We start from the raw sequence: 46036 nt of genomic DNA, 5'->3' as shown, positions 1-46036 counted from the left end.
GCGAGCACGGCGAAGTACCAGAAAAAAAGCTGCAACAGCAGCGGCACATTGCGGAACAGCTCGACATACACGGCGGCGAGTTGGCGCATCAACCAGTTGCGCGACACCCGCAACACGCCGATGACCGTGCCAAGCAACGTCGCGGCGACAATCGCGAGCAGAGACACCAGTAATGTGTTCAACAGCCCGACCACAAACACGCGGGCATAGCTGTCGCTCTCCTGATACGGAATCAAATGTTGGCTGACGGCAAAACCGGCGGGATTATCGAGAAAGGCAAAACTGAGCGTCATCCCGCGCGCGGCCATATTCGCCGCCGTATTGCGCCACAGCAGCCAGCAGGCGGCAGTCACCGCCACGAGCAGCAGCCCCTGCACCGCCCAGCGCCGTATGCGCCCTGCTATATCCATCGAAGCCTCCGCAAGAAAAAAGAAGGGGCGAACATTACACCGCGCCCGGCGGAAATGCCAATAACGGAACGTGCGGCGGCTATAACCGGCATAGGGTCGGACAAGGTGACAAATAAAGGCGCACACATGACGCAAAAGGTAAGCCATGCGATGACATCGCCGTCATTTTCCATTAGGATTGCCGCCACACGTCCACCCTCACACAATCCAGACAAGCATGAAAAAAATCATCCTCATCGCCTGCCTGCTGGCATGGCAGGGCGTCGCGGCAGCGCCCGCAAAACCCGTCGCGCACAGTGGCAAACCCGTCGCCGGGGCGAGCAAAAAAACGGCAGTCAAAGCGGCGGATAACCATAAAAACAAACCTGCCGCCAAACAAACGGCAGAAAAAAAAGCGGGAAAAAGCGCCAAACCGGCGGGAGCTGCCGCCGACAAACCCGCCCGCAAAACGGCCGCAGCCAAACCGGCGGCGAAAGCGGAAAAATCCGGCAAGGCCGTGGCGAAAAACCACAAAACGGCCACCGCCAAAGTACCGGCCAAAACACCGCCCAAAGCCTTGGGCAAAGCAGGCAAAAAGGCGGAGAAGAAAACGGCCGGGGTCGGCAAGCCCCAGGCCTCCCCGTTGAGCGGCGCCGCCAAGACCCGGCACAACGTCCTGCTGAAAGGTAAAGAATACATCGGCATCCCCTATCTGTGGGGCGGCACGACACCCAAAGGCTTCGACTGCTCCGGCCTCATCCATTACCTCTACGGCAAGCAGGGCATCAGCATCCCGCGCAACAGCCGCGAACAGTTCTCCCGCCTGCAAGCAACCAGCGACCCGCAGCCCGGCGATCTCGTCTTCTTCCGCAAGAAAGGCGTCATCAATCATGTCGGCCTCTACCTCGGCAACGGGCAAATGCTGCACGCCCCGCAGACCGGCATGTCCGTCCGCATTGAAAACATCAAGCGCGGCAAGTGGCCTGGGCGCTACGCCGGGGCGCGCAAAGTGCTGAAAGACAAATCTGCCACCGCCCTCGCGGCCAGCGGCAAGGGCAAAAAAGCGGCGGCAGGCGGCAAACTCATCGCGAAGAACGGCAAAGTGGCGGACAGCAAGGCCAAACTCGCGCAGCGCAAAATCATCGCGGCGAACGACAAGCGCCTCGCCAAGGAAAGCAAAACCATCCGCAGCAAAGGCCGCATCGTCAGCGCCCGCTGAGCTGTGCCACACCTGCCCGCGCCCGCCTCTGCGGGCGTTTTTGTTTTTGCCGCGAGCGGCGGCACCCGGCAACGACGCCGCCCGGCGGGATTTTGTCGTGCATGACGGGTTCCGGTATCACGCGTCCCGGCAGAAGGCGGCGGCGCGGGCGGTTTTCCATTTGTCCGGGCGATATATCACCTGCGCTTATTGTTGTATCTGCTTATTAGTTAACATCATGTTTACTCGCCGTTTTTTTCAACAGCGGACCACCCCGCCATACGGTAATCCCGCCGTCATGCTACAATCCGCGCGGTTTGTGCGCCGGAGCACATCAACTGTCTGCGTAAACTATCTGCATATTTTTCGGAGAAAACACTAGATGAAAAAAGATATTGACCCGCAAGAGACCCGTGAATGGCTGGCATCGCTGGCCAGTGTGTTGCGTGAGGAGGGCGAAGAACGCGCCCACTTCATCATCGAGACGCTGCTGGAACAGGCGGCGCGCGACGGTCTGGGTTTCACCAGCGGCTTTACCACCCCTTATTACAATACGATTCCGGTCGAACGCCAGCCTGCCTATCCGGGCGATTTGGCGCTGGAAAAACGCATCGAGGCTTATATCCGCTGGAACGCGCTGGCGATGGTCATCCGCGCCGGCAAGCACACCAATGTCGGCGGCCACATCGCCAGCTTTGCTTCTTCGGCGGTGATGTACGAGGTCGGGCAGAACCACTTCTGGCACGGGCAGGACGGCGATCAGGGCGGCGATCTGGTTTTCTTCCAGGGACACAGCGCGCCGGGGATGTACGCCCGCGCCTTCCTCGAAGGCCGCCTGAGCGAAGAGCAGCTTGACAATTACCGCCAGGAAACCGGCGGCAACGGGTTGTCTTCCTATCCGCACCCGTGGCTGATGCCGCATTTCTGGCAATTCCCGACGGTATCCATGGGCCTCGGCCCGATGATGGCGCTGTATCAGGCGCGTTTCATGCGTTATCTGGAAAGCCGCAACTTGATTGAGAAGAAGGGTCGCAAGGTATGGGCCTTCCTCGGCGACGGCGAGATGGACGAACCGGAATCGCGCGGACAAATCGGCCTCGCCGCGCGTGAAAACCTCAACAACCTGGTCTTTGTCGTCAACTGCAACCTGCAACGCCTGGACGGCCCGGTACGCGGCAACGGCAAGATTGTGCAGGAACTCGAAGGCGAGTTCCGTGGTGCCGGCTGGGATGTCATCAAGGTGCTGTGGGACAGCAACTGGGACAAAATCTTCGCCCGCGATGTGGACGGCGTCTTGCGCAAGCGCATGATGGAAGTCGTGGACGGCGATTATCAGACGTATAAATCGAAGAACGGCGCCTATGTGCGCGAGCATTTCTTCAATTCGCTGGAATTGAAGGCGCTGGTGGCCGACATGACCGATGATGAAATCTGGGCGCTGCAACGCGGCGGTCATGACCCGCTCAAGGTCTATGCCGCATACAAGGCGGCGCAGGAAAGCGGCAAGCCGACGCTGCTCCTGATGCACACGGTCAAGGGTTATGCGATGGGCGGTTCCGCCGAGTCGCAAAACGTCGCGCACCAGTCGAAGAAGATGGATGTGCAGCAGTTGCTTGCCTTCCGCGACCGTTTCAACCTGCCGCTGACCGACGAGCAGGTCGAGAAGGTGGAATATCTGAAATTCGCCGACGGTTCGCCGGAGCAGGAATATTTGCTGGCCCGCCGCCGCGCACTGCAAGGTTTCGTGCCGTCGCGCAATGACCGCGCCCCGTCCCTGCCCGTACCGCCGCTGGACATGTTCGCCGCCGTCACCGCCGCCACCAGGGAAGGCCGCGAAATTTCCACCACGATGGCATTTGTCCGTGTGTTGAGCGCCCTGATGAAAGACAAGGAGCTGGGCAAGCGCGTCGTGCCGATCGTGCCGGACGAATTCCGCACCTTCGGCATGGAAGGCATGTTCCGCCAATACGGCATCTGGAACCCGCTCGGCCAGCTATACACGCCGTCCGACGCCGACCAGTTGATGTACTACAAGGAATCCGCCGATGGGCAAATCCTGCAAGAAGGCATTAACGAAGCGGGCGCGATGTGCGACTGGATTGCCGCTGCGACGGCATACAGTGTGCACGGCGTGGCGATGATTCCCTTCCTCATCTATTACTCGATGTTCGGCTTCCAGCGCTTCGGCGACTTCGCCTGGGCGGCGGGCGACCAACGTTCGCGCGGCTTCCTGCTCGGCGGCACTGCCGGGCGCACCACCCTGAACGGCGAGGGTCTGCAACACGAAGACGGCCACAGCCACATGCAGGCCGCGCTGGTTCCGAACTGCATCCCGTACGACCCCACCTTCGCCTATGAAGTCGCGGTCATCGTGCGTGACGGCCTGCGCCGCATGTATGCCGAGCATGAAGACGTGTACTACTACATCACCCTGCTCAACGAAAACTACCCGCATCCCGAAATGCCGCAAGGCAGCGCGGAAGGCATCCTCAAGGGTTTGCACCCGATTGCCGCGCACAAGGGCAGCAAGGGACACGTGCAGTTGATGGGTTCCGGTTCCATCCTGATAGAAGTGCTGGAAGGTGCCAAATTGCTGGCGGATGAATGGGGTATCGGTTCCGATGTATGGAGCGCTACCTCCTTCACCCTGCTCGCGCGTGAGGCCGCCGATGTCGAGCGCTACAACCGCCTGCATCCGGAAAGCAAACCGCGCACCGCCTACCTCAACGAAGTGCTGCACGGCAAGGAAGGCCCGATTGTCGTCTCGACCGACTACATCCGCGCCTATCCCGACCAGATTCGCGCCTATCTGCCGAAAGAGCGCGACATGCTGGTCCTCGGCACCGACGGCTACGGCCGTTCCGATACGCGCGAAGCCCTGCGCAGCCACTTTGAAGTGAACCGCCACCACGTCGTTGTCGCCGCGCTGAAAGCGCTGGCCGGCCAGGGCAAGGCAACCGCTGCCGATGTGAAAAAAGCCATCGAAAAATATGGCATCGATACCGAAGACAAGTATTCCTTGTACCGTTAATTCCAGAAGAGAAACAGGATATTGAAATGAGCAATGAAATCCGCATCCCCGACATTGGCGATTTTGACGCCGTTGATGTCATCGAAGTATTGATCAAGGCCGGCGACAACGTCGAAGTCGGCCAGTCCGTGCTGGTGCTGGAATCCGACAAAGCCTCCATGGAAGTTCCGGCGGAAATCGCCGGGAAAGTGGAGCGGGTTGCCATCCGCGTTGGCGACAAAGTCAAACAGGGCGACCTGGTCGCCACCGTCAGCGGGGGTGGCGCAGCCGCCGCTCCGGCAGCGGCACCTGTGGCAGAAGCTCCGAAACCTGCCGCCCCCGAAACACCCAAACCGGCAGCACCGGCACCCGCCCCGGCCGCCGCCCCCGCTCCGGCACCTGCTCCCGCACAGACTGCCACCAACGACAAAATCGATGAAGCCGCTTTCGCTACCGCCCATGCCAGCCCGTCCATGCGCAAATTTGCGCGCGAAATGAACGTGGATCTCGGCAAGGTGCAAGGCACCGGCCCACGCGGACGCATCCTCGAAGCCGACATCAAGGCCCACGTCAAGCGCCTCCTCGCAGACGGCGCGCCCGTAGGCGGTGCCGCCGTCAGCGGCGGCAGCGGCATCCCGCCGGTGCCTGCCGTCGATTTCTCGCAATTCGGCGCCATCGAAGAACAGGCGCTGTCACGCATCAACGTGCTGACCGGGGCGGCAATGATCCGCTGCTGGCTGAACATCCCGCATGTCACCCAGCACGACTACGCCGACATCACCGAGCTGGAAGCCTTCCGCGTCTCGCTCAAGGCCGAAGCGGAAAAACGCGGGGTCCGCGTCACCATGCTGGCCTTCCTGATGAAAGCCCTGACCAGCGCCCTGAAAGAACTGCCACGCTTCAACGCGTCGCTGTCGCCGGATGGCAAGACGCTGATTCTGAAAAAGTATTACAACATCGGAATCGCCGTTGACACGCCGAACGGCCTGGTTGTCCCGGTCATCCGCGACGTGGACAAAAAAGGCATCTTCGAACTGTCCAGCGATCTCGCTGCCATCAGCAAAAAGGCGCGCGACGGCAAACTGACCCCGAAAGACATGTCCGGCGCGTCCATGACCATATCCAGCCTCGGCGGCATCGGTGGAACCTTCTTCACGCCGATCGTCAATTCCCCCGAAGTGGCGATCCTCGGTGTCTCCCGCTCGGCGATGCAGCCGGTGTGGAACGGCAAAGATTTTGTCCCGCGCTTGATGCTGCCCATGTCCCTGTCCTATGATCATCGTGTAATAGATGGAGCGCTGGGGGCGAGAATGACGACCTTGCTCGCGCAAATCCTCGGCGATATGAAGCGAACCCTGCTGTAACAGGAAGACATGAAACGGCTTATCCGTATTGCTACCGTCACCGCTTTCGTGGCGGTAGCTTGTTCATTTTGGGCAAGCGGCAGGAACCTGCCGCAAATTTTGCGCGCGGCAGTCGTCAAGGATCCGCAGGTCGTCGAAGCGCAGGCCAACCAGCGCGTGGCCCAAAGCACCCTAGAACAGACGGAAGCCGAACTGTGGCCGAAAGTACGGGCCGGTGTGAACCAGCCCGTCCTCAATACCGGCGGCAGTTACAAATTCACCCCCGGCGTCGAAGCCGACTGGCGCCTCTACGATTTTGGCGCGACCAGGGCGGGCATCGAACGCGACCGCGTCAAAACCCAATACTACAAACACAAAACCAACGAAACCGCAGAGGAGCTGGCATTCCAGATCGCTTCCGACTACCTCGAAGCCTTGCAGGCGCGTGAATCGCTGCGGGTTGCCAAAGAAAACCTGGCGCGGCACGACCATATCGTCAAACAGTTGCGCATCATCCTCGAATACGACCCCGGCCGCCGTTCCGAATTTACCCAGGCGGAGGCGCGGCAAATACAAGTACAAGAAACCATCATCAGCTACGAGCGGGCATTGGGGCTCGCGTTGCGCCGTCTGGCGCGCTACGTTGACCCGCCCGTGACCGAAGGCGAACTGGCCGACCCGTTCGCCGAGATGCCGATTACCGATCTCCTCAACAAGTACAAAGTCAGCGAAGAAGACGCCTTGGCGCACCCCAGCTACCGTGCCCAGGCGCGCGAACTGGAAAGCATCCAGGCGGCGCTGAAAGCGGCGGAACGCTCGCGTTACCCGGCCGTCGGCCTGAAAGCCGAGGCCAATACCAACGACTCTTCCGTCTATCTCACCATGTCGGTGGATGTCTTCAACAAGGCAACCACGCCGACCATCGAATTGCAACGCCACCAGGCCCAGGCGGCGCAGGCCAAGCTGGATCAAATCCACGACAGCCTGGTGCAGCGCGCCGAAGTTGCCGCATTGCAAATGCGCGAAGACCAGTCACGCATCGAAATCAGCGAATCGCAGGCGCGCGCCCTCGAACAGGTTGTGGTGGACTACGAAGACCAGTTCAAAATCGCCACCCGTACCCTGCTGGACGTAGTAAACGCATACAGCGAACTGGCCAGCGTCAAGCAACTGCGCGTGCAGGCGCAATACGACCTGATGAAGGCCAAACTCGACTACCTCTCTGCCACCGGCAATCTGGCGCAATGGGCGAAAATTCCCGACGTCAGCAAAGCGGGCGAACCCGAAAAAGCGGATAAAGACGGTAAGGACGGCAAGGACAAGAAAAAGGACGGCAAGGACAAAGCCGAACAGCCGCTGCAACTCACCTCGCTGGGCGAAGACAGCGACGAAACCGCCACCCTTGACCTCGAATCCTTCACCGGCGGCGAAGAAGACGGCAGCGAGCCCTACACCGGACCGGAACAGGTCTTCGTCCGCGTCAGCGATTCCGGCGAACTCATCATGGAAACCGGCGATCTCGACATCCGCAGCAAGGCGAAGCCCGCACCCGCCACCGGCAAAAAAACGCCCGGCAAAGCCGTCGCCAAAAACGGCACAAATGCCGCCCCCAAAACCACTACCCCAGCCAAAAATACCGCCGCCAAAACCGCCGGAAACAAAACGAAAAAAACTCCGCTGGCAGCGGATAACAACGAAAAAGTCACCAACAAAAACAAAACCGCCGCCCCCCGGCGGCGACGCTGACCCGACGACCCCCACAAACAACCAAAAGGAAAAGGCATTCCATGCAAGCCCTGCTCGAACACATCAGCCTGCTCACCCGCCTCATGGGTACCCCGCTCGCCAGCGTGACCCTGGCAACCCTGACCCCGCGCGACCAGGTCGGCGACTTCGACTTCCGCGAACTGTCCGAAGTGCTGAAATACCAGGGCTTCGACAACTACCTGCAAGAGCGCCCGCTGCGCAAAATCCCCAATCTCGTCCTGCCCGCCGTCATCATGCTGCGCGACAACGAAGCCGCCGTGCTGAAAAAAATCGAGGGCGACGAAGCACTGGTGGAATTTGCCGGCATGGGTGAAAAACGCATCGCCCTGGCCGACCTGCAAAGCCAGTACCTCGGCTACACCTGGTTCATCAAGCCCAAAGCCGAGAAAGACGTGCGCTCCGAGCTGCCCGAATACGAGCTGCCGAAAGGCTGGTTCTGGCGCGTCATCTGGCGCTTCCGCCGCTACTACTACCAGGTCATCGTCGCCACCTTCATCATCAACTTCCTCGCGCTGGTCAGCTCGCTCTACGTCATGAACGTCTATGACCGCGTCATCCCCAACAAATCCATGGAAACCCTGTGGGTGCTGAGTATCGGCGTGACGCTTGCCATCACCTTCGAATTCATCGCCAAACTCATCCGGGGGCACCTCACCGACATCGCCGGCAAAAAAGCCGACCTCATCATCTCATCCGCGCTTTTCCGCCGCGTCATGCAACTGCGCATGGCGGACAAGCCTGCCTCCTCCGGCTCTTATGCCAACAACTTACGCGACTTCGAATCCGTGCGCGACTTCATGACCAGCGCCAGCCTGCTCGCCTTCGTCGATATGCCGTTCTTCCTCCTCTTCATCTCGGTGATGCACATGGTCGCCGGGCAGCTCGCCGTGGTGCCGCTCACCATCATTCCGGTGGTCATCCTCGCCGGGGTCATCGCGCAAGTGCCGCTGTCGCGTTCCATCAACGAATCCATGCGCGAATCCTCGCAGCGGCAGGGCCTGGCGGTTGAAGCCGTCGAAGGCATCGAAACCCTGAAAGCCAACAACGCGTTCAGCTGGGCGCAGCGCCGCTGGGACGCCTACACCGCGAAAACCTCGGCATCGAGCATCAAAACCCGCGACATCAGCAACTTCGTCACCAGCTTCTCCGCCGCCGTGCAGCAGCTCAACACCGTCATCCTCGTCGTTTACGGCACTTACCTCATCCACGCCGACAACCCGCATGACCGCATCACCATGGGCGCGCTCATCGCCTGCGTCATCCTCTCCGGCCGCGCCCTCGGCCCCGTTGCGCAAATCGCGGGGCTCGCCGTGCGTTTCCAGCAGGCGCGCCTCGCCCTGCACGGCGTGAACAACATCACCAACCGCCCGATAGAGCGCCACGCCGACCGCCAATACATCACCCTCGACCACCCGCAAGGCAAAATCACCTTCGAAAACGTCAACTTCGCCTACGGTAAAGAAGGCAAGCGCGTGCTCGACAACCTCAGCGTCAACATCCGCGCCGGGGAAAAAGTCGCCATCCTCGGCCGCATCGGCAGCGGTAAATCCACCCTGCTCAAACTCGCCTCCGGCCTGTACGAACCGCAGAAAGGGCTGGTCGCCCTGGATGATGTGGACGAGCGGCAAATCGACCCCTACTACCTGCGCAACACCGTCGCCTTCCTCGCCCAATCGCCGCGCCTCTTCCTCGGCAGCCTGCGCGACAACCTCGACCTCGCCCGCGCCGACAGCTTTTACAGCGACGAAATCCTCCTGAACGCCCTGAAACGCTTCGGCCTCGAACGCCTCATCCAGTCGCACCCGCACGGTCTCGACATGCAGCTTGGCGAAAACGGCGCCGGACTCTCCGGCGGCCAGCAGCAAATCGTCAACCTCGCGCGCCTCACCCTGCGCAATCCGCGCGTCGTCCTCCTTGACGAACCCACCAGCGGACTCGATCAAAACACCGAACAGCAAGTCCTGCGTGCGCTCGCCGACTGGGTGCGTGACCGCACCATGATCGTCGTCACCCACCGTCCGCAAATCCTCATGCTGGTGGATCGCATCATCGTCATGGAACAGGGGCAAATCGTCATGGACGGCCCGAAACAGGCCGTCCTCGACCGCCTGAGCGGCAAGCCCGCCAGCCCGCCGCCACAGCCGGGCGGTCAAACCGTCATTGCCGGCCACGGCAAACAGGAAAACATCTGAGGCACATATGGCACTTAGGAAAAAACAGAAACTGTCGCAAAGAGACCTGAAACTCGTCAGCGACCTCAACGCCGCCCTGCAAGAAGAAAAACATCGCGGCCTGTGGTGGAGCATCTTCTTCCTCGCCACCTTCCTCACCGCCTTCGTCATCTGGGCCTACAACAACGAGCTCGAAGAAGTCACGCGCGGCCAGGGTTCCATCATCCCCAGCAGCCGCCTGCAAGTCATCCAGAGCCTGGACCCCGGCATCCTCGCCGAATTGCACGTCAAAGAAGGCGACCAGGTCGAAGCGGGCGATGTCCTCGTCACCATTGACGACACCCGCAGCTCCGCCGTCCTGCGCGAAAGCGAAGCCAAAGTCGTCAACCTCGAAGCCATGCTGGCGCGTTATCGCAGCGAAGCCTACGACAAACCGCTCAAATTCCCCGACATTGTTTCCAAAGAACTGCGCGACCGCGAAACCAGCGCCTACAAGGCGCGGCGCAAAGCGCTGGACGAAGCCGTGACCGGCCTGCAACAAAGCAAACGCATCCTCGACGAACAAATCCGCCGCACCGCCGCGATGGTCAAGCGCGGCGTCTCCTCCGAAATCGAACTCCTGCGCATGCAGCGCGAATCCGCCGACCTCGCCCTGCAAATCAACGAACGGCGCAACCAGTACAAAACCGAAGCCAACAACGAACTCGTGCGCACCGAAGCCGAACTCGCCCAGGCGCGGGAGAACCTCGCCATGCACGCCGATCCGGTCGAACGCTCCAAAATCCGCTCGCCCGTGCGCGGCATCGTCAACAACATCAAAGTCACCACCGTCGGCGGCGTCATCAGCGCCGGGCAGGACATCATGGAAATCGTGCCGATGGACGACACCCTGCTGGTGCAGGCCTACATCCGCCCGCAGGACGTTGCCTTCGTCCGCCCCGGCCTGCCTGCCGTCGTCAAACTCTCCGCTTACGACTACGCCATCTATGGCGGCCTGGACGGCACCGTTACCCTCATCAGCCCCGACACCCTCACCGACGAACGCCGCCGCAGCGAACTCAACCTCGACGCCAACCAGTCCTACTACCGCGTCCTCGTTGAAACCAAAGATAGCCGCCTCACCGACAAAAACGGCAAAGAACTGCGCATCATCCCCGGCATGGTCGCCACCGTGGACATCAAAACCGGCAAAAAAACCGTCTTCCAGTACCTCATCAAACCCATCACCCGGATGAAACAGGCACTGCAAGAACGCTGAACGCGACAAGGAAGCCGTCCACCCGGGCGGCTTTTTCATTCACCCCATCAGGAACAACCCATGCAAACCTCCCGCCGCACCGCCCTCCTTGCCACCCTGCTCGCCGCCCTGCTTGCCGCTTGCAGCACCGTACCAGGCGAGACCGCCCGCCCCGAAGTTACCACCGCCGGCAACATCGTGCAAACCGCCAAAGCCGGCGAACGCCTCGGCACCGAATGGGGCGACGAAATCGCCTCGCGCGTGCAGGAAACCTACGGCCTGCACCGCACCACCACGACCCCCATCGCCGAAAACCACATCCACTACGCCGCCAAAGCATACCGGGGGCGCAGCATCCTCAGCATCGCACTCGCCGCCGGGAAAATCGCCCTCAGCGTCGAAGACGAACGCGGTGCCAAACTGCCGCTCTACCGTGACCGCGACCACCACTACCTGCAAGGCAAAAAAGGCGGGACCTACCGCCTGCACTACACAAACAACAGCAACAGCACCTACGAAATCGTCGCCAGCGTGGACGGGCTGAACGTGCTGAACGGCCGTGCCGCCGGGCGGCAAGACGCGGGCTACGTCCTGCGCCCGCACGGCAGCCTCACCATCGAAGGCTTCCGCAAAGACGACAACACTGTCGCCGCCTTCACCTTCGGCGCGCCGCACGATGCCTACGCCGCCCACAGCGCCTACGGCAGCGTACAAAACACCGGCATCATCGGCACCGTGGTGTACGAACTGCAAGACGACAACCCGCGCGCACCCAACGCCTTCCCCGCCGACGGCCGCTACGCCCCGCCGCCCGCACGCTGATCCGGCAGCGGTATAGTCCGCCGCCGCAGACAGGACAAATCAATACGGCAAGGCGGCGCAACACCTTTACGGCTTTTAGATATTTGACGATAAAAACGGCGGTGGACGCGCTGCCCAACACCGCCCCTTCCGGCGGCGGGAAGGGGCGGTAGCCCGTCTGCCGCTTATAACCAAAGCGCATCACCGCCGAACCATTCCGCCTTTCCCTTCACCGCGCGGCATCGGTAGAGTACGCAGGAAAATTGTCCAATCATCATGAGCATTCACATGAACACACCGCTGACCCCCGAACTGCTCGCGCAGCTACAACACCTTTCCGCACAACAGCTCGCCTTCCTCGCCGGATACGCCTGGGCGAAAAGCGAAGGCGGGGCAGTCGCCGCCGCCCCCGTTCCTGCCGCCGCTGCCGCAACCGCAGCGCCTGCCGCCGCACCGGTGGCGCGCCGCGTTACCGTCATCTCCGCCTCGCAGACCGGCAACGCGCGCAAAGTCGCCGGGCAACTCGCCGACAAACTTGCCGCCGCCGGGGTTGCCGTGCAGCACGTCCACGCTGCCGACTACAAACCGAAGCAGCTTGCCGACGAAGACATCGTCTGCATCGTTACCTCCACCCAGGGCGAGGGCGAACCGCCGGAAGAAGCGGTACCGCTCTACAAACTGCTGAACGGCAAAAAAGCGCCGAAACTCGATCATCTCGCCTTTGCCGTGCTCGGCCTCGGCGATTCCAGCTACCCCGACTTCTGCCAGGCGGGGCGCGATTTCGACCGCCTGCTCGGCCAATGCGGCGCGGCGCGCCTCGCCGACCCCGGCATCTGCGACCTCGACTATCAGGCGACTGCCACCGCCTGGATTGACGCCGCCGCTGCCACCATCGCCGCCCTGGGCGGTGGCAGCGCGGGTGCATCCGGCGGGGCGGCGGCGACAGCGGCAACCGCCGCCGCAGGCACCGGCGCGACTTACAGCAAAGAACAGCCCTTCACCGCCAGCCTCGGCGCGCGGCAGAAAATCACCGCGCGGCAGACGGATAAAAACGTCGCCCACATCGAAATCGACCTCGGCGGCAGCGGCATCACCTATCAGGCGGGCGACGCCCTCGGCGTCTGGCCGGAAAACGATCCGGCGCTGGTCGAGGAAATCCTGCAACTGACCGGGGCGGACGGCGACGCCGTGGTGGACGGCCAACCGCTGCGCGGGCTGCTCACCCACGCGCGCGACATCACGCAGAGCACCCCGCAATTCGTGCAGCAATACGCGGCGCTGACCGGCAACGACGCGCTGCAAACCCTCGCCGCCGACCGCGACGCGCTCACCGCCTACCTCGCCGCCACTCCGCCGGTCGGCATCCTCGCCGAACACCCCGCGCCCGTCGCCGCCGCCGACCTCGCCGCCCTCTTCCGCGCGCAGACCCCGCGCCTCTACTCCATCGCGTCCAGCCAGGACGAAGTGGGCGACGAAGTGCACCTCACCGTCGGCGTCGTCGAATACGACCACCACGGCAACCACTACACCGGCGCCGCTTCCGGCTACCTCGGCACGCGGCTCGCCGAAGGCGGCGCCGTGCGCGTCTTCATCGAACCGAACGCCAATTTCCGCCTGCCCGCAGACGGTGCAACCCCCATCATCATGATCGGCGCGGGCACCGGCGTCGCCCCCTTCCGCGCCTTCATGCAGGCGCGCGCCGCCACCGGTGCCACGGGCGACAACTGGCTCATCTTCGGCAACCGCCGCTTCACCGACGACTTCCTCTACCAGAGCGAATGGCTGCAATACCGCAAAGACGGCATCCTCACCCGCGCCGACCTCGCCTGGAGCCGCCAGGGTGCGGAAAAAGAATACGTGCAGCACAAAATTGCCGACAACGCGGGTGAGCTGTGGGCGTGGCTGCAACGCGGCGCGCATGTGTACGTCTGCGGCGACGCGGCGCGCATGGCGCGCGATGTCGAACACGCCCTCATCGACGCCATCGCCCGCGAAGGCGGCATGAGCGCGGACGATGCGGAAGAATACCTCGACAACCTGCGCACAGAACGCCGCTACCAGCGGGATGTGTACTGATACCAAAATCAAAAACAACTTGCCGCAGGGCGGGCGGTCGCCCGCCGAAACCATGCGGATGGCGGGCGACCACCCGCCCTGCGGACATCGTTTTAATTCTTGGGATTGGTCTTCGTACACGACAAAAAAAATCCTTCATCCCGTTTTCTCCCTGACCGCCAATATAGCTAATTAGCTTGTTTCTTCATACAGCATTGATGCCAAACTTGCCGCATTTACGCAGCATTCAGGTTGGATTTGTATGAAGGATTAAGAGCATTAGCTATAAGATGTCGGAAAACCCGCTGAAGTTTGGCATGGCGTGCGTCTTCGTAAAACTTGCACTTTGCTATATTTTTCAGCGGGTTTCATTTTTTTGTCGTGTATGAAGACCAATCCCAAGAAATAAAACCGGGTTTGTAAATACTGTAGCTAATGCTCTTAATCTTTCATACAAACTTTCCCTGAATACTGCGTAGATGCGATAAGCTTGGCATCAATGCCGTTAAAAAACAAGATGATTAGCTATATTAGGCCTTAACAGTGTCAAGCATCACCCGCGCCACCGTATCGCCGACACGGCGCTGCTCGAAATAAGCAATCGGCAATTGCAGCAAATGGCGGTACAACCGCGCGCCCAATTCCACATCAATCCGGCTGGTCGTATTGGGCAAAAATATAAGTGCGCAGGCCGCCGAGAACCACCTCGAACAAGGTAACGACAATAAAAGCGACGGTAATCACATCCAGCGTACTGAAACCGCGATGCACCAACACCTTGTCCATCACCACCTGAAAAAAGAGCGGCGTAATCAGGGCAAACAACTGAATGACGACCGAAACCGCCAGCACCTCCAAAAAAATCCGGCGGTATTTAATCACCGCCGGAATGAACCAGGTGAAATCGAATTTGGCGAGCGAACCCAAGACCGAGGCGCGCGAAGCGACAAGAATCAATTTGCCGGAATAACGCGCGGCAAATTCCGCCGCCGACAAATGCAGCGCTTTGCCCGTCACCAAATCCTGAATCAAAAATTGCTCGCCCTCAATCCGCGCCAGAATGAAATGCTGCCCGTCCTCACGCCACACCAGCGCGGGCAGGGCGAGCAGGTGCAGGCGCGACGCCGCGCGCGAAACGAGGCGCGCTTTCAGGCCGAGATGACGGGCGGCAAGCAACCACTCCTCCTGCTGCAAATCGCGCCCGTTGGCGGCAAAACGGTGCAGCAAATCGCCGCCGCTTGCCGCCACACCATGCACATGCGCCATGATGAGCAGGGCGTTCAGGGCGGGCGCGGGCGGCGGGGCATTGCCCGCATCGGGCACAGGCGGCGTGGTGACAGGTGGTTGAGTCATGGCAATCCTTTTATCACGTGTGGAAAGGCGTGGAATTTTCGGGGAAAAGGCGGGCAGTGGCAAGGGCAAGCGAAAAAACGAAGCGACCCTTACGGGTCGCTTGCTTCCGCCATTACGGCTTGAGATTCGGCAAAAGCGGCGGCACCGGCGGATTATCCGGCGTCATCAGGTTATCCAGCGGTTGCGCGCCGGATGCCGCCATCGCCTGCGTCAGCACCTGTGCCTGCCGTGCGGCTTCCGCCGCATAGCGGTCTTGCACGAGGTTGGCGCGCGGTGGGTTATTGTTGCTCTGCACCAGCTTGTTAATCGCGTCGTAATCCAGCGTACTGCCGTCGGCGAAGCGGATTTCATCAATGCGCGCGGCGGTTTTTCCGTTATCGCGGAAATGATCCAATACCGTGACCTGATTGTTGGCACGTTTTTTACTGACAAGCAGCAGGTTGTCGCCGACCCTGCGGAAAATCAGGTCTTGCTGTTGCAGATCTGTGAAATCAATGCGGTCGTATTGGCTGCCGAACAGCATATTTTGATTACTCTTGTTTTGAACAATATCTTGTCCAAAATCGCCATCAAACCGGTAAATATCGTTACCTTCATAGCCCGATAGTTTGTCATTGCCCTCGCTGCCATTGAGGGTGTCATTGCCAATACTGCCAAACAGTTTGTCATTACCCGCTTCACCATAAAGCAGGTCATCACCCAAACTGCCATCGAGGTCATCATCGCCATCGCCGCCAAATAGCGCATCGTTGCCGCTATCGCCGAAGAGACGATCATTATCTGCACCGCCGTACAATTTGTCATTCCCGTCGCCGCCATCAAGGAAATCTTTTCCGGCATCGCCGTAGAGCTTGTCATCACCATCTTCGCCGCGCAGATAATCGTCACCCGCATTGCCGCTCAATGTATCGTTACCCTCTTCACCAAAAAGGTTGTCGTTGCCGATATTGCCGATGATGGTGTCATTACCGGCACCGGCATACAGCACACTACCTTCAGGCTTGGCATAAAGGTGATCATCGTCGGAAGTGCCATTTTGCAATATGGCTTTGATATCGTCGGCAGATAATGTCATATCCGAGAAACGGATAAAGTTGATGTAATGACTGTTTTTTCCTTTATTGGAGAAATTGTCATATACCGCAACACTCTGCCCATCCTGGGTTCGCAGCGATAAATTATTCCCGATACGCATGATAGTGACATCGCTGCGCTTGCGGTCGGTAAATTCAATAATATCGCAGCGATCAGTACGGTAGTCATAATTAGCAATATCGAAGTTATAAATACCGTCATTACCGAATTGCCCGCTGAAACGGTAAATATCATCACCTTTTCCGCCGGCGAGCGAGTCATGACCAGGTCCACCCTCAATAATGTCATTGCCATCTTTGCCATCCAGTCGGTCATTACCGGCATTTCCGCTGATGTGGTCTGCGCCATCCGTGCCCTGCAAATTATCATTGCCCACTGTCCCCTGAATCCGGTTGAGGGGCACGGCGGCTATCGTCAGATTAAACGCCTGCCTCGCTTGCGCACCCGCTTTGTCGGTCGCGGTTACGGCGATGCGGTAGGTGCTGGCTTTGGCTTCTTTTGGCAAGGTAGCGCTGAATTGTCCGGTTTTGCTGTCGAATTTGAGCCATGAGGGCAGCGGCTGACCATTATCCAATTTCGCGCTGAGGGTTAGCGTGTCGCCTTTGTCGATGTCGCGGAAGGCATCCGCCGGCAGGCGGTATTGCCACGGTTTGCCGCCCGTACCCTGCTGTTCGGCCAGTGCCGTGCCGACCTGCGGCGCGTCGTTGACGTTCACCACTTCCAGCGCGAAGTCTTGCGCAGCACTGCCACCTTTGCCGTCATTCGCAGTCACGCGGATGGAGAGATTGCCCACGTCGTCATTGTCCGGCGTGCCGCTGAAAATGCGTTTTTCTGCGTCAAAGTGCAGCCATTCGGGCAGGGCTTTGCCGTCGGCGAGGGTGGCAGTGTAGCTGAGGGCTACGTTGTCGGGATTGGTAAAGGCATTATCCGGCAAGGCGAAATTGAGCGGGCTTTTTTCGTCCACTCTCTGCGCAGCGACTGCTTTGCCTGCCTGCGGCGGTCTTTTTGTGGTCGGTGGAGTGGGCGGCGTCGGCGGATTGGGATCATCCGGTTGCGGCGGGTTATCGCCGCCGTCCGGCAGACCGGAGAGATGCAGGCCGTAATCGCCGTTGGCGAAGTTCAGCACGTTGATTTTGCCGGCTTCGTCTTTATGCGAGATTTGCAGGGTCGAGCCGCTGTAGCTGATGCGCCAGCCATCAGCGGTGTTCCAAATCTTGTCGTTGCCATCACCCACCCATTGCATGGTAGCCATATTTTGCCCGTCCAGATAAACGGCATCAGGACTGCCATTGGATACCCGCTCACCCATGCCGTCATCATCAATAGTGTCAGTGGGGACGGCATCGCCATCTTCCTCGGGACGCAGGTCTGCACGGCGGATAAGATAGCTATCCGCCCCTTTGCCACCGTGCATATAGTCGCTGCCCGTGCCGCCGGTGATGGTGTCATTACCACGCTGGGCATCTATCCGGTCATTACCCGCGCCACCATCAATGGTGTCGTCATAGCTGCCTTTGGCATCAATCTGTTCATGATTTTTGACACGCCAGCGAATGCCTTTTTTCAGCACGATACGCGTCTCGCCAAAATCTGCATATTCCCCTTCCTTTTCCGGTTGGATGGGGTTACTCCTTTTTTCCCATTCAAAAGTCATGTGGTCGGGAATGCCGACACCGGCACCGTATGTCGAGTTCGTTCCCCAGTTGACTTCTTTGCCTTCCAGCATGGTTGGACGGGAAGTAGGCAAATAATCGGCATCGCCAAAAATAATATCTTTGCCGGCACCGCCGGAAATGGTGTCATTGCCTTCGCCGCCAAAGAGCAAATCTTCCCTGTTGCTGCCATGGATGGTGTCATTATTGTATTGACCACTAATCCAGTCACCACGCCAGTCATTCTTGCCATAAGGCACGGGAATATTATAGGTATAGTTTTCATATTCATCTGCCCACAACGTATCATTACCACCACCACCGCTGATAATGTCGGTATTGGGACCGCCGGAGACAATATCGCGGTCACGCCATTTATTATCCGCATTCGGGGATACATGTTTATTGTCACCGGCTCTGACAAATTCGCGGCCTTGACCGCCGATAACCGTATCATCACCACCGGCGGTATTGACGTAATGCAGCTTGCCGTTACCGGTCGCAAAAATATCGGCATAAGCACTGCCCGCAAATTGTGAAGAAGCCGAATCACTGCCGCGTACACGTACTCCGGAAGAAGCACCACCGGCATCATAAGAGTAGAAGGTATTGTCACTGCTGTGATCGGGATCCCATTTGATTTCTTCGGGTTGTTGGGGCTCTTCTTTCTTTTCTTCAACGACTTTCAGACCCAGAGAACCTCTCCCTTCCCCTGTCCAAGCTTTTGTATTCTCGTTTTGACTATTTAAGTCTGCTCGAAAATATTTTTTGATAACGGCAATATCTTCAGGGTTACTGAGAGACCATATTTTTAAATCATTTCCCACTCGATAAGCGGCAAACTTATCATCTTTTTTGCCATCTTCATCTGAGCTATACCATGTGTTATCGTCTTTTTTTATAAAGTACTGAACCCGCTCTGCATCATCCTTAGTGCCAAAGAAGATTTCGCCATCCAGGTCATTATCAATAACAATGTCTTTATCCTTGATATAATAGATGTCATGATCTTCGCCACCACTGAGGACGTCATTACCTCCCCTGCCGTCCAAGATATCCTTACCCGTAGCACCCAAGATAATGTCATAGCCGGAGTTACCAATAATAATATCCTCCCCACCGCCGCCATACAGCAGGTCTCCATTACCTGTCTTTTTGGCAAGCGGCGTGCCACCTTCATGATGATTTACAATAGTTTCAACTATGTCATCATTACTTGGGTCACCATAGAAATTATTAGCCCTGTTGGTTAATGATCTGATATGATACGTACTTCTATTGCTTGCATAAGCAAGACCAGAATTTTCGATTTTAAAAAGCTCTACACTATCATTGCTCTCGCCAGGATATACCAAAGACATGGCTTCTTTGTATGAATTTTTTAGCTTTCTATCACTATCGTCTGCTAAAATCTCCAGTTTACTAAGCTCGTCATAAGTCAATTCCATATTCTCGGGGCTTTGCCATCCACTTGAAAATGTGACACCACTACGTTCCGCAAGTTTTATAAAGGCCTGAGAATAATCGAAATTACTACGGTCTTTGAGATAAATCGGATTATTTAGTATTTCTCTTTTGATAATAGTCTCAATATCTTTAATTGCCTTGTCTTTAGGAATAGGGTTTCCATGTGCATCTTGCAAAATTCCAGTTGCATTATCCTCCCAAGTTCTAAGACTGTTCTTATAACTAAACCCAAAATTACCTGCACCGTTTTCTGTGAGTTCACGGGCGACTACATATTGATAAAAAAAAGCTTCTGCTTCAGCTACTGTCATCTGCAAGGCATAATTGGCTGCCGTTTTATCATTGCCATATTGCTGATATTTCCCAATACCATGACCAACTTCATGCGCCAGAGTCTGTATGGCTACTCCCTCAGCCAGGGTAACGACGCCATCAAGATACAAGCTTGTCTTAAGTTTAGCATCATATTTAATTTTTCCGCCTTTATTTGCAAAATCATTCAGCATCCCTACCAAGGTTGGAGATTTTTGAATTAAATCAAAGGAAATCCTTGCCCCTTCAAACGCTTTACGAAACTCCGTCATAACAAGTGAACTCAGCGTGGCGTTTGCTGGATATGGACCATACGATACGAGCGGTTTGTTATTTATGTAGTCTCTCCTAATTTAACAGAAAAAAAATAGTTCTTTATCCTTTAAAATTTTTGCAGAATCAACAAGACAAATTTTAACCAATGGCAAGTAACTTGTTTCTAGCATTAGTACGAGCTTATCATCACTCTTGTCATGATTCAGCCAATAATACAAGGAATGGACGTCATAAGAGGTCGGGGACGGTATGTATAACTTGAGTCCATTGTACGGCGCCCCGTGTGCTGCCGGCGAACCTTTGATCCTTTTATATATGCCATTTTTTGCCTGCTGCTCACGTATTTTAAACTCATCGTACTTAGGCTGATCCCGGATGACTTGGGGCAAAGGTAATAATTTAGGGAACTCCCCTTTATCTATTGAGCCCGTAAGGATTCTGGCTTCAGGCAAAAGCCTTTCATAGTGAGTAGTGGTGTTAATTATAAAACACATCATTCTGCCTTGATAACAGTCGTGGAAACGATTTGCGTAAATGACATCGTTGGTACCATCATCAATATCACCCTCAATCTCTTTTGCTCTCTTTATGGATGCTTCGCTTTTGGCATCTGTGTCATAATCCAGCACGGGTATGCCCCAGGTTTTTTCCAACACATTATCGGGAACTATAAAGAGACAACGACTATCCAGATTTTCGTACATCTGCAATATCAAATCATCAATATCCTTCACCTTATGCAGCCCTTTGCATTCAGCGGGGATATGCTTTTTCAGTTCTTTGTAAGGCACTGCATCCTTTTTCCCTTCGTCTTGTGCCGAAGCAGTTAAAATCGTGAATAAGAAAAGGATGAACACGCCGATATTTCTGCCATATTTCATAGGGTATTCTCCATAAGAACCGATAACTTCCCAGCAATTTTCGTCTCCTTCAGGTGAGATAAGTATGCTCTCAATATATTATCCATAGGTTAGTATCCCTTCTTCAACATGAGCTAATCGTAGTCTATCTGCCGCACGGTAGTCTAATTGTTTTTTCTTGCATAAATTCCTTTTTCATTTGGTTTTATTTATCGATAGGCTGGATGTGCGACGGGATTACTGGGCGGCGTGGTTGCTGGGTTCGCGTCAAGCGGCGTGATTGCCGGGCTTCCAAGCGACATTGAGCAGTAGGGTTTTGTCGCTTTGCGGTTTGTCCAACCCTCCCCCATTGGGGGAGGGGCTTTTTTTGTCGTGTACGAGGTGAAGGATTAAGAACATTAGCTATATAGTGAATCAAGCTGGAAATAGTACAGAATCATTATTTCTGCCGTAGGTAGGGAATTCAAGTAAACAGAACAAGAATATATTGATTTATATAAATAAATCCGGATTCCCGCTTTCGCGGGAATGACGATATTTAGCTGTCATGTTCTTAGATGAAATCACTATATTTCTTGTGATTGGCATGATGACAGCCGGGTGATGCCCGCAACAAGAAACCCCGCGCAAGCGGGGTTTTTCATGCGCGGCCCATGCCGCCCGGCGGGCTTCAGCCCTCCGGCGTGATGTCGGCGAGCAGTTGTTCGAGTGCGGCGAGGCGGTCGTTGAGGGCGGATCCGTCGGGGTGGTGGATGGTGACGGCGGTGTTGCCGTTCAGGCGGTAACGGTGCGGGTCGGTTTGCAGGCGCGTAAGCAGCGGTTCGGGGTTGATGCGGATCGGGTCGGCAAAGCGGATGCGGGTTTCGGTTTCGCTCAGGCTGATGTGCTCGACGCCGAGTGGTTCGGCTTGCAGGCGCAGGCGAGTGCGGTTGATGAGGTTTTTCGCCGCTTCCGGCTGTTTGCCGAAGCGGTCGGTGAGTTCGGCGCTGATGGCGCCAAGTCCTGCTTCGTCTTTTGTCTGCGCGAGGCGCTGGTAGAGGTCGAGGCGCTCTTGCGGGTCGTAGATGTAGTCGGCGGGCAGGAGTGCGGGCGCGCCGAGTTCGATGGTGATGCGCGGCGCGTCCAGCTCGATGTCGCCGCTGCCGTTTTTGAGGGCGGCGATGCTGCGCTCCAGCAGATCGAGGTAGTAGCTGATGCCGATTTGCTGGATTTGGCCGGATTGTTCGTCACCGAGGATTTCGCCCGCGCCCCGGATTTCGAGGTCCTGGCTGGCGAGCAGGAAGCCCGCGCCGAGGCTGTCGAGGGTGGTGAAGGCGTCAAGGCGGCGTTGGGCGTCTTTGCCGAGGGTGTTCCAGTTGGGGATGATGAGGTAGGCGTAGGCCTGGTGGTGGCTGCGCCCGACCCGTCCGCGCAGTTGGTGCAGTTGGGAGAGGCCGAGTTTGTCGGCGCGGTTGATGATGATGGTGTTGGCGTTGGGGATGTCGATGCCGGATTCGATGATGGTGGTGGCGATGAGGATGTCGTGATGGCGGTTCTGGAAGTTCTGCATGATGTGTTCGAGTTCGCGTTCGCGCATTTGCCCGTGCGCGATGGCGATGCGTTGCTCGGGCAGGTGTTCCTGGATGAGGCGGGCGATGCGTTCGATGCTGTCGATGTCGTTGTGCAGGATGTAGGTCTGCCCGCCCCGGCGGTGTTCGCGTTCGCAGGCGTCGGTGATGGTGTCGATGTCCCATTCGCTGAGGATGGTCTGGATGTTTTGTCGTCCGGCGGGCGGGGTGGCGATGATGCTGATGTCGCGCAGGCCGCTGAGGGCGAGGTTGAGGGTGCGCGGGATGGGGGTGGCGGTGAGGGTGAGCAGGTTGGTGTCGCTTCTGAGGCTTTTGAGTTTTTCTTTGTGGCGGACGCCGAAGCGTTGTTCTTCGTCGATGATGACGAGGCCGAGGTTGTGGAAGGCGACGTCTTTTTGCAGGAGGCGGTGGGTACCGATGATGAGGTCGGTTTGCCCCGCTTTGAGGCGTTCGATGGCTTTTTTGGCCTCGCTAGCGCTTTTGAAGCGGCTGATGTTGTCGATGGTGATGGGGTGGTTGGCGAAGCGGTCTTGCAGGTTGTGGTAGTGCTGTTCGGCGAGCAGGGTGGTCGGGGCGATGAGGGCGGTCTGGTAGCCAGCGCTGGCGACGGCGTGGATGGCGCGCACGGCGACTTCGGTTTTGCCGAAGCCGACGTCGCCGCAGATGATGCGGTCCATCGGCTGTGCTTTGGCGAGGTCGGCGAGGACGGCGTCAATGGCGCTTTGCTGGTCGGGGGTGGCGGTGTAGGGGAATTCGGCGGCAAGCGCGGCTTGTGCGGCAGGGTCATGGGGGATGATGATGCCGCTTGTTGCTTCGCGTTTGGCGTAGAGGGCGAGGAGTTCGGCGGCGGTGTCGTGCAGGTTGTCGCGGATTTTGCGGCGGGTGGTTTGCCATTGTTTGCCGCCGAGTTCGTGCAGCGGGGCGTTGTCCGGATCGGCACCGCCGTAGCGGCTGATGAGGTCGATGTCGGTGGTGGGGACGTAGAGTTTGGCGCCTTTGGCGTAGTCGATCTGGATGAGTTCGTCGCCGCCTTCTTCGAGGGTGGTGAGGCCCTGGTAGCGGCCAACGCCGTAGTCGGCATGGACGACGGCGGTGCCGGGGGTGAGGTTGTGCAGGTTGTGGATGAGGCTGGCCGGATCACGACCGGGCGGGCGGCGGTAGTCGGTGGCGGGCGGGCTGGTGTGCAGGTCGGCTTCGGCGAGGTGGATGGTGTCGCCGTCCCGGAAGCTGTGGCGGTTCGGGCTGACGGTGTGGGTGATGGCGGGGTAGGCACCGAGGCGTTCTTGCCATTGTTCGCGCACGCCGTTCGTCGGGTAGTGGATGGTGATGTCGTTGCTGTGTTTGGCGAGGGCGAGCCACTGCGCTTCGCGTTCGGCGGCGCTGCCGTGGATGTCAATGGGCGTGGCTTTTTCAGGGTAGGGGTGGGTGGGGATGCGCGCGAGCTTGGCAAGGACTTCGTCCGGTGGCAGCCACAGTGCGGCGGGCGGCAGGAGTTGGTTTTCGCGTAACGGGTTGGTGCGCTGGTAGCGTTTTTCGCACCAGGCGGCGTGTTGGGCGAGGGTGTCCGCGAGGTTGTCGCAGGCGATGTAGCGGCTGTGCGCGGGCAGGTAGTCGAAGAGGGTCGCGGTTTCGTCGTAGAAAAGCGGCAGGTAGTATTCGAGGCCTTGCGGGGTCTGGCCGTCGCTGATTTGCCGGTAGAGCGGGCTGTTGGTGATTTTTTCGCCGTAGTGCAGGCGGGCGTTCTGGCGGTAGCAGACGCGGCCAGCGTCGGAGAGGTCAATTTCGCTGCGCGGCAGGATGCTGATGTGCGGGTGTTTTTCGAGGGTGAGCTGGCTGTCCACCGCGAAGGTGCGGATGCTGTCAATGTCATCATCGAACCATTCAAGGCGGATGGGGTCAGGCGCGTTCATTGGGTAGAGGTCGATGATGCTGCCGCGCGCGGCGTATTCGCCTTTGCTAGTGATGTGGACGGTGTGCTGGTAGCCCGCCTGTTCGAGACGGTGGATGAGGTCGTCGCGTTTGAGGCGGTCGCCGACGCTGAGATGGATGCCATAGCGGTCGAGATGGGTCTGCGGGCAGAGGCGCTGGCTGAGTGCGGCGGCGCTGGTGACGACAACGCCGCGTTCGCGCGTCGGCAGTTCGGCAAGCACGCGCAGGCGCTCGGCGATGAGGTCGGGATGCGGGGTGTATTGGTCGTAAGGCAGGGTTTCCCAGTCGCTGAACCAGTAGAGGTGCGCGGCGTCATTCGTCCAGTATTTGAGGTTCCGGTACCAGTATTCGGCCTGGCGGGCATCGGCAGCGATGAGGAGGTGGACGTGTTTGCCGGAGAGGTGGCGGTGCAGGTTGTAGGGGAGGAAAAGGGGGTTCATGGCGGTGCGTGTTCGTGGGGCGCGCAATTATAGCGCCTGCGCTTGTGGGGGCAGGCGGGGCGGCGGTACAGTAGCGGGCCACCCCCACCCCCGCAATTCATGGCACGCAAAAAAATCCACGGCGTCCTCCTGCTCGACAAACCCGTCGGCATCAGCAGCAACAGCGCCCTGCAACAAGCTCGCTGGCTCTATCAGGCCGAAAAAGCCGGACACGGCGGCACCCTCGACCCTTTCGCCAGCGGCCTGCTGCCCGTCCTCTTCGGCGAAGCGGCGAAATTCGGCCGCTACTATCTCGATGGCGACAAAACCTACGAAGCCACCCTCGCCTTCGGTTACGAGACCGACAGCGGCGATTGCACCGGCGCGCCGACGCGCCACGCGCCCGTGCCCAATCTCGACTGCGTGGACTGGGCTGCCCTTTGCGCCCGCTTCAGCGGCAGCCAACAACAAACTCCGCCCGCTTACTCCGCGCTGAAAATCAACGGCAAACGCGCTTACGACCTCGCCCGACGCGGCGAAACCCCCGAACTCGCCGCCCGCCCCATCACCATCCACGCCCTGCACTACCTCGGCCCCGACCCCGCCGTGGCGGATAGCGCCCGCTTCCGCGTGCGCTGCGGCAAAGGCACCTACATCCGCAGCCTGCTGCAAGACCTCGCCGCCGCCCTGCACAGCGCCGGGCACACCGCCGCCCTGCGCCGCCTCGCCGTCGCGGGTCATCACGACATGACGGCGCTCGCCACCCTGCGCGCCTGGCAGGAAAACGGCGACGCAGCGACGATGCAGCGCGTCCTGCTGCCGCTCGATACCTGCACCGCGCATCTGCCGCGTCTCGACATCCCCGCCGCCAAGCAGCGCTTCATCCGTAACGGCAACGACATCGCCTGCGCCAGCGCTGGCGGCGAATACGCCCTCTATATTGACGACATCTTCATCGGCGTCGGCCTCGGCAAGGACGGCCGCATCTACCCGCTGCGCCTCTGCGCCCTGCCCGACCGCTGAGGAGTGCGCGGCACCGCCGGCTTTTCCACCGCTTGCAGTATCATTCGCGCCTTTCGTTCCCACCTGCTTATTACTATGTCCGTTTCCCATCCCGTCGCTGCCCGTCTGCTCGATATTTTTGCCGTTGGCGATATGTTTGTCCGTATGCGCTATCAGGGCGAGGCGCATGTGGTGCCGGTCGCCCTGCGCGACGATGTCGCCCTTGATGACCTGCTCGGCATTGAGGCGCAGAAGGCGGCGTTTCTCGCCAATATCGAGCGTTTTCTCAGTGGCGCGCCGTATCAGCACACGCTGCTCTGGGGCGCGCGCGGCACGGGGAAGTCGTCGCTGGTGCGCGCCGCGTTGCTTTTTTTCCGCCCGCGCGGGCTGAAGTGTTTGCAGGTTGCCTGCGATGATTTACCGGATTTGCCGTTTTTGTTGTGGACGTTGGCGCAGGCGCCCTCACCGTTTGTGGTCTTTATTGATGATTTGTCCTTCGGTGCGGATGACGGCAGTTATCGTGCGCTGAAAGCGGTGCTGGATGGCGCGCTTGGCGGCGTCGCGGCGAATGTGCTGATTTGCCTGACGTCGAACCGCCGCCATTTGCTTGCCGAGTTTCACCGCGATGACCGCGCCCTGCACCCGCAGGAGGATGTGGAGGAGCAGGTGTCGCTGGCGGAACGTTTCGGGCTGCGTCTGGCCTTTCATCCGCTTGATCAGGCGCAGTTTCTGGCGACGGTCGCGCACTGGCTGGGGCGCGATTTGTCGCCGGACGAGCGCCAGCGCGCGTTGCAGTTTGCCCTTGCCCAGGGTTCGCGCAGTGCCCGCGTCGCCGCGCAGTGCGCACAGGCGCTGTCGTGAAGGCAGTTTTTGCCGAAGGCGGCCTGTGGCGGCATTTGTTGTCGATGACCGCCGCGCGCAGTGTCGGCATCATGGCGACGTTCGTCGTCGATTTCGTCGATGTGCTGTTCATCAGCCGCCTGGGCGATGCCAGACTGGTGGCGGCGGTCGGCTTTTCCGCCGCTGCGCTCTTTTTTATCCGCGCGATTGCGATCGCCCTCGGCATTGCCACCACGGCGCTGGTCGCGCAGGCGGTTGGCAGCGGCAACGAGCAGCGCGCGGCGCGTTATGCCTTTAATCTGTCGTTGCTGTCGTTTGTGCTAATGGCGACGATTGCCACCGCTGTGTGGCTGGGGCGGGGCACGGTGCTGCCCTGGGTCGGGGCGTCGGGCGAGACGCTGCACTTTGCCAGCGGTTATCTCGGTATTGTCCTGACCGGTCTGCCGCTCCTGTCGCTTGGCAACTGCGGTACGGCGACGCTGTTTGCCCTCGGCAGCGCGCGGCTTGCCATGCTGGTCAGCCTAAGTGCGACGCTGACGCAGGCGGCGCTCGACCCTGTCTTTATCTTCGTCCTGGGCTGGGGACTGCACGGTGCGGCGCTGGCGGCGGTATGCGCGCAGGCGGTGATGGCGGCGGTCGCCTGGTACTGCCTGCTCTGCCGCTACCGCTTGCGCGCGCCGCTGGCGCCACATCTGCTCGCCGCCGATATTCCCGCCATTACCGCCATTGCCTTTCCGGCGATGCTGACCAACCTCACCAGCCCGATTGCCACCGCTTACGCCGCGCGCAGCATGGCGCAGTTCGGTGATGCCGCCGTTTCCGCCTTTGCCGTCATCATGCGCCTGGTGCCGCTCGGCTTTGCCCTGTTGTTCTCGCTGTCTGCCGCCGTCGCGCCGATTGTCGGCCAGAACGCGGGGGCAGCCCGCTTCGACCGTGTGCGCGAGACTTTATATAACGCACTTGTCTTCAATTTCGCCGTGACCGCCACCGTCTGTCTGCTGCTCTTCGCCGCGCGCGACACCTTGCCGGGCTGGTTTACTCTCAGCGGCGAAGCGGCGGCGCTGCTGCGCTATTTTTGCAGCGGCATCGCCCTGCTCTACGGCTGCAAGGGCATGATTTTCTTCATGAATGCTGCGTACAACAACCTGGGCCGCCCGTTTTACGCCACCGCCGCCAACCTCGCCTGCTTCATCTGCGGCTCTCTGCCGCTGATTACCCTTGGCGGTCATTACTTCGGCGCGCGCGGCGTTATCAGCGGGCAGATGGCTGAAGCGGTGCTGGTCGCGCCCGTCTGCTGGCTTATCGTCCTGCGCCTCACCGCCCGCCGTGCTGCCGCTCAACCCCGCTAAACCATGCAACATATCGCCCTCTACCAACCGCAAATCGCGCCGAACACCGGCAACATCATCCGCCTCTGCGCCAACACCGGTGCCATCCTGCACCTGATTCACCCGCTCGGCTTCGTCTGGGACGACCGCCGCCTGCGCCGCGCCGGCCTCGATTACGCCGAATACGCCCGCATCCGCCACCACGACGACTGGGCCGCCTTCTGCGCCGCCACCGCCGGGCAAACCTTGTGGGCGCTCACCACCAAAGGCACGCGCGGCCTCTACAACGCCCGCTTCGGCGCGGACGACATCCTTCTCTTTGGCAGCGAAACGGCGGGCTTGCCGGAAAACATCCACGCCGCGCTTGATCCCGCGCAGAAACTGCGCCTGCCCATGCAGGAAACCTCGCGCAGCCTCAACCTCTCAAACACCGTCGCAATTGTGCTTTACGAGGCGATAAGGCAGAATTTGCCCGCCGATACCACTACAAATTTATAAAACGCAAGAAAATCACATGAGCCCACTCATCCAACTGGCCCGCCCGCGCACCCTGCCGCTCGCCTTTGCCGTCATCTGTTGCGGCAACGCGCTCGCCTACCACGACGGCACCTGGCATCCCCTCGTCTTCATCCTCGCGCTACTGACCGCCCTCTCCCTGCAAATCCTCTCCAACATCGCCAACGATTACGGCGACGGCATCCGCGGCACTGACCGTGCCCGCCCCGCCAGCGCCCCGCGTCGCCTCACCGCAAATGGGGAAGTCAGCCCCGCCTACATGCGCCGCCTGCTCGCTGCCTGCACCCTTGCCAGCCTCGTCCTCGGTATCGCCCTGCTCAGCGTCAGCGCACTTGACTGGCGCGGTTTCTTCGCCTTCCTCGGCCTCGGCGTGCTTGCCATCACCGCCGCCATCACCTACACCGTCGGCCGCTGCGCCTACGGCTACCACGCCCTCGGTGAAATCAGCGTCTTCACCTTCTTCGGCCTGCTCGGTGTTCTCGGCAGCTACTACCTGCAAAGCGGCAGCCTCCACCCCACCCTGCTCCTGCCCGCCGCCGCCTGCGGCCTGCTCGCCGCCGCCGTGCTCAACATCAACAACATCCGCGACATCACCAGCGACCGCATCGCCGGCAAGCAGACCCTTGCCGTCAAACTCGGCTTCGCGCGCGCCAAACAGTTCCAGTACATCCTGTTGAGTGCCGCCGGCTGCTGCTACCTCACCTATGCCCTGCTGAGCCAGGCCTACACCAGCCTGCTGTGGCTGCTGCTCTTGCCGCTGGTGAGCACCCACGCCCGCGCCCTGCACCGCGCCGCCGACCAGATGACCGCCGGCGTCGAACTGAAACGCATCGTTTGCTGCGCCTGCGGGATGAACGTGCTGTTCAGCGTGGGGCTGTGTTTGTAGCGCCTGCCGGGCGGCGGACATGCAGGCTTCCGTAGAGCGCCGCCTGCGCCACCGGCATCACGGGCGCTGCCCGACCGGAATCCCTCCCCGCTTGTGGGGCGTCCATGTGCAGGACGAAAACCGCCGGGCGGCATACAATCCCGCCCTTCTGTCCTCCCTGCCCCCCACCCCATGATGCCCCGCGCCCTGTTCCCCCTCATCCTCAGCCTTCTCGCCGCGCTGTTTCTCGCCGTGCGCGCGCCTTTCGCCGCCAGCGACATGGACGCGCTGTTGCCGCCTGATGCCGCCCTGCCCGCGCGGGAGCAGGCATTGTTACAGGCGGCGGAAGCGGCGCAGGGGCGGCAGTTGCTGCTGCTCGTCGGTGCCGACGCACCGCTGCCCGCCGCGCAGGCCGTCGTCCGCGACTGGCAGGCCAGCGGTCTCGTTGCCGATATCGCCATTGCGCGCACGCCGCCACTGGACGAACTGCGCGCGGCTTTTTTCCAGCGCGGCTTCCTCGCCCTGCCGCCCGCCGCGCGGCAACAGTTGCATGACGACCCCGCCGCCTATTTCGCCGCCCGCGCCGCCGATCTGGCCAACCCGTTCGCCGTCGCCATGCTGCCGCCGCAGGAGGACTGGCTAGGTTTCAGCCGTTTCCTGCCCGCGCCGCTCGCCGCGCACTGGCAGGCCGATGGCGACGGCTACCTCGTGCGCGAGGCAGACGGCAAACGCTGGTTGCTCATCCGCGCCACCCTCGCTGACGCACCGAACATTCTCGGCGAGGCGCGCCTCATCCCGCTGATTGAGCACAGCGCGGCACAAGCCGCCGCGCAGGGTGCCACCCTGCACGTCGCCGGCACGGCGGTGTTTGCCGCCAGCAGCCGGCAGGCGGGCGAAGCGGAAGGGCGCTGGATGTCCGCCCTCGGTGCGGCGCTGACCCTGCTCCTCGCCGGCGTCGTCTTCCGCCGCGCGCGCGTGCTGCTCATCGCCCTGCCGCTCGCCTGCGGCCTCGTCTGCGGCCTCGCTGCCGTGGTCGCGCTATGCGGCAGCGTGCATCTGCTGACGCTGGTCATCGGCAGCAGCCTCATCGGCCTCCTCCTCGATTTCCCGCTGCACTGGCTCGGCAAAAGTACCGCGCCGGACTGGCAGGCGGATTGCGCCCTTGCCGCGCTGCGCCGTCCGTTCCTCATCAGCCTGCTGATAACGCTGGCCGGTTACGCCTTTTTGCTGGCAACGCCCTTGCCCATCCTGCGGCAAAGCGCCGTGTTCGCCCTCGCCGCCCTGCCGACCGCCTGGCTGACGACGCTGTGGACGCTGCCGCCGCTTTTCCGCCGCTTCCGTCCGCGCGCGAACCCCGCGTTTGGCCGCCTCGCCGGTATCTTGCTGCGCGGCAGCCGCGCCCTGCGCCGCCGGGTGCTGCTTATCCCTGCCATCGCCCTGCTGGCCGTTGGCCTGTGGCACAGTGACTGGCAGGACGACATCCGCCAGTGGGTCGCCCTGCCGCCGCAATGGTTGCAACAGGCGGCGGAGGTGGCGCGCATCAGCGGGGTCGAACCTGCCGCGCAGCAATACCTGCTGTACGCGACGGACGAAGACGCGCTGCTGCGTCTTGACGCGGCGCTGGCAGCGAAACTGGATACCGCCAAAGCGGCAGGTGCAGTACAGGATTACAGCGCCATCAGCCAGTGGGTGTGGACGAAGGACGCACAGGCGGCGACCCTTGACGATTTGTACGACCTCGCCGCCAAACCGGCGGCGTGGCAGGCGCTGACCGACCTCGGCATCCCCGCCGACAGTATCCGCGACGGGCTGCAACGCGGCCACCCCTCCGCCCCGCAAGGCATCGCCGCACAGCTCGACAACCCGCTCGCCGCACGCTGGCAGGGGCACTATCTGGGCAGCGTCAACCCGCCATCCTGCACCTACATTCCGCCGCTGTCCGCCTTCCCGCCCGACCTGCAACCCATACCCGCTGCACCATCACAACAACTGCGCTTCAAGCGGCGATTGCAAGAAAACTGCGCGCGGCTGTACACCCGCGTCACCCTCTATGGCGTGCGCGACAGCGCCGCCCTCGCCGCCCTAGCCGACGGCGACGCCATCCGCTACCACGACCGCCGCGCCCGCCTGAATACCCTGTTCGGCGCGACGCGCAGCGAGGCGCTGTGGCTGAAACTCGCCTCCTACCTTGTCGCCTGGGGCATCTTGCGCGCAGCCGGCTTCAACCGCCGCGACAGCCTGAGCATCCTCGCCGTACCGCTTGCCGCCGCCATCGCCACCGTCGCCCTGTTGCGCGCGCTTGCCATCCCCATCAGCCTTTTCGCCGCCTTCGGCCTGCTGCTCATCAGCGCCATCGGCGTGGACTACGCCGTGTACGCCAAAAGCGGCGGCGCGCCTGCCGCCATACGCTATCGCGGCATGCTGCTCGCTGCTTTGACCACCATAACCAGCTTCGGTATTCTTGCCCTGTCCGCCACCCCGGCGGTTGCCGCCTTCGGCGCCACGGTCGCCATCGGCATCGCCCTCTCGCTGACCTTCGCCACCTGGCTCTTCCCACCCACCACCAAGGAACCCCATGGAAACCCGTGACATCCTCATCATCGGCGGCGGCCCTTCCGGCGCCGTCGCTGCCGCCCTGCTGCGCCAGCAAAACTTCAACGTCCTCATCCTCGAAAAAAGCCACTTCCCGCGCTTCGTCATCGGCGAAAGCCTGCTGCCCGCCTGCATGGAAGTGCTGAGCGAGGCGAAAATGACCGCCGCCGTGCAGCGCGCCGCCGCCAACCGCGCCTTCCAGATGAAAAACGGTGCCGCCTTCACCTGGGGCGAGCGCTACACCGCCTTCGACTTCACCCAGAAATACACCGCCGGCCCCGGCGTCACCTATCAGGTAAAACGCGCCGATTTCGACCAGGTGCTGCTTGAAGAAGCCGGCAAACAGGGCGCAGAAATCCGCTTCGGCCACGAAGTCACCGCCTACCGCGACACCGGCGACGGCGCGGAAGTCAGCGTGCAGGCAGAAGACGGCAGCCGCTACACCGTGCACGCCCGCTTTGTGCTCGATGCCAGCGGCTATGGCCGCGTCCTGCCGCGCCTCCTTGACCTCGAACGCCCGTCCGTACTGCCGGAACGCATGGCCGTCTTTACCCACATCAAAGACCACATCACAGACCCCGCCTACGACCGCAACAAGATCCTCATCTCCACCCCGATCCAGTTGCGGGACGTGTGGCTGTGGCTCATCCCCTTCGCCGACGGTACCGCCTCCATCGGCGTGGTCGGCGAACCGGCGCGCCTTGCCGCACTTGGCGCTGACAATGAAAGCATCCTCAAAACGGCTGCCGCCGATGTGCCGCTGCTTACCCGCTTCCTGAAAGACGCCGACTGGGATAACGGCATGCCGATACGCAGCATTCGCGGCTATTCGGCCAACGTCAGCACCCTCTACGGCGACCACTACGCCCTGCTGGGGAACGCCAGCGAATTTCTCGATCCCGTCTTTTCCTCTGGCGTCACCGTGGCGCTCGTGTCGGCGCAACTCGCCGCCCAGGCCGTTACCCGCACCTTGCGCAATGAGGCGGTGGACTGGGCCCAGGATTATGCCGCCAAACTTACCATCGGCGTGGAAGCGTTCAAAACCTACGTCCTCGGCTGGTACGACGGCAGCTTCCAGGATGTCATCTACGCCAGCGACGATAACCCCGACATCCGCGCCATGATCTGCGCCATCCTCGCCGGCTATGCCTGGGATACGACCAATCCCTACGTCGCTAAACCCGCACGCCGCCTCGCCGCTCTGGCTGAAACCGTGCGCGGACGGGCATGACCGCCGCTCCCTGTCTGCCGGGCCGCCGCCCGGCCGCCGCCCTCCTCCTCGCCCTGCTGCTCACCGCCTGCGCCGCGCCGCTGCCGCTCGCCGCCCCGCATGATGCCGCGCCCGCCGAGCTGCATTACCATGCCCGCGCCGCCGGGGAAGGCGACAGCCTCATCGTCGGTCATTATCAGGACGGGCAATGGCGCTGGGTGCAGACTACCCCGCTCGGCGCGCCGCTGGCGCGGCAAATCTATGACGGCCGCGCCTGGCACAACGACGGCTTCCTGCCGCCAAACCGCCGCGCCCGCACCCTCTTCACCGCCCTCATGCTGCTGCACGACCCCGCCGCCTATCCGCACATCCGCCGGGAGGGCGACAGCTATTACCACCGCAACCGCCGCTGGCTGCGCGTCGAGAACGAAACGCCCGGCTTCCTGCTGCACACCGCCGCCGGCGACTGGCATATCGCACCGCTTGGCCCATGATTTACCTGCACCGCCCCGGCCTCATCAGCGCCCTCGGCAACGGCACCGCCGCCACCCTCGCCACCCTCTACGATCCCGCCGCGCAACCGCTCATTGACGAAGACGGCTGGCTGCCCGGCCGCCGTCTCGCCGTCGGCCGCTGCCCCGCGCACGACTGGCAGCCGCTGCCCGCCGGCCTGCCGCCCGCATACCACACCGCCAACAACCGCCTGCTCTGGCAGGCACTCTGCCAGATGGCGCCCACTATCCGCGCCGCCGTCGCCCGCTTCGGCGCCGAACGCGTCGCCGTCGTCCTCGGCACCTCGACCAGCGGCGGCGATGCCAATCGCGCCGCCCTCACCGCTCATGCGCACGGCACGTCGTGGGCGGAAGCGGGCTTCTCCGTTGCCAAACAGCGCATGTCCGCCCCCGCCGATTTCACCGCCGCCGCTTGCCGCCTGCGCGGCCCCGCCTACGGCATTTCCACCGCCTGCACCTCCGGCGCGCGCGCCCTCATCAGCGCCGCCCGCCTGCTCGGCAGCGGCGCGGCCGATGCCGTCATCTGCGGCGGGGTCGATACCCTCTCGGCGCTGACCATGCACGGCTTTGCCGCATTGGAACTCCTCTCCGCCGCCCGCGCCCGCCCGTTTGCCGCCGCGCGCGACGGCATCAACATCGGCGAAGCCGCCGCCGTCTTCGTCGCCAGCCGCGTACCGCTTGATGACGACACGCAGATCCTCTGCGGCTACGGCGCAAGCAGCGACGCCTACCATATGTCCTCGCCGCGTCCCGACGGTGCGGGTGCCATCGCCGCCATCCGTGCCGCGCTCGACCACGCCGGTCTCGCGCCGGAAAACATCGGCTGGCTCAACCTGCACGGCACCGGCACGGTGCAGAACGACCGCATGGAAGCCCACGCCGTCGCCGCCACCCTGCCACACACCGCCTGCACGCCGACGAAAACGCTCACCGGACACACCCTCGCCGCCGCCGGTGCCCTCGAAGCCGCCTTGTGCTGGCTCGTGACCTCGCGCCGCGACAACCCCGACGGCCGCCTGCCCGACGCGCGCTGCCCCGCTTATGACCCCGCCCTGCCGCCCATCCGCCTGAGCGACAGCAACAGCCGCTTCCCCGCCGGCCGCCGCCTCGCGCTGAGTACTTCCTTCGCCTTCGGCGGCAACAACACGGCGCTCATCATCGGCGCGGGCGCATAAAAAAACGCTTCCGCCGCAGCGGAAGCGTTTTTGTGCCGGGCGCTGCCGTTTGACGTCAGGCGGCGGCGATTTCTTCGATGGTCGCTTTCAGGAGGGCGACGCGCGGTTCGATGCTGTCGATTTCCAGGTATTCCTTGTCGCTGTGGAAGCAGGCGCCGATCGGGCCGAAGCCGTCCAGCGAGGGGATGCCGTGCGCCGAGGTGGTGTTGGCGTCCGAGCCGCCGCCGACCGCCTGCCAGGTAATCGGCAGGCCGATTTTTTTGCCCGCCGCTTCGACGAAGTGCATCAGTTTTTCCGTGCCGGCGTTCATCACCATCGCCGGTTTTTGCGATTTGACGGTGATGTCCACGCGGACGCCGTCCACGAACGGTTTGGCGGCGAGTTTGTCGAGCAGCGCCCTGATTTCGTCGTATTTGTTGTTGTCCCAGAAGCGGATGTCGAGGGTGGCTTCGGCGCTGTCGGGGACGACGTTGCTGGCGCTGCCGCCCTTGACCAGGCCGACGGTCAGGCTGGTGCCGTTCGCGTAGTCGTTGTGCTTGCCGAGTTCGAGAATCCAGTGCGCCATTTCGACGACCGCCGAGCGGCCTTTTTCCGGATCGTTGCCCGCGTGCGAGGCGATGCCGTGGAAATTGAGGATGAAGGTGGCGTTGCCTTTCCTGCGGTTCACCAGCGAGCCGTCGGCGCGCGCGGATTCGCAGACGAGGACATAGGCGGCTTTTTTCGCTTCTTCGAGTATCCACGGGTCGGAATGGATGGAGCCGATTTCTTCATCCGGATTGTGCAGCACGGCGATGGAGAGTTTGTCGCGCACCGTCGGGTCGAGTTCGGACAGCGCCGCATACATGGCGACGACGCCGTTTTTCATGTCGGCGACGCCGGGGCCATAGGCGCGGTTACCCTCGACCTTGAAGGGGCGGGCGGCGGCAGTACCGGCGGGGAAAACGGTGTCAATGTGGCCGATGAGCATCACGTCGTAGTGGTCGGGGTTCTTGCGGTTGGTGATGAGCAGCCCCGGCCCGACTTCGTCGTGCAGGTGTTTGCGCGTCACGTGCCAGCCGAGGGCGGTGTATTTGTCGGTGAGCATGTCGGCGATTTTGCCGACGCCTTCCGGCTGGTAGCTGCCGCAGTCGGTGTTGATGAAGGGTTTCAAGTGTTCAAGGAAGGTTTCTTTTTTCATGATGTACTCCTAGACGAGGATTTGCATGACGACGAGGGAAAGCAGGGCATTGATGACGGAGATGAGTACCATCACCGGAATGTATTTGCCCGGTACGCCGACCACACCGAGCAGCCGCCCGATGTATTGCACCTGCGAGCCCATCAGGTACATCGCCGGGGCAAGGACGGCGACATCGTGCAGGCTGAGGGTGCCGGTGGCGAACAGGCTGGAAGCGACGCCGACGCCGCCGCCCATCGACAGCCAGGCGGCGAGCAGCACCATCAGCGCCTCGCCGGGCAGGCCGAAGAGGCGCATCGCCGGCCCGCACAGGCTGCCGATGAGATCAAGGATGCCGGTCAGTTTGAGGAAGTAGATGAGGACGAAGGCCATCAGCACGTTCGGCAGCATGCTGCCGGTGGCGATGCCCCAGCCACGCCGCACGCCGCTGACGAAGACGTCGGTAATCATCGGTTTTTCGTTTTGTTCACTCATGACGGATTCTCCGGTTGTGCCGGTGTTTTACGGTCGGCGAAGTTGAGATACAGCCGCATCAGGTTGGCGCCGAAGAACTTGAAGAGGAAGAGGACGGCGAAGCAGATGCCGATGGTGGTCGGCACGCCCTGCGTCGTGCCGTCGGCGGCAACCGAGGTCAGCGCGAGGAGTGCCGCACCGGAGCCGAGGAAGTTGGTGATGGTCGCGCCCGCACTGAACTGGAACATGCAGAAGATTTCCCGCTCGCGCGCGTTGATCTGCCCCTGGTCGTAGAGCGCGCGGGTCAGTGCCGCGCCCGCATCGGTGGACTGGAAGCTGGCAATCATGGCAAGCCCCGTGTCGCCGGGAATGCCCATCAGCGGCCGCAGGATGCGTTGCAGCAGGCGGCGCATCGCTTCCAGCGCGCCGTAGCGTTCAAGCACGGCGATGATGCCCATGGCGAGGAGGGTGGTCGGCACCAGGGTCAGGGCGAACATGAAGCCCTGCCGCGCGCCCACGCCGCCTTCACCGCTGAAATTGCCGGTGGTGTAGGCGGGCGCGGCTTTTGCCGCATCGTCTTGCGCCGCGCTATCTTTGGCTTTGGCCTCTTTCGCTTTGGCGTCGGGGATGACGACTTTGCCGAACTTGCCGTTCAGGGTATTGAAGTCGAAGACACTGAAAATATCGTGCACTTTCTTTGGCTCGACATTCAGCTGCTGCGCGATTTTTGTGCCGAAATTCTTGACCGGCCCGCTGACGCTGATGCCGGAGAAGAAAACCACCGCGAAAATCAACGCGATATAGGCGCCGACACCCGCTTTGCGCGGTGCGGCGGGAGAAGGATTTTCCTGCATAAACACCTCATGACGATAAATGAACAACAAACAGCGTGGAAAAGCTGTGAACCGTTGGCGAAAAAACAATCGCGCCCGCGCATTATTGAGGATGCGGACAGGAAAAGTCCAGTGTCGGAGAAAAAATATTTTCTGCAATAACAAAAAGATAACGTGAGACACCGACTGCCGCCGGAAGGCGGCCCGCGCAGGATTGACATCGTGTCGAAATGGGGAATTCCGTGTAAACAAGTGAAAATACAGGGCCGATATTACCATTTTTTAGCATAACGGCAAGCTATATCCACACAGCGTACAATTGCGAATCTCTCTTGACTGGAAGGAAACACCATGGCCGACAAAGTTGCCCTTGACCTCACCACCCTGTCCGAAACCCTGCTCATCCCGCTGTGGGCGAAGGCAGTCGAACAACAGCAGTCCGCGCCGCTGCTGCGTGACCCCGTCGCGCCGCAAATGCTGGCGCGCCTGGACTACGATTTCGGCAAATACGCCAAAGCCACCGCCTCGCAGGCGGGCTGCTGCGGGCGGGCGTGGCTGTTCGACGAACAGGCGCGCCACTTCATCGCCGCCCACCCCGATGCCGTGGTGGTGCAAATCGGTGCGGGGCTGGATGCGCGCTACGAACGCCTCGGCCGCCCGCCCATTACCGCCTGGTACGACCTCGACCTGCCCGAAGTCATCGCCCTGCGCCGCGAACTGCTGCCGGAAACCGGCAACATCTATCTGGGCGATTCCCTCTTTGCCACCGACTGGATGGCGCGCGCCGCCGCGCACGGCAAACCGGTGCTGCTGCTCTGCGAGGGCGTGCTGATGTACTTTGAGGAAAACGAAGTGCGCGCCTGGCTCGCGACCCTTGCGCAGCACCTGCCGCAGGCGGAGCTGGTGTTCGACATCATCCCGACCATCCTCGTCGGCCGCGCCAAACGCCACGACGCCCTCGGCAGCATGGACAAACCGCCGCCGGAAATGAAATGGTCGGTGAAAGAGTGCCGCGAACTGGAAAACTGGCTGCCGGGCCTGCAACTGGCGGAAGAACAGTTGCTCAGTAAAACCTGCAGCAAACGCTATCCGCTCTTCCTGCGCCTGCTCTACGCCCTCGGCGCGGGCAGCAGGCTGGATCAGCGTATCGTGCGGGTGAAACTGCCGTAGGCCGGAAACGCGCAACCCGGCGCGGGCGGCGGGCGCGGAAACGCTGTCGAAGGCCCGTGGCCCGCCCCGCCTGCGGGGGCGGCCTTTTGGGGCGTGATGTTTGCAGGCACTAAAAAAACCCGCTGACGCGGGTTTTTTATCGGCATTGTCGCTCAATGCGCTTCGTGGAAGTTGCGTTCCTGCCGTTCGGCGATTTCCTTGCAGTCGATGCACAGTTCGGCGGTGGGGCGGGCTTCCAGACGGCGTAGGCCAATTTCCTCGCCGCAGCGTTCGCACCAGCCGAAATCCTTGCGGACGATGCGTTCCAGGGCATTGTCGATTTTGCGCAGCAGCTTGCGTTCGCGGTCGCGGGTGCGCAATTCCAGGGAAAATTCTTCTTCCTGTGTGGCGCGGTCATTGAGATCGGCGGTGGGCGTGCGGTCATCCCGCAGATGTTCTTTGGTACGGTCGCTGTCGGAAAGAATATCCGCCTTCCAGTTTTCAAGCAGTCCGGTGAAGTAGGCCAGTTGGCCGTCGCTCATGTATTCTTCACCTTTGGCGGGGGTGTAGTGGGTTTTCGCCTTGTATTCTTTCATGTTTTTTACCATCCGTTGTGGGCTCTGGAAATTGGCGGCGCATGGTAGCGAAGCACTTCGGCGTTGTAAACGTTTTTCTTTTTCCCGATGGGGGCACCCCGGCCACGGGTTTTTCAGGACGGCGCCCGGCCACGCCCGCTGGCATCCGCACCTGCCGGCATCACCCGCTCCCGCCAGCGGGCGGCGGCATAGTGGTAGAACGGCCTGGGCTGGATTTGCTGTGACAGCCACGAGGCGATGAGGCTCGCCATCAGCAGCCAGATGAGCAGCGGCTGGCTGCCGGTCATTTCCATCACCACCACGCTGGCGGTAACGGGCGACTGCGTCGCGGCGGCGAGGAAGGCGGCGGTGCAGAGCAGGGCGATGAGGCCCTGCGCGACGCTGCCGTCCGAGAGCAGCCACAGGGCGCTGCCGATGCCCGCACCGGTCGAGAGGGCGGGGGTGAAGATGCCGCCCGCGATGCCGGTCCAGTAGGTAGCGACGGTTGCGGCGAGTTTGGCGAGCCCCGTGCCCGCCGGTTCGGGCGGGATGCCGTGCAGCGCCGCCGCCACCGTTTGGTAACCCGTGCCGTAGGTTTGCCCGTGGCTGTATGTGCCGAGTGCGGCGAGGAGCAGGCCGAGCGCGAAGGCCGTGATGAGCGGGTGGCGGCGCAGGCGGGCGCGCCAGCACGGCGGCACGTAGCCCGCCGGTCCTTTGGCGAGCAGGCGGGCGAAGATGCCGCCCGCGAGGCCGCAGGTGAGGCCACAGAGGATGATCCAGGCGAGCGGTGCGCTGCCCGTGCCGCCGTAGCGCGGGAAATAGGGGCTGTTGCCCTTGATGGCGACGAGGATGAAGCCGGCGGCAAGCACGCCGAGCAGCACGCGCCGCTGCCATTGCAGGTGCAGGCCGCGCCCCAGTTCTTCGATGGCGAAGATGATGCCGGCGAGCGGGGCGTTGAAGGCGGCAGCGAGGCCGCCCGCCGCGCCGGTCGCCAGCAGTTCGTTGGCGCTGAAGCCGCCGAAGGCGAGGCGGTGGCGGCGGCAGTAGGCACCCCAGGCGAGCATCACCGCCGCGCCGACCTGCACCGACGGCCCTTCGCGGCCGACGGAGGCACCGATGAGCATGGCGAGAAACGTCAGCGGGATTTTCCACAGGGTCTGGCGCAGCGCGACCAGCCGCCCCTTGTCCGCGCCATACGGCAGGCTGATGGCGGCGATGACTTGCGGGATGCCGCTGCCCGCGACGCAGGGCGCGTAGCGGTTGGTGCAATAGACCAGCGCGGCGAGGCCGGGCGGCAGGATGAACCACGGCATGAGCGGCCAGCGCCCCGCCCACCACACGTTTGCCCCCAATGCCAGATCGGCGAGGGTGGCGAAGGCGAGCGAGACCAGCGCGACCAGGGTCGCGCCAATCAGCAGGCAGGCCAATTCGAGGCTTTTGCGCGAGATGCGCGAGGATTGGCGCAGTTTGCGGTGCAGGTAATAGCGCAGGCGGGTTCTGCGCCCGGCGGGGACGGGCATGGGCGGTTCAGGCTTCTTCGCGCCTCAGGGGTGGGGCATGGCGGCGCATGGGATTTCTCTTTTCCAGAGCGGAGGGCGGATGGAAAAATACCCCGCTGGCGGGGCGTTGTTCGTTTCAGGCGGTGGCGGCAGGCGGCGGGGTATCGCTCAGTTTGCCGCCGACGAGGTAGAGGCAGCGGTCCATTTGCCGCGCCAGTTCCATGTCGTGGGTGACGATGATCATCGCGCCGTGCTGCTCGCCGATGAGGTTTTTCATCAGGGCGAAGGCGTGGGTGGCGTTGTCGCGGTCGAGGTTGCCGGTCGGTTCGTCCGCAAGCAGGCAGTCGGGGCGGTTGACCAGCGCGCGCGCAATCGCCGCCCGCTGCCGCTCGCCGCCGGAGAGTTCGCCGGGGCGGTGTTTGAGGCGTTCGCCGAGGCCGACCGCTGCCAGCAGTTCGCCCGCCTGCCGGTAGGCCTGCGCGGGTTTGTCGCCACGGATGAGCAGCGGCATGGCGACGTTTTCCACCGCGCTGAATTCGGGCAGCAGATGGTGGAACTGGTACACGAAGCCCATGTGGCGGTTGCGCAGGCGGGTGCGGCGGCTGTCGGCGGCGCGGTTGAGGTTTTCGCCGCAGAGGGTGATGTCGCCCTGCTGCGGGGTGTCGAGGCCGGCCAGGACGTGCAGCAGGGTGCTTTTGCCGGTGCCGGAGGCACCGACGACGGCGACGGTTTCGCCGCGCGCGAGGGCAAGGTCGGTGCCGCGCAAGATGGTGAGGTCTTCGCCTTTGCCGTGGTAGGCGAAGTGCAGGTTGCTGGCGGTGAGGACGTTTTCGCTCATGGTTTACTCGTGGGACAGGGCGCGGGCGGGTTCGGTGCGGGCGGCCATCATCGCCGGGATGATGGAGAAAAGCAGGGTCAGCACCAGGGTGACGATGCTGATGCCGCTGATGACGGCCGGGTCGATTTTCGCGGGCAGTTCGTTGATGAAGTACATCTGCGCGGGCAGGGCGTAGCCGGTGTGTTTTTCCAGAAACGCCATGATGGCGGGGACGTTGATGGCGATGAGGATGCCGAGGCTGACGCCGAGCACGGTGCCGAGCGCGCCGAAGGTGAGGCCCTGGGTGAGGAAGATGCGGCCGATTTGCCGCCGCGTCATGCCCATGGTGCGCAGGATGGCGATGTCGCGCCGTTTTTCGGTGACGACCATGTACATGGAGGAGAGCAGGCCGAAGGCAGCGACCATGACGATGAGGCAGAGGATGATGAACATGGCGTGTTTTTCCGTCTGCACCGCGCTGAAATAGGAGGCGTTGTCGAGGCTCCAGTCGCTGGCATAGACGCCGGGCGGCAGTTCGGGGTTCAGCACATCGCGCAGCAGCGGTGCCTGCATCGGGTCATGCAGCATGATGTGGTAGCCGGTCACGCCGTCGGGCAGTTGCAGCAGTTTGGCGGCGTCTTTGAGGTTAACCAGCGCCACGCCGTTGTCGAAGGCGTAGTGGCCGCTGCTGAACGTGCCGATGAGGGTGAAACGCTTGATGCGCGGCAGGAGGCCGGCGGCGCTCGCCGTGACCTGCGGCACGATGATGGTGACTTTGTCGCCGGGTTTGGCGTTGATCTGTTTGGCCAACACTTCGCCCAGGATGAGGTTGAAATCGCCCGCTTGCAGCTGGCTGCTGATTTCGGGGTCGAGATTGGCAAAGGTTTTCGAGACCTTGCCTTCTTCGGCGGGATCCACGCCTTGCAGGACGACGCCCTGGAAGCGTTCGCTGTCGCCAATCAGCCCCTGCCCCTGCACATAGGGTGCGTAGGCGACGAGTTCGGAGCGCCCCGCAAGGTACTGCGCCGGATCGAATTCGGGCGGGATAACGCCGGTGCCGTCGTCGCTGCGCAGCATGGCGTGCGAAGTCATGGAGAGCATCTTGTCGCGCACCTGGGTGACGACGCCGTTCATGACGGAGAGGACGACGATGAGCGCGGCGATGCCGATGGTGATGCCGATGACGGCGAGGATGGCGTTCAGGCCGATGAAACGCGCACCGCTGCGCGCGTAGCTGTAGCGCAGGCCGATTTTGAAGGGCAGGAGTTGCATGATGCTGTCCGTTTAACCGGCGAGGAGGGTGTCGAGCTTGCCCGCGTCTTCCAGGGCGTAGAGGTCATCGCAGCCGCCGACGTGGGTCGTGCCGATGAAGATTTGCGGCACCGTCTGGCGGCCGTGCGCGCGCTTGATCATTTCGTCGCGACGGCCGGGTTCGCGGCTGATGTCGATGCCTTCGTAATGCACGCCTTTGGCGGTGAGCAGGGCGTGGGCGCGCTGGCAGTAGGGGCAGGTCGGTTTGTAATACATGGTGACGGGTTGCATGGGAAGCCTCGTATGTGTGCAGATGGTGAATGTGGGAGGATGACCTATGCCAAAACGCTAGCTGGCAAGGCGGCGCGGCGAAGACAGTACAGATAAGTACGGCGAGGCGCGCCAACGCCGCCAGATTGCGTTTTGGAATAGGTCAGGGTTATTTGCTGACAACGGGGAGATTCTCCGCCAGCCAGCCGTTGATGCCGCCTTCAAGGACAAAAATCGCCTCGAAACCGCCGGCGCGCAGAGTTTTGGCTGCCGCGTTGACGCTCATGCCGTCCGTGTCATAGACGATGAGCGGGCGGTTCTTCGCGCTCCGGATTTTGCCCAGCTGAGTGGCGAGATCGGCCAGCGGGAAATTCTTCGCCCCGGCAATGTGCGCCTGATGAAAATCGGGCGCGGGGCGGATGTCAATAATCGTGCCGTTGTCGTTGGCGAGGATGGCAGCGCGGGCATTACCGACCTTTTCCCCGGCGGCGTTGCGGTCGCGCATTTCAAAGAAGATGATGCCGGCGATGCAGGCGAAAAAGAGGAGGAACATGAGGAGGTTGTCTGCGAAGAATTGTCCGAAGGTCATGGTTGGGTCCGTGGGTTGAAAAGGACGGAATTATAGACGCTTGCCCGCACTTTCCCTACTGTTATGCCGGCCCCCTGCGGGCAACGGGCAAAATCGCCGCTTGCCGGGATCGCGGACGTGGTTACCGGGTTTCGCTCAGGCGGCGTGGTTGCTGGGAGTGTCAGGCGGCATTCCTACACCTCCCGCTGAAAAACCGCCGAGAACCAGTCCACGAAACGGCGCACCGCCGGGGCAAAACCGCGATTCTTGAAGTAAAGCGCGTGCAGCGGCAGGGGTTCCGTCGCCCAGTCGGGCAGGACGCGGACGAGGAACGCGGTGAGGGCGGGCAGGTTCGGCAGGAGGGCGATGCCCGCGCCGTCGCGCGCCAGTTGCGCCAGCAGGAAGGCGTCGTTCGCCGTGACCCGTTTGCCTGCCTCGATGCTGTGCCGCTGCGCGCCGTTGAGCAGCCGCCAGTCGCTGCCGTCGCCCTTGTGCAGCAGCGGGTGCTGCGCCACCTCCTGCGGCACCGTGATGGGCGGGTGGGCAGCGAGGTAATCCGGCGCGGCATAAAGGCCGAAATCCAGTGTGCCGATGCGCCGCGCCACCACATCATCCTGCGTGGGCGCGCCGACACGCAGGGCGATGTCGATGCCGTCCTGAATCAGGCTGACACGGCGGTTTTCCACGCAGACATCCAGCGTTACCGCAGGATGTTGGCGGAGAAAATCGGCGAGATGCGGTTCGAGAAAAAGACGCTGCATTTCCAGCGACAGCGACAGGCGCAGCAGCCCCTGCGGCTCGTCCAGCGACTGGCGCACGCTGTACACCGCCTGCTCCGCGCAATCCAGCATCAGCCGCGCGCGGCGAAAAAAATCCTCGCCCAGCTCGTTCAGGCGCACGCCGCTGCGGCCACGGTCGAGCAGCTTGCTGCCCAGCGCCGCTTCCAGCGCGGTCAGGCGGCGGCTGAGGCGTGATTTCGGCAGACGCAACTGCTCGGCGGCGCGGCTCAGGCTGCCCGCCTGCACCGTTGCGACGAGAAGCGCCATATCGTTCAGGTCAACACGTTCCATAAATGCAACTCTCGGTTTGAAAAAGCTGGATTGTTCCATAAATGCCTACACCCTACAATGCGCCCCATCGCCACACGCTGGCACTAACAGGAGAATAAAGCGATGAAAATCAAAGAACTGGACAGAATTAACGCCCTCGCCCGCCTGAGCCGCACTCGCGCGCTCACCGCCGCCGAGACTGCCGAACGCGACACCCTGCGCCGCCGCTACCTCGCCGCCATTCGCGGCCAGCTCGGCAGCCTGCTCGCAACCGCCACCGTGCTTGATCCGGAAGGCCGCGACGTGACCCCCGGCAAACTGCGCGCGGCACAAGCGGCAGGCTTGGTGCAGTACACCTAACCGCATAACCCATTCATATAACAAGGAAAAAACCATGATCCGAAACATCCGCTCCATCCACCGCGCTCCTGCCCGCCACTGGGTCGGCGACGGCTTCCACGTCTCCCCGCTCTTCAACCACATGCAGGGCGACAAATACACTACCCCCTTCCTCATGCTCGACTACGCCATGCCGCAGCACTTCGCGCCGAACGAAGCCAAGACCCCGAAAGGCGTCGGCGCCCACCCGCACGCGGGCTTTGAAACCGTCACCCTCGCCCTGCAAGGCGAAGTGGCGCACCGCGACAGCAACGGCGGCGGCGGCATCATCGGCGCGGGCGACGTGCAATGGATGACCGCAGGCAACGGCATCGTCCACGAAGAATTCCACAGCGAAGCGTTCAGCAAACGCGGCGGCATCTTCGAAATGGTGCAACTGTGGGTCAACCTGCCGGCGGCGAAGAAAAACACCGCCCCTGCTTATCAAAGCATCCAGGCGGCGGACATCCCCGTGGTGCGGCGCGACGGCGGCAACGTGCGCATCATCGCCGGCGAGCTCGACGGCACTCACGGCGCGGCGCACACCCACAGCGAGCTGAACATGTGGGAAATCGACCTCGAAGCCGGAGGCAACCTCCGCCTGCCGGTGCCTGCCACGCACAACCTGCTCCTGGTCGCCCTGCGCGGCGAGACGATGGTCAACGGCCGCGACACCCTGCGCGCCAGCGAACTCGCCACCTTCACCGACGCAGGCGACGAAATCCGCCTCAGCGCCGGAGCGGAGGCCGGCAAACTGCTGCTCCTCAGCGGCGTGCCGATTGACGAACCGATTGCCGCCTACGGCCCGTTCGTGATGAACACCCACGAAGAAATCCTGGAAAAAATCCGCGATTACAACGCCGGCAAATTCGGCCACCTCGCCGCTTGATGCGCGACAAGAAAACCGCCCTCCGGGGCGGTTTTTTTGTGCGTGGCCGCCGGGCAGCGTGGTTACTGGGTTCGTGTCAGGCGGCGTGGCTACGGGCTTCGCGTTCAAGCGGCGTGGTTGTGGGCTTCGCGTCAGGCGGCGTGGTTGTTGGGTTTCGCTCAGGCGGCGTGGTTGTTGGGTTTCGCT

Annotated in this window: 36 protein-coding genes and 1 pseudogene; 21 read left to right on the top strand and 16 right to left on the bottom strand. The window is 61.6% G+C overall.

Annotated elements, in window-relative coordinates:
- Positions 1–410, bottom strand: a 410-nt coding sequence (locus Q0562_RS07480) for an ABC transporter permease subunit (RefSeq protein WP_366144732.1), incomplete at its 3' end; no start/stop codon positions are given.
- Between the two features lie 217 nt (positions 411–627).
- Here Q0562_RS07480 and Q0562_RS07475 point away from each other — a divergent pair.
- A complete protein-coding gene (locus tag Q0562_RS07475) occupies positions 628–1608 on the top strand; it encodes a C40 family peptidase (protein WP_298643145.1) in 981 nt (326 codons plus the stop codon).
- Here Q0562_RS07475 and Q0562_RS07470 read toward each other — a convergent pair.
- Positions 1595–1768 carry a hypothetical protein gene (locus Q0562_RS07470; protein WP_298643143.1) on the bottom strand — a complete coding sequence of 58 codons (174 nt, stop codon included), beginning with the start codon at positions 1766–1768 and terminating at the stop codon, positions 1595–1597. The two genes, Q0562_RS07475 and Q0562_RS07470, sit on opposite strands and share 14 nt — an antisense overlap.
- A gap of 201 nt (positions 1769–1969) precedes the next feature.
- Between Q0562_RS07470 and aceE the strand changes: the two genes are divergently transcribed.
- From aceE to Q0562_RS07435, 7 genes are all read left to right on the top strand, one after another.
- Entirely contained in the window at positions 1970–4618 is a 2649-nt protein-coding gene (gene aceE, locus Q0562_RS07465; RefSeq protein ID WP_298643141.1) for a pyruvate dehydrogenase (acetyl-transferring), homodimeric type, read from the top strand.
- 26 nt (positions 4619–4644) lie between these two features.
- On the top strand, positions 4645–5961 hold the full coding sequence (gene aceF / locus Q0562_RS07460; RefSeq protein WP_298643140.1) for a dihydrolipoyllysine-residue acetyltransferase: 1317 nt from the start codon (positions 4645–4647) through the stop codon (positions 5959–5961).
- A gap of 9 nt (positions 5962–5970) precedes the next feature.
- Positions 5971–7686 (top strand): TolC family protein, encoded by a 1716-nt coding sequence (locus Q0562_RS07455; protein ID WP_298643138.1) that lies wholly within the window; start codon positions 5971–5973, stop codon positions 7684–7686.
- 41 nt (positions 7687–7727) lie between these two features.
- Positions 7728–9899, top strand: a complete 2172-nt coding sequence (locus Q0562_RS07450) for a type I secretion system permease/ATPase (protein ID WP_298643137.1) — start codon at positions 7728–7730, stop codon at positions 9897–9899.
- Positions 9900–9906: 7 nt separating this feature from the next.
- The gene (locus Q0562_RS07445; protein ID WP_298643135.1) at positions 9907–11136 is read left to right on the top strand and encodes an HlyD family type I secretion periplasmic adaptor subunit; all 1230 of its coding nucleotides are present in this window, start codon (positions 9907–9909) and stop codon (positions 11134–11136) included.
- A gap of 60 nt (positions 11137–11196) precedes the next feature.
- Positions 11197–11937: a hypothetical protein gene (locus tag Q0562_RS07440; protein ID WP_298643134.1), complete on the top strand. Its 741-nt coding sequence runs from the start codon at positions 11197–11199 to the stop codon at positions 11935–11937.
- 267 nt (positions 11938–12204) lie between these two features.
- On the top strand, positions 12205–13992 hold the full coding sequence (locus tag Q0562_RS07435) for an assimilatory sulfite reductase (NADPH) flavoprotein subunit (RefSeq protein WP_298643132.1): 1788 nt from the start codon (positions 12205–12207) through the stop codon (positions 13990–13992).
- Between the two features lie 533 nt (positions 13993–14525).
- Here the strand turns inward: Q0562_RS07435 and Q0562_RS07425 are convergent.
- The 4 genes and pseudogenes from Q0562_RS07425 to mfd all read right to left on the bottom strand — a co-directional run.
- Positions 14526–15237 (bottom strand): annotated as a pseudogene (locus tag Q0562_RS07425) (ABC transporter transmembrane domain-containing protein); the annotation flags it as partial.
- Positions 15238–15436: 199 nt separating this feature from the next.
- Positions 15437–20122, bottom strand: coding sequence for a putative Ig domain-containing protein (locus tag Q0562_RS07420; RefSeq protein ID WP_298643128.1), 4686 nt, complete (start codon positions 20120–20122; stop codon positions 15437–15439).
- 81 nt (positions 20123–20203) lie between these two features.
- The gene (locus tag Q0562_RS07415) at positions 20204–21007 is read right to left on the bottom strand and encodes a hypothetical protein (protein WP_298643126.1); all 804 of its coding nucleotides are present in this window, start codon (positions 21005–21007) and stop codon (positions 20204–20206) included.
- Positions 21008–21656: 649 nt separating this feature from the next.
- On the bottom strand, positions 21657–24923 hold the full coding sequence (gene mfd / locus Q0562_RS07410; RefSeq protein ID WP_298643125.1) for a transcription-repair coupling factor: 3267 nt from the start codon (positions 24921–24923) through the stop codon (positions 21657–21659).
- Between the two features lie 99 nt (positions 24924–25022).
- Between mfd and truB the strand changes: the two genes are divergently transcribed.
- The 9 genes from truB (at position 25023) to Q0562_RS07365 (ending at position 34942) form a co-directional block, all read left to right on the top strand.
- Complete coding sequence (gene truB / locus Q0562_RS07405) at positions 25023–25925, top strand: tRNA pseudouridine(55) synthase TruB (RefSeq protein ID WP_298643124.1); 903 nt, start codon at positions 25023–25025, stop codon at positions 25923–25925.
- Between the two features lie 75 nt (positions 25926–26000).
- A complete protein-coding gene (locus Q0562_RS07400) occupies positions 26001–26765 on the top strand; it encodes a DUF815 domain-containing protein (RefSeq protein ID WP_298643122.1) in 765 nt (254 codons plus the stop codon).
- The gene (locus Q0562_RS07395) at positions 26762–28093 is read left to right on the top strand and encodes an MATE family efflux transporter (protein WP_298643120.1); all 1332 of its coding nucleotides are present in this window, start codon (positions 26762–26764) and stop codon (positions 28091–28093) included. Before Q0562_RS07400 ends, Q0562_RS07395 begins: the two co-directional genes overlap by 4 nt.
- Before the next feature lie 3 nt (positions 28094–28096).
- Positions 28097–28570, top strand: a complete 474-nt coding sequence (locus Q0562_RS07390; RefSeq protein ID WP_298643118.1) for a tRNA (cytidine(34)-2'-O)-methyltransferase — start codon at positions 28097–28099, stop codon at positions 28568–28570.
- A gap of 16 nt (positions 28571–28586) precedes the next feature.
- Positions 28587–29474, top strand: coding sequence for a 1,4-dihydroxy-2-naphthoate octaprenyltransferase (gene menA, locus Q0562_RS07385; protein WP_298643117.1), 888 nt, complete (start codon positions 28587–28589; stop codon positions 29472–29474).
- Positions 29475–29645: 171 nt separating this feature from the next.
- Positions 29646–32042: a hypothetical protein gene (locus tag Q0562_RS07380; RefSeq protein ID WP_298643116.1), complete on the top strand. Its 2397-nt coding sequence runs from the start codon at positions 29646–29648 to the stop codon at positions 32040–32042.
- Entirely contained in the window at positions 32029–33276 is a 1248-nt protein-coding gene (locus Q0562_RS07375; RefSeq protein WP_298643115.1) for an NAD(P)/FAD-dependent oxidoreductase, read from the top strand. Before Q0562_RS07380 ends, Q0562_RS07375 begins: the two co-directional genes overlap by 14 nt.
- Positions 33273–33749: a hypothetical protein gene (locus Q0562_RS07370; protein WP_298643114.1), complete on the top strand. Its 477-nt coding sequence runs from the start codon at positions 33273–33275 to the stop codon at positions 33747–33749. Before Q0562_RS07375 ends, Q0562_RS07370 begins: the two co-directional genes overlap by 4 nt.
- Positions 33746–34942, top strand: a complete 1197-nt coding sequence (locus Q0562_RS07365) for a beta-ketoacyl-ACP synthase (RefSeq protein ID WP_298643113.1) — start codon at positions 33746–33748, stop codon at positions 34940–34942. The genes Q0562_RS07370 and Q0562_RS07365 overlap by 4 nt, the downstream gene beginning before the upstream one ends.
- Positions 34943–34997: 55 nt before the next feature.
- Here Q0562_RS07365 and Q0562_RS07360 read toward each other — a convergent pair whose 3' ends face one another.
- The 3 genes from Q0562_RS07360 to Q0562_RS07350 are packed head-to-tail and all read right to left on the bottom strand — an operon-like array spanning position 34998 to position 37426.
- Positions 34998–36119: a M20 family metallopeptidase gene (locus tag Q0562_RS07360; protein ID WP_298643112.1), complete on the bottom strand. Its 1122-nt coding sequence runs from the start codon at positions 36117–36119 to the stop codon at positions 34998–35000.
- 9 nt (positions 36120–36128) lie between these two features.
- Positions 36129–36593 carry a YjiG family protein gene (locus Q0562_RS07355; RefSeq protein WP_298643111.1) on the bottom strand — a complete coding sequence of 155 codons (465 nt, stop codon included), beginning with the start codon at positions 36591–36593 and terminating at the stop codon, positions 36129–36131.
- On the bottom strand, positions 36590–37426 hold the full coding sequence (locus tag Q0562_RS07350) for a nucleoside recognition domain-containing protein (RefSeq protein ID WP_298643110.1): 837 nt from the start codon (positions 37424–37426) through the stop codon (positions 36590–36592). The genes Q0562_RS07355 and Q0562_RS07350 overlap by 4 nt, the downstream gene beginning before the upstream one ends.
- 330 nt (positions 37427–37756) lie before the next feature.
- On the opposite strand from Q0562_RS07350, the gene Q0562_RS07345 reads away from it, so the two are divergent.
- A complete protein-coding gene (locus Q0562_RS07345; RefSeq protein WP_298643108.1) occupies positions 37757–38575 on the top strand; it encodes a class I SAM-dependent methyltransferase in 819 nt (272 codons plus the stop codon).
- A gap of 152 nt (positions 38576–38727) precedes the next feature.
- Here the strand turns inward: Q0562_RS07345 and dksA are convergent, their stop codons facing one another.
- From dksA to Q0562_RS07310, 7 genes are all read right to left on the bottom strand, one after another.
- Positions 38728–39150, bottom strand: coding sequence for an RNA polymerase-binding protein DksA (gene dksA / locus Q0562_RS07340; RefSeq protein WP_298643106.1), 423 nt, complete (start codon positions 39148–39150; stop codon positions 38728–38730).
- Positions 39151–39263: 113 nt separating this feature from the next.
- Positions 39264–40649, bottom strand: coding sequence for a chloride channel protein (locus tag Q0562_RS07335; RefSeq protein WP_298643105.1), 1386 nt, complete (start codon positions 40647–40649; stop codon positions 39264–39266).
- 115 nt (positions 40650–40764) lie between these two features.
- A complete protein-coding gene (locus tag Q0562_RS07330) occupies positions 40765–41466 on the bottom strand; it encodes an ATP-binding cassette domain-containing protein (RefSeq protein WP_298643103.1) in 702 nt (233 codons plus the stop codon).
- A 3-nt stretch (positions 41467–41469) separates the two neighbouring features.
- Entirely contained in the window at positions 41470–42717 is a 1248-nt protein-coding gene (locus Q0562_RS07325) for a lipoprotein-releasing ABC transporter permease subunit (RefSeq protein WP_298643101.1), read from the bottom strand.
- 12 nt (positions 42718–42729) lie between these two features.
- Positions 42730–42987 carry a glutaredoxin 3 gene (grxC, locus tag Q0562_RS07320; protein ID WP_298643100.1) on the bottom strand — a complete coding sequence of 86 codons (258 nt, stop codon included), beginning with the start codon at positions 42985–42987 and terminating at the stop codon, positions 42730–42732.
- 148 nt (positions 42988–43135) lie between these two features.
- Positions 43136–43555 carry a rhodanese-like domain-containing protein gene (locus Q0562_RS07315; protein ID WP_298643098.1) on the bottom strand — a complete coding sequence of 140 codons (420 nt, stop codon included), beginning with the start codon at positions 43553–43555 and terminating at the stop codon, positions 43136–43138.
- Between the two features lie 173 nt (positions 43556–43728).
- On the bottom strand, positions 43729–44604 hold the full coding sequence (locus Q0562_RS07310) for a LysR family transcriptional regulator (protein ID WP_298643096.1): 876 nt from the start codon (positions 44602–44604) through the stop codon (positions 43729–43731).
- Between the two features lie 102 nt (positions 44605–44706).
- On the opposite strand from Q0562_RS07310, the gene Q0562_RS07305 reads away from it, so the two are divergent.
- The 3 genes from Q0562_RS07305 to Q0562_RS07295 form a co-directional block, all read left to right on the top strand.
- Positions 44707–44943: a DUF896 domain-containing protein gene (locus Q0562_RS07305; RefSeq protein WP_298643094.1), complete on the top strand. Its 237-nt coding sequence runs from the start codon at positions 44707–44709 to the stop codon at positions 44941–44943.
- A 37-nt stretch (positions 44944–44980) separates the two neighbouring features.
- Complete coding sequence (locus Q0562_RS07300; protein WP_366144731.1) at positions 44981–45850, top strand: pirin family protein; 870 nt, start codon at positions 44981–44983, stop codon at positions 45848–45850.
- A partial coding sequence (locus tag Q0562_RS07295) for a hypothetical protein (RefSeq protein ID WP_298643090.1) occupies positions 45850–46036 on the top strand: 187 nt, incomplete at its 3' end. The genes Q0562_RS07300 and Q0562_RS07295, both read left to right, overlap by 1 nt.

The sequence above is a fragment of the uncultured Cardiobacterium sp. genome, assembly GCF_938028825.1.
Classification (GTDB): Bacteria; Pseudomonadota; Gammaproteobacteria; order Cardiobacteriales; family Cardiobacteriaceae; genus Cardiobacterium.
Note: the sequence above shows the minus strand (reverse complement) of the source record. Positions and strands in the feature narration are given on the sequence as shown.

What these genes read in the sequence shown, in the direction of transcription:
- Q0562_RS07475 (WP_298643145.1), top strand. Translation starts at nt 628, where the DNA reads ATGAAAAAAATCATCCTCATCGCCTGCCTGCTGGCATGGCAGGGCGTC.
- Q0562_RS07470 (WP_298643143.1), bottom strand. Translation starts at nt 1,768, where the DNA reads ATGGAAAACCGCCCGCGCCGCCGCCTTCTGCCGGGACGCGTGATACCG.
- aceE (WP_298643141.1), top strand. Translation starts at nt 1,970, where the DNA reads ATGAAAAAAGATATTGACCCGCAAGAGACCCGTGAATGGCTGGCATCG.
- aceF (WP_298643140.1), top strand. Translation starts at nt 4,645, where the DNA reads ATGAGCAATGAAATCCGCATCCCCGACATTGGCGATTTTGACGCCGTT.
- Q0562_RS07455 (WP_298643138.1), top strand. Translation starts at nt 5,971, where the DNA reads ATGAAACGGCTTATCCGTATTGCTACCGTCACCGCTTTCGTGGCGGTA.
- Q0562_RS07450 (WP_298643137.1), top strand. Translation starts at nt 7,728, where the DNA reads ATGCAAGCCCTGCTCGAACACATCAGCCTGCTCACCCGCCTCATGGGT.
- Q0562_RS07445 (WP_298643135.1), top strand. Translation starts at nt 9,907, where the DNA reads ATGGCACTTAGGAAAAAACAGAAACTGTCGCAAAGAGACCTGAAACTC.
- Q0562_RS07440 (WP_298643134.1), top strand. Translation starts at nt 11,197, where the DNA reads ATGCAAACCTCCCGCCGCACCGCCCTCCTTGCCACCCTGCTCGCCGCC.
- Q0562_RS07435 (WP_298643132.1), top strand. Translation starts at nt 12,205, where the DNA reads ATGAACACACCGCTGACCCCCGAACTGCTCGCGCAGCTACAACACCTT.
- Q0562_RS07420 (WP_298643128.1), bottom strand. Translation starts at nt 20,122, where the DNA reads ATGACGGAGTTTCGTAAAGCGTTTGAAGGGGCAAGGATTTCCTTTGAT.
- Q0562_RS07415 (WP_298643126.1), bottom strand. Translation starts at nt 21,007, where the DNA reads ATGAAATATGGCAGAAATATCGGCGTGTTCATCCTTTTCTTATTCACG.
- mfd (WP_298643125.1), bottom strand. Translation starts at nt 24,923, where the DNA reads ATGAACCCCCTTTTCCTCCCCTACAACCTGCACCGCCACCTCTCCGGC.
- truB (WP_298643124.1), top strand. Translation starts at nt 25,023, where the DNA reads ATGGCACGCAAAAAAATCCACGGCGTCCTCCTGCTCGACAAACCCGTC.
- Q0562_RS07400 (WP_298643122.1), top strand. Translation starts at nt 26,001, where the DNA reads ATGTCCGTTTCCCATCCCGTCGCTGCCCGTCTGCTCGATATTTTTGCC.
- Q0562_RS07390 (WP_298643118.1), top strand. Translation starts at nt 28,097, where the DNA reads ATGCAACATATCGCCCTCTACCAACCGCAAATCGCGCCGAACACCGGC.
- menA (WP_298643117.1), top strand. Translation starts at nt 28,587, where the DNA reads ATGAGCCCACTCATCCAACTGGCCCGCCCGCGCACCCTGCCGCTCGCC.
- Q0562_RS07380 (WP_298643116.1), top strand. Translation starts at nt 29,646, where the DNA reads ATGATGCCCCGCGCCCTGTTCCCCCTCATCCTCAGCCTTCTCGCCGCG.
- Q0562_RS07375 (WP_298643115.1), top strand. Translation starts at nt 32,029, where the DNA reads ATGGAAACCCGTGACATCCTCATCATCGGCGGCGGCCCTTCCGGCGCC.
- Q0562_RS07370 (WP_298643114.1), top strand. Translation starts at nt 33,273, where the DNA reads ATGACCGCCGCTCCCTGTCTGCCGGGCCGCCGCCCGGCCGCCGCCCTC.
- Q0562_RS07365 (WP_298643113.1), top strand. Translation starts at nt 33,746, where the DNA reads ATGATTTACCTGCACCGCCCCGGCCTCATCAGCGCCCTCGGCAACGGC.
- Q0562_RS07360 (WP_298643112.1), bottom strand. Translation starts at nt 36,119, where the DNA reads ATGAAAAAAGAAACCTTCCTTGAACACTTGAAACCCTTCATCAACACC.
- Q0562_RS07355 (WP_298643111.1), bottom strand. Translation starts at nt 36,593, where the DNA reads ATGAGTGAACAAAACGAAAAACCGATGATTACCGACGTCTTCGTCAGC.
- Q0562_RS07350 (WP_298643110.1), bottom strand. Translation starts at nt 37,426, where the DNA reads ATGCAGGAAAATCCTTCTCCCGCCGCACCGCGCAAAGCGGGTGTCGGC.
- Q0562_RS07345 (WP_298643108.1), top strand. Translation starts at nt 37,757, where the DNA reads ATGGCCGACAAAGTTGCCCTTGACCTCACCACCCTGTCCGAAACCCTG.
- dksA (WP_298643106.1), bottom strand. Translation starts at nt 39,150, where the DNA reads ATGAAAGAATACAAGGCGAAAACCCACTACACCCCCGCCAAAGGTGAA.
- Q0562_RS07335 (WP_298643105.1), bottom strand. Translation starts at nt 40,649, where the DNA reads ATGCCCGTCCCCGCCGGGCGCAGAACCCGCCTGCGCTATTACCTGCAC.
- Q0562_RS07330 (WP_298643103.1), bottom strand. Translation starts at nt 41,466, where the DNA reads ATGAGCGAAAACGTCCTCACCGCCAGCAACCTGCACTTCGCCTACCAC.
- Q0562_RS07325 (WP_298643101.1), bottom strand. Translation starts at nt 42,717, where the DNA reads ATGCAACTCCTGCCCTTCAAAATCGGCCTGCGCTACAGCTACGCGCGC.
- grxC (WP_298643100.1), bottom strand. Translation starts at nt 42,987, where the DNA reads ATGCAACCCGTCACCATGTATTACAAACCGACCTGCCCCTACTGCCAG.
- Q0562_RS07315 (WP_298643098.1), bottom strand. Translation starts at nt 43,555, where the DNA reads ATGACCTTCGGACAATTCTTCGCAGACAACCTCCTCATGTTCCTCCTC.
- Q0562_RS07310 (WP_298643096.1), bottom strand. Translation starts at nt 44,604, where the DNA reads ATGGAACGTGTTGACCTGAACGATATGGCGCTTCTCGTCGCAACGGTG.
- Q0562_RS07305 (WP_298643094.1), top strand. Translation starts at nt 44,707, where the DNA reads ATGAAAATCAAAGAACTGGACAGAATTAACGCCCTCGCCCGCCTGAGC.